Origin of the sequence: Corallococcus sp. AB032C (assembly GCF_003668935.1) — a bacterium.
GTDB classification, from domain to species: Bacteria; Myxococcota; Myxococcia; order Myxococcales; family Myxococcaceae; genus Corallococcus; species Corallococcus exiguus.
On record NZ_RAWP01000091.1, the window covers coordinates 1 to 42,316 of the forward strand.

33 protein-coding genes, 1 tRNA gene and 1 pseudogene are annotated in these 42,316 nt (G+C 68.0%); 33 read left to right on the forward strand and 2 right to left on the reverse strand.

The window, feature by feature from the left end; all coding sequences use genetic code 11:
• From D7X99_RS31120 to polA, 33 genes are all read left to right on the forward strand, one after another.
• Nucleotides 1–443, forward strand: a 443-nt coding sequence (locus D7X99_RS31120; protein ID WP_249347450.1) for an EF-Tu/IF-2/RF-3 family GTPase, incomplete at its 5' end; no start/stop codon positions are given.
• A gap of 94 nt (nucleotides 444–537) precedes the next feature.
• Nucleotides 538–702, forward strand: coding sequence for a 50S ribosomal protein L33 (rpmG, locus tag D7X99_RS31125; RefSeq protein ID WP_002617522.1), 165 nt, complete (start codon nucleotides 538–540; stop codon nucleotides 700–702).
• 22 nt (nucleotides 703–724) lie between these two features.
• Nucleotides 725–800: transfer RNA gene (locus D7X99_RS31130), tRNA-Trp, on the forward strand.
• Nucleotides 801–888: 88 nt separating this feature from the next.
• The gene (gene secE / locus D7X99_RS31135; RefSeq protein ID WP_121780941.1) at nucleotides 889–1,332 is read left to right on the forward strand and encodes a preprotein translocase subunit SecE; all 444 of its coding nucleotides are present in this window, start codon (nucleotides 889–891) and stop codon (nucleotides 1,330–1,332) included.
• A complete protein-coding gene (nusG, locus tag D7X99_RS31140; protein ID WP_014397772.1) occupies nucleotides 1,332–1,880 on the forward strand; it encodes a transcription termination/antitermination protein NusG in 549 nt (182 codons plus the stop codon). The genes secE and nusG overlap by 1 nt, the downstream gene beginning before the upstream one ends.
• A 108-nt stretch (nucleotides 1,881–1,988) precedes the next feature.
• Nucleotides 1,989–2,435 (forward strand): 50S ribosomal protein L11, encoded by a 447-nt coding sequence (gene rplK, locus D7X99_RS31145; protein ID WP_120596209.1) that lies wholly within the window; start codon nucleotides 1,989–1,991, stop codon nucleotides 2,433–2,435.
• Between the two features lie 28 nt (nucleotides 2,436–2,463).
• Nucleotides 2,464–3,177, forward strand: coding sequence for a 50S ribosomal protein L1 (rplA, locus tag D7X99_RS31150; RefSeq protein ID WP_121780942.1), 714 nt, complete (start codon nucleotides 2,464–2,466; stop codon nucleotides 3,175–3,177).
• A gap of 396 nt (nucleotides 3,178–3,573) precedes the next feature.
• The gene (gene rplJ / locus D7X99_RS31155) at nucleotides 3,574–4,095 is read left to right on the forward strand and encodes a 50S ribosomal protein L10 (protein WP_120577861.1); all 522 of its coding nucleotides are present in this window, start codon (nucleotides 3,574–3,576) and stop codon (nucleotides 4,093–4,095) included.
• A gap of 89 nt (nucleotides 4,096–4,184) precedes the next feature.
• Nucleotides 4,185–4,556, forward strand: a complete 372-nt coding sequence (gene rplL / locus D7X99_RS31160) for a 50S ribosomal protein L7/L12 (RefSeq protein ID WP_120568129.1) — start codon at nucleotides 4,185–4,187, stop codon at nucleotides 4,554–4,556.
• Between the two features lie 181 nt (nucleotides 4,557–4,737).
• Nucleotides 4,738–8,964: a DNA-directed RNA polymerase subunit beta gene (rpoB, locus tag D7X99_RS31165; protein ID WP_120577863.1), complete on the forward strand. Its 4,227-nt coding sequence runs from the start codon at nucleotides 4,738–4,740 to the stop codon at nucleotides 8,962–8,964.
• 132 nt (nucleotides 8,965–9,096) lie between these two features.
• Entirely contained in the window at nucleotides 9,097–13,308 is a 4,212-nt protein-coding gene (gene rpoC / locus D7X99_RS31170; protein ID WP_121780943.1) for a DNA-directed RNA polymerase subunit beta', read from the forward strand.
• Between the two features lie 178 nt (nucleotides 13,309–13,486).
• Nucleotides 13,487–13,948, forward strand: a complete 462-nt coding sequence (locus D7X99_RS31175) for a hypothetical protein (protein WP_121780944.1) — start codon at nucleotides 13,487–13,489, stop codon at nucleotides 13,946–13,948.
• Nucleotides 13,949–14,052: 104 nt separating this feature from the next.
• Complete coding sequence (locus D7X99_RS31180) at nucleotides 14,053–14,403, forward strand: phasin family protein (protein ID WP_121754245.1); 351 nt, start codon at nucleotides 14,053–14,055, stop codon at nucleotides 14,401–14,403.
• Nucleotides 14,400–15,161 (forward strand): lytic transglycosylase domain-containing protein, encoded by a 762-nt coding sequence (locus D7X99_RS31185; protein WP_121780945.1) that lies wholly within the window; start codon nucleotides 14,400–14,402, stop codon nucleotides 15,159–15,161. The genes D7X99_RS31180 and D7X99_RS31185 overlap by 4 nt, the downstream gene beginning before the upstream one ends.
• A 161-nt stretch (nucleotides 15,162–15,322) precedes the next feature.
• Nucleotides 15,323–16,021: a hypothetical protein gene (locus tag D7X99_RS31190; RefSeq protein WP_121780946.1), complete on the forward strand. Its 699-nt coding sequence runs from the start codon at nucleotides 15,323–15,325 to the stop codon at nucleotides 16,019–16,021.
• A gap of 23 nt (nucleotides 16,022–16,044) precedes the next feature.
• Complete coding sequence (locus D7X99_RS31195) at nucleotides 16,045–16,509, forward strand: social motility and stimulation tgl protein (protein ID WP_120526752.1); 465 nt, start codon at nucleotides 16,045–16,047, stop codon at nucleotides 16,507–16,509.
• Between the two features lie 23 nt (nucleotides 16,510–16,532).
• Nucleotides 16,533–17,291, forward strand: a complete 759-nt coding sequence (gene tgl / locus D7X99_RS31200; protein ID WP_121780947.1) for a social motility TPR repeat lipoprotein Tgl — start codon at nucleotides 16,533–16,535, stop codon at nucleotides 17,289–17,291.
• 21 nt (nucleotides 17,292–17,312) lie between these two features.
• Nucleotides 17,313–17,699, forward strand: a complete 387-nt coding sequence (locus tag D7X99_RS31205; RefSeq protein WP_120596202.1) for a RodZ family helix-turn-helix domain-containing protein — start codon at nucleotides 17,313–17,315, stop codon at nucleotides 17,697–17,699.
• Between the two features lie 9 nt (nucleotides 17,700–17,708).
• A complete protein-coding gene (recO, locus tag D7X99_RS31210; protein WP_121760279.1) occupies nucleotides 17,709–18,443 on the forward strand; it encodes a DNA repair protein RecO in 735 nt (244 codons plus the stop codon).
• A 34-nt stretch (nucleotides 18,444–18,477) separates the two neighbouring features.
• A complete protein-coding gene (locus tag D7X99_RS31215) occupies nucleotides 18,478–19,491 on the forward strand; it encodes a carbohydrate kinase (RefSeq protein ID WP_121780948.1) in 1,014 nt (337 codons plus the stop codon).
• A 78-nt stretch (nucleotides 19,492–19,569) separates the two neighbouring features.
• Nucleotides 19,570–20,859 carry a nucleotidyltransferase domain-containing protein gene (locus D7X99_RS31220; protein ID WP_121780949.1) on the forward strand — a complete coding sequence of 430 codons (1,290 nt, stop codon included), beginning with the start codon at nucleotides 19,570–19,572 and terminating at the stop codon, nucleotides 20,857–20,859.
• Complete coding sequence (locus D7X99_RS31225) at nucleotides 20,856–21,644, forward strand: nucleotidyltransferase domain-containing protein (RefSeq protein ID WP_169831262.1); 789 nt, start codon at nucleotides 20,856–20,858, stop codon at nucleotides 21,642–21,644. The genes D7X99_RS31220 and D7X99_RS31225 overlap by 4 nt, the downstream gene beginning before the upstream one ends.
• Before the next feature lie 94 nt (nucleotides 21,645–21,738).
• Entirely contained in the window at nucleotides 21,739–24,003 is a 2,265-nt protein-coding gene (locus D7X99_RS31230; protein ID WP_121780950.1) for a serine/threonine-protein kinase, read from the forward strand.
• Between the two features lie 89 nt (nucleotides 24,004–24,092).
• On the forward strand, nucleotides 24,093–25,085 hold the full coding sequence (gene glyQ / locus D7X99_RS31235; RefSeq protein ID WP_121780951.1) for a glycine--tRNA ligase subunit alpha: 993 nt from the start codon (nucleotides 24,093–24,095) through the stop codon (nucleotides 25,083–25,085).
• The gene (gene glyS, locus D7X99_RS31240) at nucleotides 25,075–27,183 is read left to right on the forward strand and encodes a glycine--tRNA ligase subunit beta (RefSeq protein WP_121780952.1); all 2,109 of its coding nucleotides are present in this window, start codon (nucleotides 25,075–25,077) and stop codon (nucleotides 27,181–27,183) included. Before glyQ ends, glyS begins: the two co-directional genes overlap by 11 nt.
• A gap of 165 nt (nucleotides 27,184–27,348) precedes the next feature.
• Nucleotides 27,349–28,878 (forward strand): hypothetical protein, encoded by a 1,530-nt coding sequence (locus D7X99_RS31245; RefSeq protein WP_121780953.1) that lies wholly within the window; start codon nucleotides 27,349–27,351, stop codon nucleotides 28,876–28,878.
• Between the two features lie 2 nt (nucleotides 28,879–28,880).
• Nucleotides 28,881–31,109, forward strand: a complete 2,229-nt coding sequence (locus D7X99_RS31250) for a hypothetical protein (RefSeq protein ID WP_147476309.1) — start codon at nucleotides 28,881–28,883, stop codon at nucleotides 31,107–31,109.
• Nucleotides 31,110–31,172: 63 nt separating this feature from the next.
• Nucleotides 31,173–32,027: an FHA domain-containing protein gene (locus D7X99_RS31255; RefSeq protein ID WP_120577879.1), complete on the forward strand. Its 855-nt coding sequence runs from the start codon at nucleotides 31,173–31,175 to the stop codon at nucleotides 32,025–32,027.
• Between the two features lie 112 nt (nucleotides 32,028–32,139).
• Nucleotides 32,140–32,676 carry a prepilin peptidase gene (locus D7X99_RS31260; protein WP_121780955.1) on the forward strand — a complete coding sequence of 179 codons (537 nt, stop codon included), beginning with the start codon at nucleotides 32,140–32,142 and terminating at the stop codon, nucleotides 32,674–32,676.
• 46 nt (nucleotides 32,677–32,722) lie between these two features.
• Complete coding sequence (locus tag D7X99_RS31265) at nucleotides 32,723–34,171, forward strand: type II and III secretion system protein family protein (protein ID WP_121780956.1); 1,449 nt, start codon at nucleotides 32,723–32,725, stop codon at nucleotides 34,169–34,171.
• A gap of 151 nt (nucleotides 34,172–34,322) precedes the next feature.
• Nucleotides 34,323–36,086, forward strand: a complete 1,764-nt coding sequence (locus D7X99_RS31270; RefSeq protein WP_121780957.1) for an ATPase, T2SS/T4P/T4SS family — start codon at nucleotides 34,323–34,325, stop codon at nucleotides 36,084–36,086.
• Nucleotides 36,087–36,093: 7 nt separating this feature from the next.
• Complete coding sequence (locus D7X99_RS31275) at nucleotides 36,094–38,307, forward strand: FHA domain-containing protein (protein ID WP_121780958.1); 2,214 nt, start codon at nucleotides 36,094–36,096, stop codon at nucleotides 38,305–38,307.
• A gap of 59 nt (nucleotides 38,308–38,366) precedes the next feature.
• On the forward strand, nucleotides 38,367–41,072 hold the full coding sequence (gene polA, locus D7X99_RS31280) for a DNA polymerase I (protein ID WP_121780959.1): 2,706 nt from the start codon (nucleotides 38,367–38,369) through the stop codon (nucleotides 41,070–41,072).
• Between the two features lie 327 nt (nucleotides 41,073–41,399).
• Here polA and D7X99_RS31285 read toward each other — a convergent pair whose 3' ends face one another.
• Nucleotides 41,400–41,942, reverse strand: a complete 543-nt coding sequence (locus D7X99_RS31285) for a hypothetical protein (RefSeq protein ID WP_169850173.1) — start codon at nucleotides 41,940–41,942, stop codon at nucleotides 41,400–41,402.
• 182 nt (nucleotides 41,943–42,124) lie between these two features.
• Nucleotides 42,125–42,316 (reverse strand): annotated as a pseudogene (locus D7X99_RS31290) (hypothetical protein); the annotation flags it as partial.

Genomic DNA, 42,316 nt, shown 5'->3' on the forward strand with positions numbered 1-42,316 from the left:
TGCGCGCGACGCAGAAGACGGTGGTGACGGGCGTGGAGATGTTCCGCAAGCTGCTGGACGAGGGCCGGGCGGGCGACAACATCGGCGCGCTGGTCCGTGGCCTCAAGCGCGAGGACATGGAGCGCGGCCAGGTGCTGGCGAAGCCGGGCAGCATCACGCCGCACACGAAGTTCAAGGCGCAGATTTACGTGCTCTCGAAGGAAGAGGGCGGCCGCCACACCCCGTTCTTCAAGGGGTACCGTCCGCAGTTCTACTTCCGCACCACGGACGTGACGGGCACGGTGAAGCTGCCGGACAACGTCGAGATGGTCATGCCGGGCGACAACATCGCCATCGAGGTGGAGCTCATCACCCCGGTCGCGATGGAGAAGGAGCTCCGGTTCGCCGTCCGCGAGGGTGGTCGTACGGTGGGCGCCGGCGTCGTTGCGGAGATCATCGCCTAGTCGGCTTCCCGCCGACCGGCTTTCACGGGCACTGAGTTGCGGAGGGGAGGGCTGCTTTTGTAGCCTTCCCTTCTCGCATCTGGTGAAATGAACCATGCCTAAGGGTAATCGCTCCATCATCTCGCTCGAGTGCACCACGTGCAAAGAGCGGAACTACACGACCACGAAGAACAAGCGGAAGAGCCAGGACAAGCTTGAGCTGAGCAAGTTTTGCCCTCGCTGCCGCAAGCACACGGACCACAAGGAAGGCAAGGTCTAGGTCGTCGGTTTCATGAAGGTTTAGGCCAGTAGCTCCAACGGTAGAGCAGCGGTCTCCAAATCCGCGTGTTGGGGGTTCGAATCCCTCCTGGCCTGCCAGCTTCAGTACAGGGACCCCCGGTACCGAGCGGTGCCGGGGGTCCCTGCCTTTTCGCAGTCCCGCTTCCGCACTCCCTCGTGAGGCACCATGGCGACGGCATCTGAGGCCAGCCAGCAGGCTAACCGCTCGGGCATCGACCCCAAGCGGCTCGTGGTCATCTTCTATCTCGTCACCGGCATCGTCCTGGCCCTCTTCCTGGAGCACGTCTTCGGGTTGCTCTGGAGCCGGTTCGGCTGGAGCGACGTGGAACTCTTCGAAGGCCTCGGCTGGCGCGTGTCGACGCTGGTGGGCTACGTGGTCGCCCTGGCCCTGGTGCTGGCGGCCTACTTCAACCCTCGCACGCACACCCTCTCCATCGACGTGGCGTCCGAGTTGATGAAGGTCACCTGGCCTACCTGGTCGGAGACCCGCGCGTCGACCATGGCCGTGGTCGTCGCCTCGCTGGTGGCGGCCGTCCTGCTCTTCTGCATCGACACCGTCGCCTACAACTTGATGGTGGAGTGGCTGCCTGCCCTGTGGGGGAAGCTGTAATGGCGAAGAAATGGTTCACGGTCCAGACCTACTCGAACTACGAGAACCAGGCGAAGAAGAACCTGGAAGAGCAGGTGCGCCTCAAGGGCCTGCAGGACCAGGATCTGATTGGTGAGATCCTCATCCCCATGGAGCAGGTCGTGGAGATGGTGAACGGCGAGAAGAAGACCACCCGCCGCAAGCTGTTTCCGGGCTACATCTTCGTCCAGATGGAGCTCAGCGACACCACCGTCCACCTGGTGAAGAACACCTCCAAGGTGACGGGGTTCCCGGGCGTCGGCCAGAACGAGCAGCCCCGGCCCATGTCGGACCGCGAGGTCGAGCGTCTCACCGCGCAGGTCACCGAGGGCGCCCACAAGGCCAAGCCCAAGGTCCAGTTCGAGACCAGCGACACGGTGCGCGTCATCGACGGTCCGTTCGCCAACTTTAATGGCACCGTGGAAGAGGTCAACCCGGAGAAGGGCCGCGTGCGCGTGCTCGTCAGCATCTTCGGCCGTGCGACCCCCGTGGAGCTCGACTTCATGCAGGTGGAGAAGACCACCGGCTAGTTTCACAAGTCTTCCGCGCCCGGGTGACGGGCGCGGATCAACGGGTGGGAGGGTCGCCCCGTCTGGCGGCCCGTTGGAACCACCCTCTCGAAAGGCAGCAGTCCGCCGATGAAGAAGGTCACAGGTCAGGTCAAGTTGCAGATTCCCGCCGGCAAGGCGAACCCCGCCCCGCCGATTGGTCCCGCGCTCGGTCAGCAGGGCGTGAACATCATGGAGTTCTGCAAGCAGTTCAACGCCAAGACGCAGGCGGAGGCCAAGGAGGGGCTGATCATCCCGGTGATCATCACCGTGTATCAGGACCGCTCCTTCACCTTCATCCTGAAGACCCCTCCCGCCGCCATCCTCATCAAGAAGGCCGCGGGTCTCCACACGGAGAAGAAGAAGGGTTCGGGCGCGAAGAAGCCGGGCAAGGAGAAGGTGGGGCAGATCACTCGCAAGCAGCTCGAGGAGATCGCCAACAAGAAGATCCAGGACACCACCGCCGCGTCCATCGAAGCCTGCATGAACACCATTGCTGGCACCGCGCGCTCCATGGGCATCGACGTCGTCGGCTAGCCCGCCCTACATCTCAAGGATTCCTGCCATGGCTACCAATGGAAAGAAGTTCCGCGCGTCCAACGAGCTGGTGGACCGCAACAAGCGCTACGCCGTCGCCGAGGGCTTCGCGCTGCTGAAGAAGACGGTGGAGACCCGCGCGACGAAGTACGACCAGACGGTCGACGTCGCCATCAACCTGGGCGTGGACCCGAAGCACGCGGACCAGATGGTCCGTGGCGCCGTGGTGCTCCCGCACGGCACCGGCGCCACCGTGCGTGTGGCCGTGTTCGCCAAGGGCGAGCGCGCCACCGAGGCCACCAACGCCGGCGCGGACATCGTCGGCGCCGAGGACCTCCAGAAGCGCATCGAGGAGGGTTTCCTCGACTTCGACACCGTCATCGCGACGCCGGACATGATGGGCATCGTCGGCCGCCTCGGTAAGGTGCTCGGTCCCCGTGGCCTCATGCCGAACCCGAAGGTCGGCACGGTGACCATGGACGTCGCCAAGGCCATCCGCGAGTCCAAGGGTGGTAAGGTCGACTTCCGCGCGGAGAAGGCGGGCATCGTCCACGCGAAGATGGGCAAGGCCTCCTTCCCCGCGGACAAGCTTGAGGCGAACTTCAACGCGCTGGTGGACCTGGTGATGAAGCTCAAGCCGGCCACCGCCAAGGGCGTGTACCTGCAGGGCATCGCCATCTCGACGACCATGGGGCCGGGCATCAAGCTCGACACCACGGAAATCCTGGCGCGTCACCGCTAATCGCGGGTGCCAGGACGGGCAGGGAAGGGTGCGCTCCCTGACGGGGAGCGTCAATCCCGTCGCCCGCGAACGTCGGTCCGTTAGAAAGTGCTGGATCTTTGCGAAAGCCGGGGGTATAGGCCCCCGGCTTTTGCAATTGGGGCGCCATGTCGAGAGACGCGGCGTTCCGACCTGGTTCATGACAGCAGGGACCTGGATTGGAGAAGACGCGTCCGTTGGGAACCGGGCAACCGGTCGGGCCGTCCATCCGCTCCTGGTTCAAACGACCGCAAGGTCAGCCCTGCCGAGACTGGAGGTGCGGTGTGGTGCCTCTCGGAGGCTCCTCTCTCGCTCTGCCACTTTGGCCCAGGCATCACGCCCGACCGTCAGGTCGGGCCATGAAGGAGGTGAGTCAAGGTGCTGAAGAGCGAGAAGGAAGAGATGATCAAGGACCTTCACGAGAAGTTTGCGCGGACCAAGACCGCGGTGCTCGTGGAGTCCTCCAAGGTGAACGTCGAGACCGTCACCAAGCTGCGTCGCAAGTTCCGCGAGGGCAAGGTCGAGTACAAGGTCATCAAGAACACGCTGGCGCGCCGTGCCGCTCAGGGTACGACCGTCTCCGCGATTTCTGATGACTTCACGGGTCCCGTGGCGCTGTGCATCAGCTACGACGACGAGGTGGCTCCTGCGAAGATCCTGATGGATTTCATCAAGGACATGGAGACCATCAAGGTCCGTAGCGCCGTCGTCGCCGGTAAGAAGGTCGACGCCAACGGTGTGAAGGCACTGGCGAAGCTGCCGGGCCTCAATGAGCTGCGCGGGATGTTGCTCGGCATGCTCAACCAGCCTGCAGGCAAGCTGGTCCGGACCATCGCGGCCCCCGGGTCGCAGCTCGCGCGCGTCATCCAAGCGCACGCGGACAAGGCGCAGGGTCAGTAATCGTCCCGAGAAGTTTTTCTACCGCAACCTCTTCGGCCGAGCCGCCCAAATGGGTCGCCGGCCGTTAGTCAACCAGAAGGAACAGTTCCATGGCCGATTTGAACGCGATTGCTGAAGAACTCTCGAAGCTCACCGTCCTCGAGGCGGGCGAGCTCGTGAAGCTGCTGGAGAACAAGTGGGGCGTTTCCGCCGCCGCCGTGGCCGTTGCCTCCGCGGGCCCCGCCGCCGCCGCCGCTCCTGTTGAGGAGAAGACGGAGTTCAACGTGGTGCTGGCGAACGCCGGAGCCAACAAGATCAACGTCATCAAGGAGATCCGCGCCATCACCGGCCTGGGCCTGAAGGAGGCCAAGGACCTGGTCGAGGGCGCGCCCAAGACGGTCAAGGAAAGCGTCAACAAGGACGACGCCAAGAAGATCAAGGACCAGCTCGTCGCCGCTGGCGCCACCGTCGAGATCAAGTAGTTCTGTGCAGGGGCTACCCTGTTCTTCCGGGAAATCCCGGGTAGCCGCCTGATCGGATGAGCAGGCCGGCGCTCCCTATGCTGGGGCGCCGGCTTTGCCCATTTGACATTTGCCAAATTTCCCGGCGCCGCCGCGCGTTACTGAAGTTTGCCCCGCCCGAGCAGCCGTCCCCGGAGACCGAATGCCGACGCAGATCCAGAACAATTTCCGCGTGCGGAAGACCTTCGCCAAAATCGCGAAGATCATCGACATTCCCAATCTCATCAACATCCAGAAGCAATCCTACGAGAAGTTCCTCCAGGCCGACATCGCCCCGGAGAAGCGTGAGGATCTTGGTCTTCAGGGTGTCTTCAAGTCCGTCTTCCCGATCCGGGACTTCAACGAGACCTCCTCGCTGGAGTTTGTCAGCTATCACCTGGAGAAGCCGAAGTACGACGTCGATGAGTGCCACCAGCGTGGAATGACCTACTCGGCGCCTATCAAGGTCGTCGTGCGCCTGGTCGTCTGGGACAAGGACGAGGAGACCGGCGCCCAGTCCATCCGCGACGTGAAGGAGCAAGAGGTCTACTTCGGCGAAATCCCGCTGATGACCCAGAACGGTACGTTCATCATCAACGGCACCGAGCGTGTCGTGGTGAGCCAGCTGCACCGCAGCCCGGGTGCGTTCTTCGACCACGACAAGGGCAAGAGCCACTCGTCGGGCAAGCTGCTCTACAACGCCCGCATCATCCCGTACCGTGGTTCGTGGATCGACTTCGAGTTCGACCACAAGGACCTGCTGTACGTGCGCATCGACCGGCGCCGCAAGCTGCCGGCCACCGTGCTCATCCGCGCCCTGGGCGCCGTCGGTGACACGGCGAAGAAGAACCCGCTCGACTTCAAGGGTTCGACCGAGGAGATCCTCAACTACTACTACGCCACCGAGACCATCTACCTGCAGAGCGCCGCGGACTTCGAGAAGTCCGTCGAGCTGGAGCTCCTGCCGGGTCAGCGCGCCACGCGCGACATCAAGACCAAGTCCGGTGAGTTGATCGTCAAGAAGAACCGCAAGTTCACGCGCGCCGCCATCAAGAAGCTTGAGGCGGCGAAGATGACCAAGCTGCCCATCGACGCGGACGAGCTCTTCACCAAGGTGTCCGCCTACGACGTGGTGGACGAAAACACCGGTGAGGTCATCCTCGAGTGCAACGAGGAGGTCTCGCAGGAGAAGGTGGACGAGCTCCTCAAGCGCGAAATCAAGGAGTTCAAGGTCCTCTTCATCGACAACCTCAACGTGGGTCCGTACCTGCGTGAGACGTTGATGCTGGACAAGATCGAGTCGCCCGAGCAGGCGATCATGGAGATCTACCGGCGTCTGCGCCCGGGTGATCCCCCGACGCCGGAGACGGCGACGAACCTGTTCAGCAACCTGTTCTTCAACCCGGAGCGCTACGACCTGTCCAAGGTCGGCCGCCTCAAGCTGAACTTCAAGTTCAGCCTCGAGGAGCCCCTCGACGGTCAGATCCTGACCAAGCGCGACATCCTGGAGGTCATCCGCTACCTGATCGACCTGAAGAACGGCAAGGGGACGATCGACGACATCGACCACCTGGGCAACCGCCGCGTCCGCGCGGTGGGCGAGCTCCTGGAGAACCAGTACCGCATCGGCCTCGTCCGCATGGAGCGCGCGATCAAGGAGCGCATGAGCCTCCAGGAGATCGAGACGCTCATGCCGCACGACCTGATCAACGCCAAGCCGGTGACGGCGGTGATCAAGGAGTTCTTCGGGTCCAGCCAGCTGTCCCAGTTCATGGACCAGACGAACCCGCTCTCGGAAGTCACGCACAAGCGCCGTCTGTCGGCCCTTGGGCCTGGCGGCCTCACGCGTGAGCGCGCGGGCTTCGAAGTCCGCGACGTGCACCCGACGCACTACGGCCGCATCTGCCCCATCGAGACGCCGGAAGGCCCGAACATCGGCCTCATCGCGTCGCTGTCGACCTACGCGCGCGTCAACGAGTTCGGCTTCGTGGAGACGCCGTACCGCAAGGTGGACGCGGGCAGCGTGACGGGGGACGTGGCCTTCTACTCGGCGCTTGAGGAGGAGAAGCACACCATCGCCCAGGCGAACGCGGAGACGGACAAGAAGGGCAAGTTCGTCAACGAGCTGGTGCAGAGCCGCCGCAGCGGCGAGTTCGTCCAGGTCAAGGCCGAGGACGTGGACCTGATGGACGTGTCCCCGAACCAGCTGGTGTCGGTGGCCGCCTCCCTCATCCCGTTCCTGGAGAACGACGACGCGAATCGCGCGCTCATGGGCTCCAACATGCAGCGCCAGGCCGTGCCGCTGCTGCGCACGTCCGCGCCGCTCGTGGGTACGGGCATCGAGGCCATCGTCGCGCGCGACTCGGGCGTGACGTGCGTGGCCCGCCGTGATGGCGTCGTGGAGTCGGTGGACGCCGGCCGCATCGTGGTGAAGGCGGACTCCAACGCGGCCCTGAGCGACGTGTCCAGCGAAGTGGACATCTACAATCTGCTCAAGTACCAGCGCTCCAACCAGAACACGTGCCTCAACCAGAAGCCCATCATCCGCAAGGGTGACCGGGTGAAGAAGGGCGACGTGATCGCGGACGGTCCTGCCACCGAGACCGGTGAGCTGGCGCTGGGACAGAACATCGTCGTCGCGTTCATGCCGTGGCAGGGCTACAACTTCGAAGACTCCATCCTGCTCAGCGAGCGCATCCTCAAGGAGGACGTCTTTACGTCCATCCACATCGAGGAGTTCGAGTGCATCGCGCGCGACACCAAGCTGGGTAAGGAGGAGATCACCCGCGACATCCCGAACGTGGGTGAGGAAGCCCTCAAGGACCTGGACGAGAGCGGCATCATCCGCATCGGCGCCGAGGTGAAGCCCGGCGACGTGCTGGTGGGCAAGATAACTCCGAAGGGCGAGACCCAGCTCTCCCCCGAAGAGAAGCTGCTGCGCGCCATCTTCGGTGAGAAGGCCGGCGACGTGCGCGACAGCTCGCTGCGCGTGCCCCCGGGCGTTGTCGGCACCGTCATCAACGCCAAGGTGTTCAGCCGCAAGGGCGTGGAGAAGGACGAGCGCGCCAAGCAGATCGAGTCCATGGAGGAGGCGAAGCTCCTCAAGGACCAGAACGACGAGATCAAGGTCCTCCAGGACTCCGCGTACAGCCGCCTCCGCGGGCTGGTCCGCGGCAAGGAGGTCCAGGGCAAGCTCGTGGACGACAAGGGGAAGATCCTCCTGAAGAAGGGGGACATCCTCAACGACGAGCTGCTGGCCACGGTGCCGTACAAGTACTGGGGCGAGATCTCCGTGGGTGACCCGCTGGACGCGCGCCTGCGCGACATCCTGCGCAGCCTGGAGGAGACGAAGGAGGCCGTGAAGCTGGCCTTCGGCGAGAAGATCGCCCGCATCAAGAAGGGCGACGAGCTCCCCCCGGGCGTCATCAAGATGGTGAAGGTGTACGTCGCCATCAAGCGCAAGCTGGCGGTGGGCGACAAGATGGCCGGCCGCCACGGAAACAAGGGCGTCGTGTCCCGCGTCCTCCCCGAGGAGGACATGCCGTACCTGGAGGATGGCCGTCCGGTGGACATCGTCCTCAACCCGCTCGGCGTTCCCAGCCGCATGAACATCGGGCAGATCCTCGAGGTCCACCTGGGATGGGCCGCGAAGGGCGTGGGCGAGCAGCTGCAGCGCTACATCGAAGAGAACTTCAGTGGCGAGCAGCTCAAGAAGCAGCTGAAGACCGTCTACGACGACAAGGCCTTCGGCGACTTCGTGGACGGCCTGTCCGACCAGGAGGTCCAGGACCTCTGCCGCCGCCTGAAGAAGGGCATCCACGTGGCGACGCCGGTGTTCGACGGCGCTCGCGAGACGGAGCTGCACGCCCTCTTCGACGAGGGCCGGCTGCCGCGCTCCGGCCAGATGGTGCTCTTCGACGGCCGCACGGGTGAGCCGTTCGACCAGAACGTCACCGTGGGCGTGATGTACATGCTCAAGCTGCACCACCTGGTGGACGAGAAGATCCACGCCCGTTCCATCGGGCCCTACTCGCTCGTCACGCAGCAGCCCCTGGGCGGCAAGGCCCAGTTCGGCGGTCAGCGTCTGGGCGAGATGGAAGTCTGGGCTATGGAGGCCTACGGCGCGGCGTACACGCTGCAGGAGTTCCTCACGGTCAAGTCGGACGACGTGGTGGGCCGCACGCGCATGTACGAGGCGATCGTCAAGGGCGACAACGTCCTGGAGTCCGGCCTGCCCGAGTCGTTCAACGTGCTCCTCAAGGAGCTCCAGTCGCTGGCCCTGGACGTGGAGCTGCTGGAGAGCGCGCCCCCGGAGCGGCAGCGCAGCTTCGGCGGTGACTTCCTGGGTGGCGGCGACGGCGAGGACCGGAAGTCCGGGACCGAGGCCTAGGCCTTTTCAAAGTAGCCGGTGCGCCCGCCTGACCGGCTGGCTGCTTCCTCTTGGAGGGAGCGGCTGGCCGGGCGCAGGGCGGGGGCCCGAAACGTTTGGCGCCTTGAGCGCTCATAAGTTTTCGGAGGCAACGTGAAGGACATTTTCAACTTCTTCGAGAAGCCGAAGGACCCGCTGTCGTTCAACGCCATCCGCATCGCGCTGGCGTCGCCCGACAAGATCCGTCAGTGGTCGCACGGCGAGGTGAAGAAGCCGGAGACGATCAACTACCGCACCTTCAAGCCGGAGCGGGACGGCCTGTTCTGCGCCCGCATCTTCGGGCCGGTGAAGGACTACGAGTGCAACTGCGGCAAGTACAAGCGCATGAAGCACCGTGGCGTCGTGTGCGAGAAGTGCGGCGTGGAGGTGATTCAGTCCAAGGTGCGCCGTGAGCGCCTGGGACACATCACGCTGGCCACGCCCGTGGCCCACATCTGGTTCCTCAAGTCGCTGCCCAGCCGCATCGGCAACCTGCTCGACATCACCCTCAAGGAGATGGAGAAGGTGCTGTACTGCGAGAGCTACATGGTCATCGACCCCAAGGCGACGCCGCTCCAGAAGGGCGAGCTGATCTCCGAGGAGAAGATGCACCGGCTCTTCCAGGAGCACGGTGAGGACTCGTTCTCCGCGGGCATGGGCGGCGAGGCCGTCCGCGAGATGCTCAAGTCCCTGGACGTGGAGAAGCTGTCCGAGGAACTGCGCAAGGACATGCGCGAGACCACCAGCGAGGCGAAGCGGAAGAAGTACGCCAAGCGCCTGAAGGTGGCGGAAGCGTTCCGCGTCTCCGGCAACAAGCCGGAGTGGATGATGCTGGACGTCATCCCGGTCATCCCGCCCGACCTGCGTCCCCTGGTGCCCCTGGACGGTGGCCGCTTCGCGACCTCCGACCTCAACGACCTGTACCGCCGCGTCATCAACCGGAACAACCGCCTCAAGCGGCTCCAGGAACTGAACGCGCCGGACATCATCATCCGCAACGAGAAGCGGATGCTCCAGGAGGCCGTGGACGCGCTGTTCGACAACGGCCGCCGCGGAAAGACCATCACCGGCCCGAACAAGCGGCCGCTGAAGTCGCTGTCCGACATGCTCAAGGGCAAGCAGGGCCGGTTCCGTCAGAACCTGCTCGGCAAGCGCGTGGACTACTCGGGCCGCTCCGTCATCGTCGTCGGTCCCGAGCTGCGCCTGCACCAGTGCGGCCTGCCGAAGATCATGGCGCTCGAGCTCTTCAAGCCGTTCATCTACAACAAGCTTGAAGAGAAGGGCTACGTCACCACCATCAAGTCGGCGAAGAAGATGGTGGAGAAGGAGCGTCCGGAGGTCTGGGACATCCTCGAGGACGTGATCCGCGAGCACCCGGTGCTCCTCAACCGCGCCCCCACGCTGCACCGCCTGGGCATGCAGGCCTTCGAGCCCGTGCTCATCGAAGGCAAGGCCATCCAGCTGCACCCGCTGGTGTGCGCCGCGTTCAACGCGGACTTCGACGGCGACCAGATGGCCGTGCACGTGCCGCTGTCCATCGAGGCTCAGATGGAAGCGCGCGTGCTGATGATGTCGACGAACAACATCCTCAGCCCCGCGAACGGCAAGCCCATCATCGTCCCGACGCAGGACATGGTGCTCGGCATCTACTACATGACGCGCGCCCGCGAGTTCGCCAACGGCGAAGGCCGCATATTCGCGTCGCCGGACGAGGTGCGCGCCGCGTACGACCACGGTGAGGTCCACCTGCAGGCCAAGGTGGTGTGCCGCATCGACGGTAAGCGCAAGGAGACCACGGTCGGCCGCGTGCTGCTGTGGGAAGTCGTTCCGCGCCGCGTGGGCTTCGACGCCATCAACAAGGTGCTCGACAAGAAGTCGCTCGGTAACCTCATCGACCTCTGCTACCGCCTCACGGGCGAGAAGGAGACGGTGCTGCTGGCGGACCGCATCCGCAGCGCGGGCTACTTCCACGCGACCCGCGCCGGTATCTCCATCGCGCTCAAGGACATGATCATCCCTGCGAAGAAGCAGGAGTTCCTGGACTACGCGCGCAAGGAAGTGGCGGAGATCGAGAACCAGTACCTGGAAGGCCTCATCACCGACGGTGAGCGCTACAACAAGGTCATCGATATCTGGGCGGAGATCACCGAGAAGGTCGCCCAGGAGATGATGCAGCAGATCTCCCAGGACGAGGCTTCCGGGGACGTGGACGGCAAGCGCCTCACGCGCAAGCAGCCGTCGTTCAACCCCATCTACATCATGGCCGACTCCGGTGCCCGCGGCAGCGCCCAGCAGATCCGCCAGCTGGCGGGTATGCGCGGCCTGATGGCGAAGCCCTCCGGCGAAATCATCGAGACGCCCATCACGGCCAACTTCCGTGAAGGCCTCTCCGTGCTCCAGTACTTCATCTCCACGCACGGCGCCCGTAAGGGCCTGGCGGACACGGCGCTCAAGACGGCCAACTCCGGTTACCTCACCCGCCGTCTCGTGGACGTGGCGCAGGACGCCATCATCAACGAGTACGACTGCGGCACCATGGACGGTCTGTTCATCGGCGCCCTCGTCGAGGGCGGCGAGATCATCGAGCCGCTGGGTGAGCGCATCCTGGGCCGCGTGGCCCTGGACGACATCCTCGACCCGGTGACGGGCGAGGTGCTGGTGCGCGCCAACGAGGAGATCGACGAAGAGCGCGTCCGCCGCATCGAGAACAGCGGTCTGGACAAGGTGAAGATCCGCTCGGTGCTCACGTGCCAGGCCAAGCGCGGCATCTGCGTGGAGTGCTACGGCCGTGACCTGGCGCGTGGCCGCAAGGTGTCCGTGGGCGAGGCCGTGGGCGTCATCGCGGCGCAGTCCATCGGTGAGCCGGGTACGCAGCTCACGATGCGCACCTTCCACATCGGTGGTGCGGCGACCCGTCGCGCGGAGCAGTCCAGCCTTGAGAACCGCTACGCGGGTTCCGTGAAGTTCGCGGGCCTGAACACGGTGCAGAAGGCGGACGGCACGCTGGTGGCCATGAACCGCAACGGCGAGATCGTCGTCGTCGACGAGTCGGGCCGCGAGCGCGAGCGCTACCAGATCATCTACGGCGCCCGCATCATGGTGAAGGAAGGCCAGAAGCTGGAGCCGGGCGTGCTGGTGGCCGAGTGGGACCCGTTCGCCATCCCGCTGCTCACGGAAGTGGGCGGTGTCGTGCGCTACGAGGACATCATCGAAGGCGTGACGATGTCCGAGACGCTCGACGAGGTGACGGGCCTGTCGCGCAAGACGGTCATCGAGTCCAAGGACCCGGAGGCGCGTCCGCGCGTCACCATCCGCGACGCGGCCGGCAACGTGAAGGACCTGCCGTCCTCCAAGAACCAGGCGAGCTACTTCCTGCCCCAGGGCGCGATCATCACGGTCAACGACCAGGATGAGATCTCCGCGGGCGAGGTCATCGCCAAGGTGCCGCGCGAGACCACGAAGACCAAGGACATCACGGGCGGTCTGCCCCGCGTGGCCGAGCTCTTCGAGGCGCGCAAGCCCAAGGATGCGGCGGCGATCGCGGAGATCGACGGCGTGGTGTCCTTCGGCAAGGACACCAAGGGCAAGCGCAAGCTCATCATCACCCCCGAGGTGGGCGGCGAGCAGCGCGCGGACCTGGCCAAGGAGTACCTGATCTCCAAGGGCAAGAGCATCAACGTCCACTCCGGCGACCGCGTGAAGGCCGGCGAGGCGATGATGGACGGCGCAGCCAACCCGCACGACATCCTCAAGGTGCTGGGCGAGAAGGAACTCGCGCGCTACCTGGTGGACGAAGTGCAGGAGGTCTACCGACTGCAGGGCGTGAAGATCAACGACAAGCACATCGAGACGATCGTCCGGCAGATGCTGCGCCGGGTGCGCGTCACCGACGTGGGCGACACCAACTTCCTGGTCGACGAGCAGGTCGAGAAGTGGGTGTTCGAGGAGGAGAACGAGAAGGTCATGTCCGAAGGGAAGCGCCCGGCCGTGGGCGAGCCCTTGCTGCTCGGCATCACCAAGGCGTCGCTCTCCACCGAGTCGTTCATCTCCTCGGCGTCGTTCCAGGAGACCACGAAAGTGCTCACCGAGGCCGCCATCAACGGCAAGGTGGACTACCTGCGCGGCCTCAAGGAGAACGTCATCATGGGCCGGCTCATCCCCGCCGGCACGGGCCTGCCGAACTACAAGCACCTCGACATCGAGGTGGAGAGCCCCACGGACGAGGTCAACGAGATGGAGGCCGCCCTGGCCGCCACCCACGGCGACACCGGCCCGCTGGCCCCTCCGCCGTCCCGGTCGGACACCCGGTCCACCGACGTCGCCTAGTGCTTCCGTGAGAAGCGTCCCTGACGCTTCCTGAGTCAGCCGCCGTCCTGGTGTCATACCGGGGCGGCGGCTTTCTCGTTTTGCACACTCCGCTGCCTGTTCGCTTGACAGTATGTCGCGGTGCGTTATTTTGACGCATCATGTTGTGAGACCCGGAACACCCGGGGGGGAGCGCGATATGGCGACGACGAGTGCGAAGGCTGACGAGAAGACGGGCGTGACGCAGAACGTGGAGGCCTATCTGAAGGGGCGGTTCTCCGAGGCGCAGAAGCGGTTCCAGGGCCTGGAAGGGGAGGCGAACAAGGCCTTCCGTGCGCTGGAGACGCGGGGCCAGGTGGCGGCGAAGGAGGTCCAGGCCCTGTGGACGAAGGTCCAGGCCGGTGAGCTGCGTGCCGACCCTCGCGTGCAGGAGTTGAGCAAGAAGGTGGACGCCGCGAGCGGGGAGCTGCGCAAGCGGTTGGACGGGCTCCAGACGAAGGTCGTGGAGGCGGTGGGAGTTGCCAGCCAGTCCCAGGTGGAGCAGATCACCCGAGAGCTGAACCGCCTGACGAAGAAGCTGGATGTGCTCCTGAAGCCCACCCGTCGCGCCCACCGGACGACCAAGAATTCGGGCGGCGCGGCGTCTTCTCCGCGGGCCTGAGCAGCGTTTTCATCACCCATGGGGTGTGCTTAGGTCGCAAACCCCTTTGAATGCCCAGGGTTCCTTCCGCGGAAGGAGCCCGGGGTAACTCCCGGAGAGACTTCATGGACACCAACACCGAGGCCCCCCGAGAGAAGACCTCCGTGGCGGAGGCATTCGAACGGATCTGGAGCCAGGCGCTCCTGGCGGTGAACACGGCGGAGGAGGAGGCTTCCCGCGCCGTGCAGCGCGTGGCGTCCGTCGCGGGCTGGAGCCAGGACGAGGTGAAGCGTCAGGCCCGTGAGTTCGCGGACCGGCTGACGGGGCACCGCAAGGACCTGGAGCACAACGTGGAGGAGCGGGTCCGCACGGCCCTGACTCTCCTGAAGCTGCCGCGCCGCGAGGAACTGCAGGCATTCGGTGCCCGCCTGGAGCGTCTGAACGAACGCATCCAGGCCCTGGAGCACCGCAAGTGAGTGGACCCGCCGCCTCGGGCGGCAGGTCGTTGGGAACGCGGTTCTTCGCGGGGCTGCATGCCCTGAGCAGCGGGTGCTCCCGGCTCCCGCTGCTCGCGGGCGTGGCGCTCGTGGTGTCCGCTCGGGTGGTGCCCCTCCTGGAGGAGCCCGCCTCCCAACCCGTGGTCCCCGAGATGGTGGCGCAGGAGGCCGTCTCCGAGGAGGGGGCCCTCATCGACGCCGTGCTGGCCAAGCGCGCCCCGGACCTGGGGCTCACGCTGCGCCGGCGGCTGGGGCAGGCCATCGACGAGGAGTCGCGCCGCACGGGGTATGATCCGCTGCTGGTGCTGGCCCTCATCGACGTGGAGTCCGACTTCGAGGAGGAGTCCGTCTCCGAGAAGGGCGCTCGGGGCCTGATGCAGATCAAGCCCAGCACGCTGCACTTCCTGGCGGAGAAGGAAGGCCTGAGGCTGTCGCGCGAGGAGGTGGTGGCCGATCCCGCCGTCTGCGTGCGCCTGGGCATCCGCTACCTGCGCAACCTGCAGGGCCGCTTCGGCGGAGACCTGGACCTGGCGCTGATGGCCTACAACGCGGGCCCCACGCGCATCCGGGATGCCATGAAGGCCGGGGAGCTGGAGAAGTTCCGCCGCTACCCCCGGGCCGTGCGGCGCGATTTCCGACGCTTTCGCGAGGGCCATGGCCTGGGTGGGGACTGGGCGCTCGCGCAGCGTGAACCGCCCCCACCGGCGCCTGACGAGACGCCGACCGCGGCGCCCTGACGGTCTTCGGGGCCGGACTGGAAGACGGGCCCCCGGGTGAATGTTCGGCGCGGCGAAGCGCTCCAAGGAGGGTCGTCGCCGCCTTGTTCCGCTCCCCCGGGTGCGCTAAGTCGTTCGCAAGCTCCCGGGACTGTTGAGGATTCCCAGGAGGAATGCCCCCCATGCCCCGTCCGTCCGCCCGCATTGCCATCACCGTCGTGGCCTCGCTCGTCCCCATGCTGGCCCTGGCCGGTTCGGTCTTCCTGAACGGCGTGAAGATCGACGGGGTGACGAACACGCGCTTCGAGAAAGCCACCGTCCGCATCGACGCGGAAGGGAACATCTACATCGACGCGCCGGGGTACGCCGCCCGCGTGACGACCGTGACGCCCACGCCTGCGACGCCTTCCGCCGCTACTCCTTCCACGCCCACGCCTCCGGCCGCCGCTCCTCCGGACGCGGGCGTCGTCGCGCAGGCCCCCGCGCCGGCCGCACCCGCTGCCCCCTCGGCCTCACCGGGGCGCATCACCCAGCGCTACTGGCTGGTGACAGAGCAGACGACGCCGGGCATGACGGATTTCGACATCGACGTGTACGTGAACTCGCGCTGGCTGCGCCGTTTGCGCAACAACGAGGACCAGGTGGTGGTGGACATCACCAGCCAGTTGCGTCCCGGCGCGAACGCGGTGACGCTGATTGCCCGCAAGCAGGTTGGGGGCAGCCGCCGCAGCACGTCGCCCGGGAACGTCTTCAAGGTGATCATCGGCGAGGGGAACGAGGGCGGCGGCAACGTGATGATTGACACGCCCCTCATCCGCTTCCAGAAGACGGCTGCGGACGTGCAGGACGCGACCGAGGAGTTCACGCTCACCACCCGTTAGGGTGCGCGGGAAGGGAGACGACGGTGTTCACCATCGACGAGCGCTACCGGGGCCTTCCCGCCAACCGCGACCAGGTGCTGGCGCTGCACCTGGCCCTCAACACGCCGCACGTGGCCATCCCCGGCAAGCAGGCCGGGCCCGCGCAGGCCTTCGTGGTGGGGCTGCGAGGCGGGCAGGGCGCGGGCGTCTTCGTGTACCTGTACCTCGTGGAGGCGGGGGACTGCGCGGTGTACGTGTCTGGCCGGCGCATCCAGTCCGCGGATGAGCTGCGCGAGGACGAGGACGACGCGCTCGCGTTCGTGGAGTCGCTGGGCTTCATGATGGACAACGCGAACTGGCGTGCCGCGGCCCCCGCGCAGCAGGACGAGTGGCTGAAGACGCTGCCCGTGTTCTTCCGGGAGCCCACGCTCGTGCCCGCCGTGAAGGCCCGCGCCGAAGAGAAGCGCAACGTCGCCACCACCCTGGGCCGCTTCCTGGCCGCGTTCTGACCCCCCACCCTGGATTGGCACCCATGTTCCGCATCACTTCCTCCTGCTTCCTCGCGTTCGCGCTCGCGTCGGCGGGCTGTGCGCACGTCCCCACGGAGAAGGAGCGCCAGGGTTCGGAGATCCACTACGACCTGGGCGTGCAGGCGCAGCAGCACGGCCATGTGCAGGACGCGCTCGCGGAGTACCAGAAGGCGCTGGAGCTGAACCCGGGCAACCCGGAGGCCCACAACGCGGTGGGTCTGCTGCTGCACCTGTCCTTCCAGCGGCTCGACGAGGCGTCGGCCCACTACGAGAAGGCACTGACGCTGCGGCCGTCCTTCTCCGACGCGCGCACCAACCTGGGCAACCTGCGCCTGGCCCAGGGGCGCTACGACGACGCCATCAAGCTGTACGAAGCGTCGCTCAATGACATGCAGTACCGCTACGGCTTCTCCGCGCAGGGGAACCTGGGTTGGGCGCTCTACAAGAAGGGCGACACGGCGAACGCGGTGCAGAACATCAAGGCCGCCATCACCACCAACCCGGACTTCTGCCTGGGCTACAAGAACCTGGGCATCATCTACGACGAGACGGGCAAGACGGAGGAGGCGTGCCGGCAGTTCGCCCACTACCGTGAGAAGTGCCCCGAAGTGGCGGAGGCCTACCAGCGCGAAGGCGTGTGCCAGGCGAAGCTCGGGCGGGTGGAGGAGGCGAAGAAGGCGTTCGCGGGCTGCGAGGCCAAGGCCCAGTCCAACGAGCAGGTGCTCAAGGACGATTGCCGCTCACTGCTGGACCACCTCTAGCCGCGGGGGCCCCGAAAGACCGTGGACCACGTCGACTTCGGCAAATACCTCAGCCAGCAGCGCGAGCTTCGCGGCATGTCGCGCGAGGACGTCTCCCGGGAGACGAAGATTCCCCCCAGCCTCGTCGCGGCGCTGGAGGCGGGGCAGGTGGAGCGGCTGCCCGAGCGCGTGTTCGTGCTGAACTACATCCGCGCGTACGCGCAGGTCATCGGCCTGTCGCCGGAGGAAGCGGCGCTGCGCTACGAGGAGGTGGACCGGGCGGTGCCCGCGCCTTCTCCGGCGCAGCTCGAAAAGGCGCGTCGCAAGCGGGCGTACGTCATCCTGGCCATCCTCCTGGCGGTCGTGCTCCTGGGCGCGGGCCTGTTCCTGGTGCTGTCCGGGAAGCTCCCGCCCCCCGCGGCGCGTTGACGAGGGATCATGGAGCGCTACGCCGACGATGCGTTCGTGCTGTCCACGGTGGACTACGGTGAGTCCGACCGGCTGGTGACGCTGCTCACGCGCGAGCACGGCAAGCTGACCGCGTTCGCCGCGGGCGCGCGCAAGAGCAAGCGCCGGTTCGCGGGAGCGCTGGAGCCGTTCATGCGGCTGCGCGTGCAGTTGGTTGAGACGCGCGGCAGCACGGTGCGCATCGATTCGGCGGACATCGTCGCGGGCTTCTACGCCGCGCGCGAGGACCTGTCGCTCATCGCCCGGGCGCTGTACGCGGTGGAGCTGTGCCGCGAGCTCACGCGCGAACACGAACCGCACCCGGAGCTGTTCGAGCTGGTGGAGGGCTACATGCACCGGCTGGACGCGAAGGAGGCCGGGCCCACGTCGTTGCTCGCGTTCGAGCTGGCCGCGCTGGCGCAGGCGGGGTTGATGCCCCGGTTCGACTCCTGCTCGCTGTGTGGTGGTCAGCCCGGCGAGCGGCCCCGGTTCGACCAGGGCCACGGTGGCGCGGTGTGCGAGCCGTGTGGCGGACGTGCGCGTGATTCGGTGCCGGTGCCGGTGGCGCTGCTGGCCGGCCTGCGCTCGCTCCAGGAGGGGCAACGTACGCCGCTGCCCGCGGACCTCCGCGCGCGGGCTCGTGGCCTGCTCAACGTCTTCATCGCGCACCACGTGGGCCGCAAGCTCAAGAGCGTGGACTTCATGGCGCAGGTGGGCCTGGACTGACACGGGCAGCACGCGGTCCCCAGGGGGAGCTGTCATGCACGAAGCCGGGCCGCTGGACGTGGTGTGTGTCGGCGAAACGCTGGTGGACTTCCTTCCCGTGGCTGGCGGCGCCACACGCGTGCGGGACGTGGAGGCCTGGAAGCCATCGCCGGGAGGTTCCCCTGCCAACGTCTCCGTGGGGCTCGCGCGGTTGGGCCTGCGCTCGGCGATGGTGGGCGTGGTGGGCTCCGACGAGTTCGGCCACTTCCTTCGCGACCGGTTGGCGGCGGACGGCGTGGACGTGAGCCGCCTGCGACAGGTGGACCACGCTCGCACGGGCCTGTTGTTCGTCTCGCTGGACGCGCATGGCGAGCGCAGCTTCACGTACTTCCGGACGCGGTCCGCGGAGTTCCTGCTGGACGACTCCGACGTGGACGGCGACTTCGTGCGACGCGCGAAGGTGCTGCACTGCGGCTCCAACTCCCTGCTCCTACCGGAGGCACGCGAGGCCATGGTCCGCATGCTCACCCTGGCCCGTGAGGCCGGGATGCTGGTGAGCTGTGATCCGAACCTGCGGCTTCACATGTGGACTCAGCCCGAGGAGCTGCAGGCGCTCCTGGGACGCATGCTGCCTTTGTGCACGGTGGTGAAGCTGTCCGAGGAGGAGATCCACTTCGCGACCGGCGAGCACTCGCCCGAGGCGGCCCTGCACGTCCTGGCCGCGCGGGGCGTGCGGCTTCCCGTGGTGACGCTGGGCCCTCGTGGCGCGGTGTTCCTCTGGCGGGGCGAGGTCCTCTCCGTTCCCGCGCCCCAGGTGACGGTGGTGGACACGACAGGCGCGGGGGATGGCTTCGTGTCCGCCATGTTGAGCGGCCTGGCGCGTTGGTACGGCGACGCGCGGTCGCTGGAGGGCGCGACACGTGAGGAACTGGTCGCGCTGATGACCTTCGCGGCGGGCGTGGGGGCCCGGGTGGTGACGAAGCTGGGAGCGGTGGCGGCGCTCCCCCTTGCATCCGAAGTGGAGGGGCTTCTGCCCGCTCTACCCGCAGTGAGACGCATCGCGCGCTGACGGGAAGCGCCGTTCCGGGTCAGGCTCGCGTGCTTCGCTGCGTCCTGCGTGGCCCACCATCCCATCCAGGAGGGACCGATGAGTGACACCCGTGAGACTTCTTCCTCCGCCCCGGCTCGCGTCCGGGGACTGGAGCAGATCGACCGGCTGTCGGTGCCCCTGCCGCATGGCACCGAGGTCACGACTCGCGTGGAGCGCGTGGCGTCCGGGGGACGCCGCATCCCGCAGGGTGTGGTGGGCCGCGTGGTGCGCGCGCATGACGGCGGCTTCGACGTGCAGATCGTCGGCGTGGGCGAGGTGTGGTTCGCGCGCGACGAACTGGTGCCCCGGCGCACGGGACAGGTGCAGTTCGCCCAGCGGCGCGAGGCGGCCTGGAGCGCGCTGCGACCATGCGTGGTGCTGGAGACGCGCGTGGGCAGTCACGCCTGGGGGCTCGCGGATGAGCGCTCCGACGTGGACGTGCGCGGTGTGTTCGCGCTGCCGCTTCCGTGGACGCTGGGCCTGGGGCAGCCGCCGCGGGACCTGGTGAGCGCGGATGGCAGCACCACGTACTGGGAGGTCCGCAAGACGGTGGAGCAGGCGCTGCGCGCGGATCCGAACACGCTGGAGACCCTCTTCGTCCCTGGCGCGACGGCGGTGGACGAACTGGGCACGTGGGTGCTGGAGGCGCGCGAGGCGTTCGTCTCCAAGGCCGTCTTCGGCAGCTTCGGACGCTACGCCATGAGCCAGCTCGACAAGCTCACTCGCAGCCAGCGGCTGGCCGAGCACCGCGACCTGCTCCTCGCGTGGCTGTGCGAGGAGCCCACGCCGGACCTGGACGAGGTGGCCCGTCGCCTGGCCGCCGTGTCTCCCCGTGCCTCGCCCACGCCCGAGGACGCGGTGCTCGCCGCGAAGACTTACGTCAAGCAGCTCTACCGCTCGCTCTGGGACCAGGGGCTGCTTACGTCGAACGACTTCGCGGCGCTCACGGCGTACGCGCGCGGCGGGGGCCAGCGTCCTCCGTCCGCTCGGGAGCTGCGGCCGAAGAACGCGTACAACCTGCTGCGGCTGGTGGCGCTGGCGACGGGCTGGCTGCGCGACGGTGTTCCCACGTTCGAGGCGACGGGGGCGATGAAGGCGCGGCTGCTCGACATCAAGGGAGGACAGGTGCCCCTGGAGGACGTGCTGCGCGACGCCGAGGCGATGGCTCCGGCGTTGGAGGCCGCGCACCGCGAGAGCCAGCTGCCGGAGCATCCGGACTACGCCCGCGCGGACCAGTTGCTGCGTCGCGTGGGGGATGAGGTGGCTCGGCGCTGGGTCTTGAAGACGCCTGGACCGCTGGGCCGTGACGCGCCGGAGGCTCCGGCGCTGGAAGGAGGGACGGAATGAAGGGCAGGGTGACGGAACATCAGGAGCGCATGGCGGACCGCGTGCTGGACGCGGAGTCCCTCCTGCGCGAGCACCTGGTCATCTCGCTGTCTGGCGCGCATGCGTACGGTTTCCCGTCGCATGACAGCGACCTGGACCTCAAGGCCATCCACATCGCGCCCACCGCCGCGCTCCTCGGCCTCCAGCCCCGGCACGTGCCGGCGGAGCGGCTGGAGGTGCTGGAGGGCGTGGAGGTGGACTACTCGTCCAACGAGCTGCAGCCCGTGCTGCTGGGCATCCTCCAGGGCAACGGCAACTACATCGAGCGCGTGCTGGGTGCCATCACCGTGCGGGCCCTGCCGGAGCTGGAGGCGCTGCGGCCCCTGGTGCGGGCCGTGCTGTCGCGGCGCATCCACCGGCACTACCGCGGCTTCGCGCAGGGGCAGTTCCGCGAGTGGGAGAAGAGCGGATTCCGCTCCGTGAAGAAGTTGCTGTACGTGCTGCGCACCACGCTCACCGGAACGCATGCGCTGCGCACGGGCGAAGTGGAGACGGACGTCACCGTCCTGCTGGAACCGTATGGCTTTGGTGAAGCCCGCACTCTGGTGGAGCGCAAGCGGAGCGGTGAGCGCATCGAGCTGACCGACGCGCTCAGCGAGCAGTGGCAGCAGGCGGTGACGCGCGCCTTCGCGGTGCTCGACGAGGCGGATGCGGCCTCCGTGTTGCCTCTGGAGCCACAATCGTCGGCCGTGGCCGCGCTCGAAGGCTGGATGCTCGAGGCGCGGCGACGGCGGTTCGGCGCCTAATCCGCTTTCACCGGGCTCCGAAGGATGGGGTGGGGGCCGTCTGTAAAGACGGTCATCGACCTGGGAGGGCATGGCGGGTAACATCCGCCCCGCCATGAGCACGCAGGGAGTCGCCGGAGACGATCCCGACCGGGGGCGGCGCATCGGAAAGTACGAGATCCTCACCCGCCTCTCGATGGGCGGGATGGCGGAGCTGTTCCTCGCGTACACGTCCGGCCCCGGTGGCTTCCGCAAGTTCGTGGCGGTGAAGCAGATCCTCCCCGACATCAAGAAGGACGACCAGTTCGTCAAGATGTTCCTCGACGAGGCGCGCATCACCGCGGCCTTCTCGCACGCGAACATCGGACAGGTGTTCGACCTGGGTGAGGAGGACGGCGAGCTGTACCTCGCCATGGAGTTCCTGCCCGGCCAGAACCTGGAGCAGGTGGTGAAGATGGCGGAGCGGCGCAAGTACGCGCTGCCGCTGGGCTTCAGCGCGCGCGTGATTCGCGACACGTGCCTGGGCCTGCACTACGCCCACCACTTCATGGATCCGTCCGGCCGCCCCGTGGCCGTGGTTCACCGCGACGTGTCCCCGAAGAACGTGATGCTCACCTACGACGGCGTCGTGAAGGTGATCGACTTCGGCATCGCCAAGGCGCGCGGCAAGCTGGGCCGCACGCAGGTGGGCACCGTGAAGGGGACCAGCGGGTACATGTCCCCGGAGCAGGTTCGCAACAAGGACCTGGATGGCCGCAGCGACCAGTTCTCCACGGGCGTGATGCTCCATGAGCTGCTGGCAGGACAGCGCTTGTTCAACGCGCCCGGTGAAGCCGCCGTGATGATGCAGATCGTGGACGGGGACATTCCCGCGCCGCGCTCGCTCAACGCGGCCGTGCCGGAGGCCCTGGAAGCAGTGGTGCTCAAGGCGCTGTCTCGCGATGCCACCCAGCGCTTCGGCACCTGCCGGGAGATGGGGCGCGCCATCGAGGCCACGCTGGGCGCCGAGCTGTTCGACGAAGACCAGATGACCGCCGTCATGGGCGAGCTCTTCGAAGAGAAGCGCCAGAAGACGCGCACGCTCCTGGAGCTGGCCAGCCGCGCCGAGGATGCCCGCGTCAGCGAGGCCGCCGGTGCGCTCCAGGTGGAGGAGGGCAGTGAACAGGCCTCCGCCGCGGCCACCGCGCAGGTGCAGTCGCCGCACGCGGAGGCTCCAGCCGCGGACGTCGCGGCGTCCTTCAAGCCCACGCCCGTCCGCCGCCCCGCGACCGAGTCCGCGGCGCCCGCGCCCCGCGCGACCCCTCGGCCCACCAATGAGGCCGTGGAGGCCCGCGCGTCTCGCGTCAACACTCCCACCGTGACGCCGCGAGCGCAGCGGCCCTCTGGCTCGGATGGGACGCCCGTTCCCCGGGTCATCCGTCCTCCCGCTGACGCCGTGCGGCCCCCGCGGGCCCGTCCCAGCGCGCGCCCCGAGCCCACCGAGGCCCGCGACGCGGCCGAGTCCGACGGGCTGATGGATCCGCCCAGCGAACTCCAGACCCAGCGCTTCAAGGCCCGTCCGGTGCGCGGCACCACGCGGCCCTCACGTCAGGTGGAGGAAGAGGAGTCCGTTGAAGCGCCCCCCGTGGCCCCGCCCGCTCGCGAGGGCTCCGGCTGGGGCATGCGGCTGTTCCTGCTCCTCCTCCTGGGCGGCGTGGTCGGGCTGGCGACGCTCGAACCCGTGCGCCGCATGTTCATGCCGGCGTTCGACTCCGCGAAGCAGTGGGTGAAGGCGGAGATGGATCCGCCTCCACCCGTGGACCCCGCCGCGAACGGACAGTGGCCGCCGAAGCCCTCCGGTCCTCCGCCGGGCTTCGTCCAGAAGACCACCCCCGAGCCCGAGCCGGTGGTGGATCCGCCACCCGCGCCCGAACCGGTGGTGGACGCGACGCCCGCCGACACGAAGAAGGCCCCCGCCGGCAAGGGGGGACGCAAGACGAAGCCGGCCGGCACGACGGAAGCGCCCGCGGTGGCGAAGGCGGAGCCGCGCCCCGCGAAGCCCGAGCCCTCGGAGCGGCCCCCGGAACCCGTCACCACCGTCACGCAGGTGGAGAACCCGGAGGTGCTCGACACGACCACCTCGAAGGGCGCGGCGAAGGCGGGCCTGGGCTGGCTGACGCTCTACACGGTGCCGAAGAACGCGGCGGTGTTCGACGGTGCCACGCAGCTGGGCACGTCCCCGCTGATCAAATTCCCCCTGCCCATCGGGACGTACCGTTTGCGCGTGGTGGACCCTCAGGACCCCGGCGGTACGAGCAAGCTGTTGTCCGCTCCCATCCGCCCCGGCGAAGTGACGAAGCTGCAGATTCGACTGGCCGACCTCCCGGCCTATTCGGACTGACCGCCGTCCTTGACGCTCCTGGACCCCCTCACTAGGGTCCGCCGCGTTCCGCTTTCGCCTTCGACGCACTGCGAGAAGGACTCGCCAACATGTATTTCCAGGACCTCATCCTCACGCTCCAGAAGCACTGGGCCGACAAGGGATGCATCGTCACCCAGTCGTACGACACGGAAGTCGGCGCGGGCACGATGGCCCCCTACACGTTCCTGCGCGCGCTCGGTCCCGAGCCGTGGAACGTCGCCTACGTGCAGCCCTCGCGGCGCCCCGCCGACGGCCGCTTCGGTGAGAACCCGAACCGCCTGTTCCAGCACCACCAGTTCCAGGTCATCCTCAAGCCCGCGCCCAAGAACGTCCAGGAGCTGTACCTGGAGTCGCTGCGGAAGATCGGCCTGGACCCGCTGGAGCACGACATCCGCTTCGTCGAGGACGACTGGGAGTCGCCCACGCTGGGCGCCTGGGGCCTGGGATGGGAGGTGTGGTGCGACGGCGAGGAGGTGACGCAGTTCACCTACTTCCAGCAGTGCGGCGGCTTCGAGTGCCGCCCCGTGGCCGCGGAGCTGACGTACGGGCTGGAACGCCTGGCCAGGTATCTCCAGAACGTGGAGAGCGTCTTCGACATCGAGTGGGTCAAGGGCGTGAAGTACCGCGAGATCTTCCACGCGAACGAGGTGGAGATGAGCAAGTACGCCCTCCACGAGTCCGACCCGCAGATGCTCTTCACGCTGTTCGACGCGTACGAGAAGGAGTGCAAGCGGCTCATCGAGCACCACCTGCCGCTGCCCGCCTACGACTTCGCGCTCAAGTGCTCGCACACGTTCAACCTGCTGGATGCGCGTGGCTCCATCTCCGTCACCGAGCGCGCCAGCTTCATCAAGCGCGTGCGTGACAACGCGCGCCTGTGCGCGGAGGGCTACCTGCAGATGCGCGAGCGGCTGGGCTTCCCGCTGACGAAGACGCCGTGGACGGTGGGCGAACAGCCGCCGGTGTTGGAGGGCAAGCCCGCCAGCGACTACTGGAAGACGGTGCAGCTCAACAAGCCCGTGGAGAAGAAGGAGAAGACGGAGGTGGCCCGTGGCTCGTGACCTGCTCCTGGAAATCGGTGCCGAGGAGATCCCGGCGTCGTTCATCGTGCCCGCGCTGGAGGACCTGAAACGCGTGCTCACCGAGCGCATGGCCGACGCGCGCTTGAAGCACGGTGATGTGCGCACCTTCGGAACGCCGCGCCGGCTGGCCGTCCTCGTTCGCGACGTGGCGGACTCGGGCGAGGACGTGACGAAGGAAGTCCTGGGGCCCAGTGCCAAGGCCGCCTTCGACGCGCAGGGCAAGCCCACCAAGGCGGCGGAGAAGTTCGCCGAAGGGCTCAAGCTGTCCGTGGACGCGCTCGGCCGCACGACGACGGCCAAGGGCGAGTACGTGTCCGCGCGCGTGGAAGAGAAGGGACGCCCAGCGGACGCCATCCTCCAGGATGCGCTGAACTCCGCGGTGCACGGCATCAACTTCAAGAAGTCCATGCGCTGGGGTGACGTGGACACGTCCTTCGCGCGCCCGGTGCAGTGGCTGGTAGCGCTGTTGGGCGACATGGAGCTGGCGGTGGTGCTCGGCGACGTGAAGAGCGGACGGGCGACCTACGGCCACCGCTTCCTCGCGCCGGGTCCCATCACGCTGAAGGCGCCCGCGGACTACGAGTCCGCGCTGGAGAAGGCGCACGTGCTGGCGGACATCGGCAAGCGCCGCGCGTCGCTCGTGGAGAAGCTGCACGCCGCGGCGACGGCGGCAGGCGGGCAGCTCATGGAGGACGAGGGCCTGGTGGACCAGGTGACGAACCTGGTGGAGCTGCCGAGCCCCGTGGTGGGCAGCTTCGACGCGCGCCACCTGGACCTGCCGTCGGAGGTGCTGGTGCAGGAGATGAAGAGCCACCAGCGCTACTTCTCTCTGTTGGACGGGCAGCGGAAGCTGCTGCCGCGCTTCATCGCCGTGTCCAACACGCCGGTGCGCGACGCGCAGCTGTCCCTGCGTGGCTACGAACGCGTGCTGCGCGCGCGGCTCGCGGACGGGCGCTTCTTCTTCGACGAGGACCGCCGCACGCCGCTGGCCGACCGCGTGGAGAAGCTGGGCCGTGTGGTGTGGCAGGGCCAGCTGGGCACGTACCTGGAGAAGGTGGAGCGCTTCCGCTCGCTGGCGGGCTGGCTGGCCCAGGCCACGGGCAGGGCAGGGGCGGTGGCCACGGTGGAGCGCGCCGCCACGCTGTCCAAGGCGGACCTCGTCACCGGCATGGTGGGCGAGTTCCCGGAGCTCCAGGGCGTGATGGGCCGCGAGTACGCCAGAGCAGGCGGCGAGCCCGACGCGGTGGCGCTGGCCATCTTCGAGCACTACCTGCCCCGCGGCGCCGAGGACGCGCTGCCGTCCCAGGACGCGGGCGCGCTCATCGGCCTGGCGGACCGCCTGGACTCGCTGTGCGGCATCTTCGCCATTGGCAAGGCTCCGTCGGGCGCGGCGGATCCGTTCGCGCTGCGCCGCGCGTGCCTGTCCATCATCCGCATCGTGCTGGGGCGCGGCTACCGCTTCAGCCTCTCCGCCGCGGTGGACGAGGCGCTGCGCCTGCTGGCCCCCAAGCTGGCCAACGTGAAGCGCAAGCCAGGGGAAGCAGCCCCGCGCGAGCAGGTGCTGGAGTTCTTCCGCGGCCGCCTCAAGGCGCTGTGGGGCGAGCAGCACCGCACCGACGTCGTGGAGGCGGTGCTGGCCGTGGGCTTCGATGACCTCGTCGCGGCGAAGAAGCGCCTGGAGGCCCTGAGCGTGCTCGTGGGCCACTCGGACTTCCAGCCGCTTGCGGCGGCGTTCAAGCGCGTGGTCAACATCGTGGAGAAGCAGGGCAAGGACGTGGCCGGCGGGCAGACCAACCCGCAGCGCTTCACGGATGAGCCGGAGAAGAACCTCCACACCGCCTTCACCCAGGCGCGCGACAAGGTGGGCGCGCTCGTGCGCGCGGACGACTTCGCCAGCGCGCTCAAGGAGATCACCGGCCTGAAGCCCGCCGTGGACACCTTCTTCGACAAGGTGATGGTGATGGCCGAGGACAAGGACCTGCGGGAGAACCGCATCCGGTTCCTCACGGAGATTGGCGCCCTGTTCAACCAGGTGGCGGACTTTTCCAAGATCCAGGCCGAGACCGCCACTGCCTGAGCCTGGCCGCCGCTTCACCGCCGGAGCGTGCCCGTTCCCCCACCAGGGGGGCGGCGCACGCCTTCCGGACGGGGGCGGATGTCGGCGGGAAGGCGACCGGGAATAGTGGCCCCCCTATTCAGTTGCCCGGCGCAGGGCCGCGTTCCTACACTCCGCCCCCCTCTGATGCGCCTCTACTTCCTGACCCCCGCGCTGCTGCTCCTCGGTGCGTGTTCGATTGAATCCGAACCGAACCCGCCTCCGTCCACCCGCTTTGTCTACCCCAGCGGGGTGGCGTTCTGGCGCCCTCCAGCGGCGGGCGGGCCATCCGCGAGCAACGGCTATCTGTTCGTCGCGAACGCCAACTTCGACAACTGCTACGACTCCGGTTCGGTGGTGGCACTGAACCTGGACACGCTGAGCACGCAGGTGGACGGGCAGACCGTCATGGTGCCCCACCTGGGCAGCGTGCCCCCGGACGCCTCGCTCGCCTTCGAGGACCTGTCCTCCGCGGACGAGTCGCTCGTGCAGATCCGCAGCTTCGCGGGTGAGCTGGCCATGTGGGTGAACCCGGCCACGGGTCTGCCACGCCTGTTCGTGCCCTCGCGTGCGGAGGGCAACAACCTGAACGCGGTGGACGTGAGCCTGGAGGCCAACGGCGCTCCGGTGCTCACCTGCGTGCAGGGCGGCGTGGACTGCCGCAACGGCGCGCTGTCGCTCACCGAGGACATCCCGTCGTCCCTCAGTGACGAGGGCCGGCCAGGCCTGCCCCGCGCTCCGTCGCCCATCGGCGTGACGGTGGATGAGGCGAGCGGCAACCTGTATGTGACGCACTCGGAGGCGGCGGACTCGCCCGCCAAGTCCAGCACCAACTTCGAGAGCTACCTGGCCACGCTGAAGCTGGACAACCCCACGCGGGACTCGCTGGGCTTCATCTCGCTGTCTCCCGAGGGCTACCTCTACGGCGGCTCGGATTCGGTGACGGTGGGCGCGGGCTACCTCTACGTGACGGGCCGCAACTTCGTGGCCGGCATCAGCGGCACCGTGGCCGGCAACTACGTGCTGCGGCTGGTGGACAAGAACGACCCCGGCACCATCCTGGAGCCCTCGCTGCAGTCGGAGTACCGCATCCGCGAGGCGCGCGCGGCGCGCGTGGTACCCCGTCCGGTGACGCCGGCGGAGCTGGCGGCGCGTCCGAACTTCGTGCGCGAGCGGCTGTACATGCTGGCGCGCGGCCCGGACACGCTGCTCACCCTCGACTTCGAATACGACGCGGTGCCGGGCACCGCCGCCACCCAGCCCTTCTTCCGGGTGGTCTCCGCGGTGCCCATGCCCGACGGCGTGAGCGACATGCAGATCATCTCGCGGACGCCGGGCACGTCCAACGCGGACACCCACATCATCGCGGTGACGAGCACCGGCGACAGCGCGTTGTCCCTCTACGACGAGGCGCTCGGGCAGGTCGTGGCGCAGGTGCCGCTCGTCAACAGCCTCAACCAGACCAGCAACCCGTCACAGGCCTTCGGGCTGACGGTGGACAACCCCGCCGGGACGAACGCGGCGCGGCTGTTCGTGACCAACTTCGGAGACAGCCAGGTGGCCATCGTGGACATCCCCGACCTGTCGCGTCCCCAGGACGCGCGGGTGGTGGCGAAGCTGGGCATCCAGCAGCAGCGCGATCCGAACCAGGGCACCAGCGTGTGCCAGGAGAACTGACCTTGAAGCGCGGCTTTCTTGCTGCCCTGTTGCTGAGCGGCGCGAGCCTCGCGCTCGCCTGCTCCGACACCACCTCCACCGCGGGCGCCGCCGGTCTGTCCGGCACGTACGACGTGGTGCTCTCCAACCAGCTCGTCTTCGTCACCTCCCAGGACCGGGATGAGCTGCGCGTGCTGGACCTGACGCGCACGCCGCGTGAGTTCATCCCCGCGCCCAACCCGCTGGAGCCCCTGGCCATCCCCGTCATCGCGCGGCCCGACTCGCTCACCCGCGACGTGGGCTACAACGACAAGGGCGAGGACGTTTCCGGCCCGTACATCTACGCGCGCAGCTCCGGCGGCCGCGGCATCTCCGTGGTGGCCGCGGACCGCGCGCGCCTCAACGAGGTGACGCGCCTGGCGACCGGCCAGCTCATCACCGCCTTCGCCGCGCACGCCCCGGTGGCGGAGGGCGCCCCGAGCGTCCTGTACTACGCGCTCCAGACGCGCCCGGCGGCCGCCGAGCAGCTCTGCGGACCCTTTGGCGGCGGGGTGGTGATGCGCCAGGACCTGCCCGGCCCGGAGGGCTTCGACGCGGCCACGCTGCCTCCCGCGCTGCCCGTCTTCTGCCTCAAGCCGGCGGACACGGTGATGTCCATGGTCACGCTGCCCGCGCGGGCCGACCGGGTGGACTCGCTGGTGGTCGCCATCCGCAACGTGTCCGGCACCAGCCGGCTCGTGCGCGTCGTCGCGGACGGGGCCTCCGTGGAGATTCCCTACAAGCGGCCGCGTCCGGCGCCCTACGCGGTGCCCAACTACGCGGACCTGGTGGACATCCCGGCGCGGCTCGTGGCCACGCACCCCAGCTACGGCGTGCCGAAGCCCAAGCTCGAGGATGGGAGCTGCCCGCCGGGCACGGACGTGAAGACCGCGGAAGACGGGACGACGACATGCGTCGAGTCCTGGCCCGCGGGCCGCTTCGTGTTCGTGGTGCTGGATGAGCTGACGTGCAACTCGTCTGACTGCGAGGGCGTCATCGCGCTCGACAACGGGCCGAAGCCGGTGGAGGAGCCGTCCCCGACGCCGGTGCTCGCCCGCGACATCACCGGAGCGGCCATGCTGACGCTGCGGCCGTCCGCGGGCCTGCCCACGGGCCTCACGCTGCGCACGGGCCTGGAGGTTCGCGAAATCCTGGCGGACAGCGTGGCCTACCTCACCGCCATCCCGCTCCTGGGCATCATGCCGTCGTCCGACGGGCGGATCACCCTGTTCCGCGCGGACGAGCGGCGCCCGTTCAACCTGGACCGCAACTCCAGCAACACGCCGCTGAACTCGTCGGTGGCCGCGGAGCTGCGTGACAACAACGAGCTGGCGCGCACGGACCAGTTCCAGGGCATCACCGTGGTACAGCCCGGCTGCCCCCAGGCGACGGATTCGACCAACGTCACCGCGTTTCTCTGCAACGGCTCGGTGCCCAACGGGACGTACCGCTTCGTCTTCCAGGGCGTGCTGCCCGGACTGGTCGGCCTCTCACGCGACCTGACCCAGGAGGATCCTCCGCTCCTCGTCGAGACGACCCTGGCGACGGCCCGCGGCGTGAGTGTCGGCGACTCCATCATCCTGGCGAACAACGCGGGCGCCTGCGCGGCGGTCATCCCCATCCTGCGCCTGGAGGATCAGGGCAATGGCCTCACGCGGCTCTTCCCGGACCTGTCCGACCCCGCGGTCGCCGCCGCGGCGGAGCCCTGTGCGTCGTATCCGTTGTTCACCGTGCGCGCGGGCCCGAACGTGAAGCCCTTCGTGCTCTATGCAGGCGTGGAGAGCAGCGACACGTATCTGCAGCGGCTGAACGTCAACGAGACGTACACGGTCTCCACCTTCCTGGACTACTACTATCACCCGGACGGCTTCGACCTGGGCCTGGAGCCGCCCAAGTCGCCCACCACCTACGTGCCCGCGCCGTTGACGCTCACGATGACGCCGACCATCGGCGCGGGGAGCCGGCTGGCGGCGGGTGACAGGTACGTGGTGACGCTGCTGCCGCGCTTCCGCCGCTACGTCTTCGGCGTGGACACCAGCCAGTCGAGCGGTCTGGCGGTCTACACCCTGCCTGCTTCCGTGGTGGCCACGGACGTGGCGGGGGCCAGCCTCGCCTACGTCGCGTACCCCTCCGCGGACGGCGTGCTCCAGGTGGCCCTGGAGTCAATCACCGACAACCTGGACAACCTCACGTATCTCCGGGCGTTCCAGTAACTGGGCGCGCCCGACCGGCTCTGCTATCGTCCCCCACGTCCAGCATTTCCCGAGCCAAGACCGATGATCGATCAGAACTCCCGTCCCGCACGCAAGGTCGGCATCGCCGAGCACCTGTGGGAGACGTACGAAGAGATGGCCCAGCAGATGGGGTCGGATCGCGACGCGCTCATCAACCAGGCGTTGTTCATGTTCGCGCGCCTCAACGGCTTCATTGACGTGAGGACGAAGGGCGAGCCTGTCGTGGCGGCGGTGCCGGCCGCCACGCCCGCCCCGGCCGCGCGTCCTGCCGCCGCGCCGCCTCCTGCCGCCGCCAAGGGCGCTCCGCCGGTGCTGGCCCCCGCGCCGCCGCCCGCACGCGCCGCCGCGCGCAACGTGGAGGAGCGTCCGTCCTCCAACGGGCTGGACAATGATCCGGTGCGCCGCGAGGTCGCCGAACGTGTCCTGGAGACGGCCGCCGAGTTGGAGCGGCTCATCAAGGGCAAGAACGAGCCGCCCCCGCCCTCCGCGGACGACATGATCGAGGACGAGGAGGATCCCCTGCCGGAGCAGGAGGAGCCGCCGCTCGACGACATGCAGGACGAGCCTCCCGAGGAGGCCGAAGAAGAGCCGATGGAGGAGCCGGACGAGGAGGAGGGCGCCGCGCTCTACCTCGTCCTGGAGTCCGGCGAAGAGGAGAAGATCGTCAAGGACCGGTACGTCATCGGCCGCGGCAAGCACTGCGACTTCGTCATCAACTCCGGCAAGGTGTCGCGCGAGCACGCCGTCATCGCCCGCGACGGCGGCGACTTCTACATCGAGGACCTCGGCTCCTCGAACGGGACCTGGTTCAACAAGCAGCGCATCAAGCGCCGCAAGGTTGAAGACGGGGACGAGTACTTCATCTGCAGCGAGAAGATCCGCCTCGTCATCCACTGAAGCCGGCATGACGCGGGGCCCCACGGTGCGATGGCCTTGTTCAGGAATTGACGGGCTTGGGGCCTCCATTGTTTGATGGGGGTCACCTGCTCCCCATGGGAGCAGGTGCCGAATGACACCTGCTCAGCTCGCGCTTTGGACGATTCTGGGAGTGGCCCTGGTGATTGCGGTGGTGACCGACGTGCTGCGCCGGCTCATCCCGAACGCCGTGACCTATCCGCTCATCGTATTGGGGCTCGGGGTGCGAGGTGTGTCCGAAGGGGTGGGCGGGCTGGAGGCGGGGGTGGTGAGCGGGCTACTGGCGGGCGCGGGACTCGCGCTGCTGCTGGTGCCGGGTGCGCTGCGCGGGCGCATGGGGTGGGGTGACGTCAAGCTGATGGCGGGCGTGGGCTGCGTGCTGGGCTTTCCCACGGTGCTCGCCGCGGCGGCCTTCATCTCGCTCACGGGCGCGCTGCAGGCCATCGTCACGCTGCTGTGGCAGGGGGCCGTCTGGGACACGCTGGCGGCGGTGGCCCGTCGCTGGGCGGTGCGGATGAAATGGATGCGCGAGGAAACCTCGACCGCTCCCGTGCGACACATCCCCTACGGCGTCTCCATCGCGGTCGGGACTTTCTGGGCCATGTGGTGGCAGCAACAACATCTGGGATAGCGCGCCGTCAGGCCGGGCGCGCGCACGCAAGAAGGGGATTCACACGATGTCCACTCGCTTCACGCAAGCCCTGGCGCTCAGCGCCCTCGTCACCCTGGTGGCCAGTGCCCCCGCCCTGGCCCAGGAGGGAAGCTCCGTCAGCCTGGGTGTGGGTACCCAGAAGGTGCTCACCATTCCCGGCCTCAGCCGCGTCGCGCTGGGTGACCCGTCCATCGCCGAGGTGAAGACGCTCGGCACCGGCCAGCTGCTCGTCACCGGTAACGCCGAAGGCAAGACGACGCTGCTCGTCTGGAAGTCCTCCGGTCAGCGCATCAGCTACCTGGTGACGGTCCGCAAGCAGGACCCCAACGAGGTCATCTCCGAAATCAAGCGCCTGCTGGGTGAAATCGAAGGCGTGTCCGTGCGCATGGTGGGTGACCGCATCTACCTGGACGGTCAGGCCTACACCACGCAGGACGCGGACCGCATCGAGCAGGTGGTGAGCCTGTACCCGAACGTGAAGTCGTTCGTGAAGATCGCCCCCAACGCCAAGAAGCTGGTCGCGCAGAACCTGAACGCGGCCTTCCAGAAGGCGGGCCTGAAGAACGTGCAGGCCAACGTGGTGGGCGCGACCATCTTCCTGGAGGGCTCCGTGGAGAGCCAGCAGGACCTCCAGAAGGCGGAGCTCATCACCAAGGCCATCGGTGAGAAGGTGGAGAACCTGCTCGTCGTCGGCATCAAGCGGATGATCCTCTCCGAGGTCCAGTTCGTCGAAATCCGCCGCAACAGCCGCGACCGCTACGGCATCAAGTACCCCACGGACATCACTGGCACGCTGACCGCCGCCGCGACGCTGAACAAGGCGCTCATCCCGTCCGGCGACGCCGTCTCCGGCCTGATCATGAGCGCGACGGGCGGTTCCGACCTGACCATCGGCTTCCAGGCCAACGACGGTTACGGCCGCCTGCTGGCGCAGCCCAAGCTGGTGTGCGCCAGCGGTGAGAAGGCGGAGTTCCTCGCCGGCGGCGAGGTCCCCATCCCCCTCATCACCAACACGCAGTTCACGGTGGAGTACAAGCCCTACGGCGTCATCCTGAACATCCGCCCCACCGCGGACCGCAACGGCAACATCCAGACGGAAGTGGAGGCGGAGGCCTCTGAAATCGACACCTCCGTGTCCGTGTCCTTCGGTGGTTCGTCCGCCATCCCCGGCTTCCGCACCCGCAAGGTCAAGACGAACGTGACCGTGCGCCACGGTGAGACCATCGTGCTGTCCGGCGTGTTCAGCCACGACGAGCAGAAGGCCGTCGCGAAGCTGCCCGGCCTGGGTCACATCCCCATCGTGGGCGAGCTGTTCAAGAACCGCGCGTTCGACACCACCAAGCGCGAGCTGGTGATCTTCGTCACCCCGCGCATCGTGAACCCGGACTCGGACAAGGTCCGCAGCATCATCGAGGACGTGAAGACCCGCTACAAGCAGGCCCGCTCCGAGGTGAACTTCAACATCTTCGACTGACGGCACTCAAAAGCCCTCACGTCGGATCCGGGCCGGCCCCATCCCTGCTTCAGAGGGGGGAGGGTGCCGGCCCGTCCTTTTCAGGGCAGCAGGCGGGCGAGCGTCGCAGGAGTCTTTGAGGTCGTTGGAGGGCTTGGTAGCATCCCGGCCCATGTTTCTCATCACGCTGACGGAGAAGGGCGGCGGTTCGGAGCAGCGGGAGTATCCCAAGAACGAGATCACGATCGGCCGGATTGCTGGCAACGACATCGTGCTCGCCAAGGGGAACGTCTCCAAGACCCACTCCCGCATCGTCGAAAAGGACGGCCGCTTCATCATCGTGGACATGAAGTCCACGAACGGCACCTTCGTGAACGGCAAGAAGATCGCCGGGCCGATGGTGCTGAAGCCCACCGACCAGGTCTCCATCGGCGACTACATCCTCAACGTCGAGGCGCTTGCCGACGAGCCCGCTGACGAGGGCTACGACGAGGAGCAGGGCGAGGAGGCCTACGAGGAGGAAGAGGCCTACGAGGAGGAGGAGCCCTACGAGGAGGAGGAGGCGCCCGCGCCCGCCCCCGCCCCCGCGCCTCCCAGCCGCATGCCCGCGTCCATGGCCGCGGCCATGGCGAAGAACAAGCGCAAGGTGGACCCCCGGCTGGAGCGCTACTCGCGGCTCCAGAAGGAGATCCACGACCGGCTCATCGAGTACCTGGACCTGCGCCGCATGGACATGGACCGGCTCGGGGACGAGGAGCTCTGGCGCCGCACCGAGAAGGCCATCCGGGACATCATCGACCAGATGGAGGCGGACCAGGAGCTTCCCGGGGACGTGGACCGGGAGGAGCTGCTCACCGACGTCATCAACGAGGCGCTGGGCCTGGGGCCCCTGGAAGCGTTCCTCGCGTCGGAAGAGATCAGCGAGATCATGGTGAACCACGCCAACCAGATCTACATCGAGCGCAAGGGCAAGCTGACCCTGTCGGAGAAGACGTTCTCCTCCAACCAGGCGGTGCTCGGCGTCATCGAGCGCATCGTGGCGCCCATTGGCCGCCGCATCGACGAATCCAGCCCGCTGGTGGACGCGCGCCTCAAGGACGGCAGCCGCGTGAACGCCATCATCCCGCCGCTGGCGCTCAAGGGCCCCTGCATCACCATCCGCAAGTTCAAGAAGGATGCGCTGAAGATCCAGGACCTCATCAAATACAAGACCGTCACCGCGCAGATGGCCGAGTTCCTGGAGATGTGCGTGACGGCCCGGCGCAACATCGTCATCTCCGGCGGCACGGGCTCCGGGAAGACGACGACGCTGAACATCATCAGCTCGTTCATCCCGGAGGGTGAGCGCATCATCACGGTGGAGGACGCGGCGGAGCTTCAGCTGCCGCAGGACCACTGGGTGCAGCTGGAGAGCCGCCCGCCCAACCTGGAAGGCAAGGGCGCCATCACCATCCGCGAGCTGGTGAAGAACTGCCTGCGCATGCGGCCGGACCGCATCGTCGTGGGCGAGTGCCGCTCCGGCGAGACGCTGGACATGCTCCAGGCCATGAACACCGGCCACGACGGTTCGCTCACCACGCTGCATGCGAACACGCCGCGTGACGCGATTGCCCGGCTGGAGACGATGGTGCTCATGTCCGGCATGGAGCTGCCGGTGAAGGCCATCCGCGAGCAGATCGCCAGCGCCGTGCACCTCATCGTGCAGCAGACGCGCTTCTCCGATGGTTCTCGCAAGATCTGCTACATCACGGAGGTGTCCGGCATGGAGGTCGACATCGTGACCCTGCAGGACATCTTCTATTACAAGCAGGACGGCTTCACCGAGGACCACAAGGTGCGCGGACGCTACGTCGCGTCGGGCTTCGTCCCGAAGTTCTACGACGAGCTCCAGCGCAAGGGCATCCCCGTGAACATGAGCATCTTCCGCGAGGACTGACGCGCCCATGCCTACCCTGGTCGTCCGTCATCCTGACGGCACTGAGCACGAGCACGAAGTCGCGGGCGAGCTGAAGATTGGCCGCCAGCAAGGCAATGACCTGGTCCTCACGGAAGGCGGCGTGTCGCGGCAGCACGCGCGCGTCTACGTGGAGGGCGGCACCGTCTACGTCGAGGACGGAGGCAGCCAGAACGGCACCTTCGTGGACGGCGAGCGCATCGCGGGGCCCACGGCGCTGACGCCGGCCTCGCAGGTGCTGCTGGGCGACTACGAGATGAAGCTCAAGGGCAATGCCCGGAGCACCAGCGGGCGCCGCGCGGCCACACCTCCGCCTGGCGATCCCGCGACGCTCTCGGACGCGCCCGTGAAGGGCACGCGCGCCATGCCCAGCATCCGCGCCAAGGCCACGCAGAACGGGGCCGCGAAGCCCGAAGGCGCGCTGGCGAAGCGGCCCGCTCGCTCCACGCCCGCGGGCGCGGGTGCCGCGGCGGCGGGCGCGGGTTCGGGTCCGGTGCTCAAGGGCATGACGGGGCCGTGGGCGGGCAAGTCCTATCCCATCAACGGCACGTTGCTGGTGGGACGGGCGCCTCCGGCGGTGGTCGTCCTGGATGACGACTCCGTGAGCCGGAAGCACGCGGAGGTGAAGCGCGAGGGCACAGGCGTGCTCGCGCGCGACCTGGGCAGCGCGAACGGCACCCTGCTCAACGGCGAGTTGCTGGGCGAGGAGTTCGTCGACCTGCAGCCCGGGGACGTCCTCCAGTTCGGCGTGGTGGAGATGACCTACGAGGCCGCCGACACGCCCGCGCGCCGTCCCGGCACGGGCGCGGCGCCGGCCCGTCGTGGCGGCCGGGCGGCGCCCGAGTCGGACAAGAAGCGCAAGCTGATGGTGATCGCGGGCGGCGTGGTGGCGCTGCTCGCGGTGGCGGCGGTGGTGAAGTCCTCCGTCGGGGCGCCGCAGAAGACGCAGCCAACGGGGCCCGCCGCGCCGCTGGATCCCGCGCAGCAGGTGCAGGAGTTCCTCAGCGAGTGCCGCTCCTACTCCTCCAACGAGACGGGGGCTCCCGACTGGGGCCGCGCCGAGAAGGCGTGTGAGCAGGCGCTGGACATGGATCCCATCAACGCCGAGGCGAACACCCTCGTGCGGCGCATCAAGCTGGAGAAGGAGGCCTTCGACAACTTCGAGGCCGCGAAGAAGTCCATCGAGCTCAACCGCGAGAAGGACGCCCTGGAGTACCTCCGCAAGATTCCGAAGGAGAGCGAGTACTTCCGCCGCGCCCGCTCCAAGGCGAAGGAGACGGCCGAGCAGTTCGTGGACCGCGCGAAGTTCGACTGCAATCGCTACCTGAACAACTCGCAGTGGGGTCCCGCGGTCCAGCGCTGCCAGCAGTACATGGAAGTGTGGTGCCAGAAGCAGAGCAAGGAGGACATGGAGCCGCCCATCGGTCAGACGCTCCGCCTGGAGGGCGGTCTGCGCAAGAACGAGTGGCGCCCCAAGGACACCATGTTCGTGAAGTTCCTGGTGGCCCGCCTGCGGGTGGACCGCGGTGCGCAGCCGTGGACGTGCCCGGTGTCCGACATCCTCCAGGAGGACGGTCTGGGCGTGGATCAGGCCAGCGAGGTGCGCGCCATGTTCGCCAAGCGTTACGCCCCGAAGCTCATCCAGGCGGCGATGATGGACTACTGGGCCGGCCGTGGCAGCGAGGCCATGGCGACGCTGCAGAAGCTGCGCTCGAAGGAAGACCAGGCGCAGTACCACCAGCTCGCGGACGACCTCATCCGCGACGTGTCCAACGTGGATCAGCTCTTCAAGACGGGCGGGAGCAACATCACCAACGAAGACCCCGAGCGCGCGGTGGCGCCGTTCAAGGACGCGCTGGCGACGGACAAGCGCATCATGGCGGAGCTGGCGGAGTCGCACCTGTCCTTCTACCGGAAGAACATGTTCCAGGACCTGGCGGCCTCCGCCTACCTGCGTGGCAAGCACTTCGCCGACCGCGAGGACCGCCGCCGCGGCTGCCGCATCTGGAAGATGGGCTTCGACTTCTACAAGGGCAACACGAACCTGAACCGCGTGGTGGCCTTCTGCTCCACGCAGGCGCAGAACGCGTTGAACAGCGTGGGCAGCTGCTCGGACTTCCAGGCGGTGGAGGACTACGCCGTGCCGGGTGACGGCATCGCCGAACAGATTGCCGCGAAGAAGGCCGAACTGAAGTGCCGCTGAGCGGCGCTCCGGTGCGGGGCTTCGTGGACAGACAGCGGTAGGCGCGCTAGGGACGGGGGATGGCCGACACCAGCCCCCCGCGCTCCGAGCGCCGCCTGGCGCTCTTCGACGCCTCCGGCTTCATCTTCCGCGCCTACCACGCCATCCCCCCGCTCACGACGAGCAAGGGGGTGCCCACCAACGCGGTGCTGGGCTTCACCCGCATGGTGCTCAAGGCCCTGCAGGATCTGAAGCCCACGCACGTGGCGCTCGCGTTCGACAAGTCCGGCCGCGTGGAGCGTCAGAAGATCGACCCCACGTACAAGGCGAACCGCAAGGCGGCGCCGGAGGACCTGACGCCCCAGTTCCCGCTCATCCGCAAGGTGGGGGACGTGCTGAACCTGGCCTCGCTGGACGCGGAGGGCTGGGAGGCGGACGACGTCATCGGCACGCTGGCGCTGCAGGCGAAGGCGGAGGGCTTCCAGGTCCTGGTCGTCACCAGCGACAAGGACTTCATGCAGATTGTCGACGAGGACATCACCCTCTTCGACCCCGCGAAGAACAAGCGCATCGGCATCGCGGACGTGCAGGAGAAGATGGGCATCCTGCCCAAGCAGGTGCGCGACTTCCTGGCCCTGGTGGGCGACGCGGTGGACAACGTCGCCAAGGTGCCCGGCGTGGGCGACAAGACGGCGGTGGAGTTGCTCCACCAGTTCGGCGACGTGGAGACGCTGCTCGCGCGCGTGGAGGAAGTGAAGAAGCCGAAGATCCGCGCGGCGCTGGAGTCCCACCGCGAGAGCCTTGCGCGCGCCAAGCAGCTCGTCACCTTCAACACCGGGCTGCCCCTGGGCGTGAAGCTGGAGGACCTGGTCCGCCGCGCGCCGGACGCCACGCGTGCGCGGGACCTGTTCACGGAGCTGGAGTTCTTCGCGCTCCTGCGCGACCTGCCCGCGGAGGAGGCCCCGGCGCGTCCGGACGTGGCGCCGCTCGCCACCACCACCACGCTGGTCACCACCGAGGAGGAGCTGAAGGCGCTGGCGGACGCGGCGAAGGCGGCCGGGGCCCTCACCCTGGTGCCCGCCTACGAGGGCATGCCCTTCGCGGCGCCGCTGGTGGGCATGGGCGTGGCGCTGCCGGATGGCTCCACGCGGTACGTGCCGCTGCGGCACCAGCAGCTGGGCGCCACGCAGGTGCCGGTGGCGGCCTTCACCGCGGCGATGAAGGACGTCATCGCGGACGCGGCGGTGAAGAAGGGCGGCCACGACCTCAAGGCGCTCACGCTGGTGCTGGCCCATGAAGGGCTGACGCTGGAGGGCGCGCAGGACGACGTGGAGCTCTTGAGCTACCTGCTCAACCCGTCGCGCCGGGAGCACGCGCTGGCGGACCTGGCGCGCGAACGGCTGCGCTCGGAGCTGCCCGCGCTGCCCGCTTCGGTGGAGGGCAAGAAGGGGCGGCCGCTGGCGGACCATGGGCCGGAGGAGGTGGCCGCGGCGTACGCGGTGCGCGCGGACGCGGCGCGCAGGATGGCTCCGGAGCTATGGAAGGAGCTGGAGCTGGGAGGCCTGTCGGAGCTGGCGCGCACGCTGGAGCTTCCGCTGTTGCCCGTGCTCGCGCGGATGGAGCGCGAGGGCGTGAAGCTGGACGTGGTGGAGCTGGGCCGCACGTCCGAACGCGTGGACGTGGAGGTGAAGACGAAGGAGGCCGAGTGCCACCAGGCCGCGGGCCACGTCTTCAACCTGGGCTCCAATCCGCAGCTGGCGCAGGTGCTCTACGAGGAGCAGAAGCTGCCCATCCTCAAGCGCGGCAAGACGGGCCCGTCCACGGACCAGGAGGTGCTGGAGAAGCTGGCGGAGGAGCACAACAGCGTGCTCGCGCGCGCGCTCATCGAGTACCGGGGCCTGTCCAAGCTCAAGAGCACCTACCTGGACACGCTGCCCACGCTGGTGGCGAAGGACGGGCGCATCCACACCACGTACCACCAGGCGGCCACCGCCACCGGACGGCTGTCCTCGTCCGACCCGAACCTGCAGAACATCCCCGTCCGCACGGAGCTGGGGCGTGAAATCCGCCGTGCCTTCGTGGCGGAAGCGGGGCACCAGCTGGTGAGCGCGGACTACTCGCAGATTGAGCTGCGGCTCTTGGCGCACATCGCGGAGGACCCGGTCCTCATCGACGCCTTCCGCAACGACGAGGACATCCACAGCCGCACGGCGGCGGAGGTGTTCGGCGTGGCCCCCAAGGACGTGGACCGCGAGCAGCGCCGCGTGGCGAAGATGGTGAACTTCGGCATCGCCTACGGTCTGTCCGCGCACGGCCTGTCCACGCGCCTGGGCATCTCCCAGGAGAACGCGCGCGACGTCATCGAGCGGTACTTCACCCGGTACGCGGGCATCCGCCAGTACCTGGAGGACACCGTGGAGAAGGCGCGCAAGGTGGGCTACGTGGAGACGCTCTACGGCCGCCGCCGCCTGATGGGGGACCTGCTCTCCAAGAACCGGGCGGTGGCCCAGGCCGCCGAGCGCGCCGCCATCAACATGCCCATCCAGGGCACCGCCGCGGACCTGATGAAGAAGGCCATGCTGGCCGTGGACGCCGCGCTCCGGGAGCAGAAGCTGAAGACGCGCGTGCTCCTCCAGGTGCACGACGAACTGCTCTTCGAAGCGCCGGACGCGGAGGTGGAGGCCGTGAAGGCCCTGGCCGTGAAGAGCATGGCCTCCGTCGCCGAGCTGAAGGTGCCGCTCAAGGTGGACGTGGGCGCGGGAAAGAGCTGGGCTGACGCGCACTGAGCACGAAAAAATGCGGGAGAGCGCCCACCCCCGTAGGCGCCCTCCCGCTGCCCCATCCCCAATCCCTCCGACAAAACATGCCGATCCGTCCGACCGGCGGAGCGCGCGGACCCCCATCCACGCGTTCCAGCGTTCGAACCTGTGTGCGGCTCACCGCTCCCCCGAGCAGGAACACGCACCCTCAAGGCGCGTCACGGACCCCCATCCATGACAGCGCACCCTCCCGCCAGCCCCCGGACCCTTCCTCGTTGAGGAGTGTCAAGCCGGACGGATCGACAAACCGTTACAACCAAACCCTGGCGCCTTCCTCGCGCCGTGAAAGCCTGCTCAATGCATGGCGGACCGCTCGTCGCGGCGGCCCATGGGCTGCCGGCGCGCGTGCGACGGCCGCTCGAAGTACTCCACCACCAGACCGCCGAACGGCACCCGGGGCCCATCCGCCTTCGGGTCCGCCATCCGCTGGAGCAGCGCCACCGCGCTGTCCACGGCCTCGTCAATCGCGCGGTTGATGCGCTGGCGCTCCGTGTCCCCACCGCCCAGGACCTCCAGGGCGTCCACCAGGCACCGCCGCAGCAGTGCGAACTCGTCGTGCAGGGCCCGCGCGCCACGCTCCGGCGCCAGGCGCAGCACCGCGCGGGTGCGGCTCCAGGGGCTGGACTCCACGCCCTCCAGTGTCAGCCCCAGCTCCCGGACGAAGGGCTCCACCAGTCCGTCCAGCAGGCTGGCGCCGGGAACGCCCTGGCCCTCGTGCGCCGCCAGCCGCATCCGCCGCCACAGGGCCGCGATGCGCTCCGGCTGCTTGCTGAAGACCCGGGCCGCCCCGGCCTTCTTCCGTCCCCGCTCCGCCGCCATGTCCGTTGTCGTCCGCATCGCGAGCAAAGACATAGCAAGGGCTTTGCCAACGCCAGACGGTTGCTGGTTCCCAGTGAATCCGCCCATTTGGGCAACGAGCCCGCCCTGGAGGGTGGCCGGAGGACGTAAATCCTACGGGGCGGATGTTGAAAGGCTGGGGGCAGGGGAAGAACCTTCCCTGCCTGGGCACGCCGCGCCTCTCAGTGGAGCGTCGGCTTGGGCGGGCGGCCCGACGGGGCCTCGCCGTCCAGCTCGTACTCGCCGCTGGAGGCCTCCGGCTCCTCGTCCTCCAGGTCCGAGCCGTCCGGTGCGTCCGGATGGCCTGCGCCCGACTCCAGGGCTTCCGGCGCGCCCTCCAGGGCTTCCGGCTGGCTGGGGGCGGAGGGATTGGG

Bases quoted from the DNA above. Each gene is read 5' to 3' on its own strand.
- rpmG (WP_002617522.1), top strand. From the start codon at position 538: ATGCCTAAGGGTAATCGCTCCATCATCTCGCTCGAGTGCACCACGTGC.
- secE (WP_121780941.1), top strand. From the start codon at position 889: ATGGCGACGGCATCTGAGGCCAGCCAGCAGGCTAACCGCTCGGGCATC.
- nusG (WP_014397772.1), top strand. From the start codon at position 1,332: ATGGCGAAGAAATGGTTCACGGTCCAGACCTACTCGAACTACGAGAAC.
- rplK (WP_120596209.1), top strand. From the start codon at position 1,989: ATGAAGAAGGTCACAGGTCAGGTCAAGTTGCAGATTCCCGCCGGCAAG.
- rplA (WP_121780942.1), top strand. From the start codon at position 2,464: ATGGCTACCAATGGAAAGAAGTTCCGCGCGTCCAACGAGCTGGTGGAC.
- rplL (WP_120568129.1), top strand. From the start codon at position 4,185: ATGGCCGATTTGAACGCGATTGCTGAAGAACTCTCGAAGCTCACCGTC.
- rpoB (WP_120577863.1), top strand. From the start codon at position 4,738: ATGCCGACGCAGATCCAGAACAATTTCCGCGTGCGGAAGACCTTCGCC.
- D7X99_RS31175 (WP_121780944.1), top strand. From the start codon at position 13,487: ATGGCGACGACGAGTGCGAAGGCTGACGAGAAGACGGGCGTGACGCAG.
- D7X99_RS31180 (WP_121754245.1), top strand. From the start codon at position 14,053: ATGGACACCAACACCGAGGCCCCCCGAGAGAAGACCTCCGTGGCGGAG.
- D7X99_RS31190 (WP_121780946.1), top strand. From the start codon at position 15,323: ATGCCCCGTCCGTCCGCCCGCATTGCCATCACCGTCGTGGCCTCGCTC.
- tgl (WP_121780947.1), top strand. From the start codon at position 16,533: ATGTTCCGCATCACTTCCTCCTGCTTCCTCGCGTTCGCGCTCGCGTCG.
- recO (WP_121760279.1), top strand. From the start codon at position 17,709: ATGGAGCGCTACGCCGACGATGCGTTCGTGCTGTCCACGGTGGACTAC.
- D7X99_RS31215 (WP_121780948.1), top strand. From the start codon at position 18,478: ATGCACGAAGCCGGGCCGCTGGACGTGGTGTGTGTCGGCGAAACGCTG.
- D7X99_RS31220 (WP_121780949.1), top strand. From the start codon at position 19,570: ATGAGTGACACCCGTGAGACTTCTTCCTCCGCCCCGGCTCGCGTCCGG.
- D7X99_RS31225 (WP_169831262.1), top strand. From the start codon at position 20,856: ATGAAGGGCAGGGTGACGGAACATCAGGAGCGCATGGCGGACCGCGTG.
- D7X99_RS31230 (WP_121780950.1), top strand. From the start codon at position 21,739: ATGAGCACGCAGGGAGTCGCCGGAGACGATCCCGACCGGGGGCGGCGC.
- glyQ (WP_121780951.1), top strand. From the start codon at position 24,093: ATGTATTTCCAGGACCTCATCCTCACGCTCCAGAAGCACTGGGCCGAC.
- D7X99_RS31245 (WP_121780953.1), top strand. From the start codon at position 27,349: ATGCGCCTCTACTTCCTGACCCCCGCGCTGCTGCTCCTCGGTGCGTGT.
- D7X99_RS31255 (WP_120577879.1), top strand. From the start codon at position 31,173: ATGATCGATCAGAACTCCCGTCCCGCACGCAAGGTCGGCATCGCCGAG.
- D7X99_RS31260 (WP_121780955.1), top strand. From the start codon at position 32,140: ATGACACCTGCTCAGCTCGCGCTTTGGACGATTCTGGGAGTGGCCCTG.
- D7X99_RS31265 (WP_121780956.1), top strand. From the start codon at position 32,723: ATGTCCACTCGCTTCACGCAAGCCCTGGCGCTCAGCGCCCTCGTCACC.
- D7X99_RS31270 (WP_121780957.1), top strand. From the start codon at position 34,323: ATGTTTCTCATCACGCTGACGGAGAAGGGCGGCGGTTCGGAGCAGCGG.
- D7X99_RS31275 (WP_121780958.1), top strand. From the start codon at position 36,094: ATGCCTACCCTGGTCGTCCGTCATCCTGACGGCACTGAGCACGAGCAC.
- polA (WP_121780959.1), top strand. From the start codon at position 38,367: ATGGCCGACACCAGCCCCCCGCGCTCCGAGCGCCGCCTGGCGCTCTTC.
- D7X99_RS31285 (WP_169850173.1), bottom strand. From the start codon at position 41,942: ATGCGGACGACAACGGACATGGCGGCGGAGCGGGGACGGAAGAAGGCC.